This window comes from Streptomyces sp. YS-3 (assembly GCF_045257485.1).
In the GTDB taxonomy this organism is placed as follows: Bacteria; Actinomycetota; Actinomycetes; order Streptomycetales; family Streptomycetaceae; genus Streptomyces.
Window position 1 is genome coordinate 1 of sequence record NZ_JBJHPC010000005.1, and the last position, 47002, is coordinate 47002.

Below are 47002 nucleotides of genomic sequence, written 5' to 3' on the forward strand. Positions count from 1 at the left end.
GGATCACCCACCGCCCAATCCCAGGGGGGTGACAACCAGCTGCACACGCCTGTCCGGTGGCGCGTGGTCCCGGCGCCAGTGCTCGGTCACCAGCGTGAGGTCCGCCGACGAGGTCACCGGATCGTCTGCGCACAGCAACGCATCGACCGGTTCGCACAGTTCGCGCCCACGCGCGGCCAGGCAGTCGAACGAGTCACCCCGGAAGCGTGACGCTCCACCGACAGGGCGAAGGCCGCCCCGACATCAGGCACATGCCCATCCTGGCGAAGCAGTGCGAGGCTCCGTTCGAGGTGTCAGGCGCGCCGCTCAGTCGGGCAGCGCGACGGTGAGGTCCACCTCGACCAGCTGCCCGGTGAAGCCCAACTGCGCAACCCCCAGGAGGGTACTGGCGGACGTGAAGGCCGGGCCGAGGGCGGAATCGGTCAGCCGGCTCCAGGCGATGCCCAGGTCCTCCCTGTCATCGCTCCGCACATAGATCACCGACCGCACCACGTGCTCCGGCTGGGCATTCACCGCCGCGAGGGCAGCGAGTGCACTCACGACGACCTGATCGGCTTGCACGGCGACGGAGCCCGCGCCGACGAGAGAGCCGCCCCGGTCGAGGGGACACTGCCCTGCCAGATAAGCCGTTCGGCCAACCTCCGCCACGGTGATGTGATGGTAGCCGGGCGTCTCATGCAACTGCTCGGGGTTGATACGACTGATCCTCGCTGTCATGCCGCGAGTCTGACTACTCTGCCCCCCACACGCAACGAAATTTCCCCTACCTCGCGACTGTCCGACACGGCGCGAGGTTGCCTGACGCTATCCTTCTCGCCCCAGTTCAACCCGCACCCGCCTGAACGCCTTCAGCTGCCCATGGCGCAGGCGCTGCACGCGCTGCTCCGCACCGGTGTCGGCCGCGGACGGCCACCGATCGACGCGTTCATGAGCGCGGCCTGGTCCAGGAGGGGTGACTTCAACGCGGAGCGACGACGGCGTGAGCATGCCGATGCCGGATTCCTCCGTACGGCCCGCGCACCGCACCGCCCTGCAGGGCAGGCAGGCAGACTGCGAACGCCCCGCCTGGGGCTGCTTCCCGTAGGCGCGGACCAACACCTCCGTTGACCTGGGTGTACATGCCTCAGACCGAGGGCACCACCCCCCAGCGGTGTCGTCGGCGGTTGTTAGCCTTTCCGACATGGTCGACATGGGGGAAGAGGTACGGGTCCAGCCGGAGAATCGGGCCGCCACGATCAGCTTTGGCGCAGCCCTGATGGCGGCCATCGTGGCGAGCGGCAGCATGTGGGCGACAGCGGCGAGTGTCTACATGCCGGCGACGTTCGGCTGGTTCGTGCTCGTAGAGCTGTCCGCGTGGACAGCGATCATCTCGGGCCATGTGGCCCGCCGGCGGGCCAAGCGCCAAGGACTGCCCGGCCGCTGGTGGGCGCTCGCCTCAATCGTGACGGGGTGGGTGTGCTCGCTGTACGCGGGTCTGGTGATGCTGGTGGCCGTCGGGGTGTTCGCGGGATTCGCTCTGCTCTTCGGAGCCCTGCACTGAACCTCCGCGAGGGGGGCAAGAAGGAGATGGCTGTGTTCGGCAGGAAGAAGGAGGACCCGCCCGTCGCCCCCGTGCGGTGGGACACCGAGAGCGCCTTCGTGGTCGGCGAGGTGGTGCGCCCGGCCGCGTTCCGGCAGAAGGCGCTGATCGGACGGCGCGCGGTGCGCATGTCGGTGACTCGCGATGGGGTGCGGTATTTCGCTGCCGCCGCGTTCGTCGAGCAGCAGGACCTGCAGACCCGGGCCTACGAGCTGCACGACGCCACACAGCCGCAAGAACTGCTGTGCACCATCGTGCCCATGAGCGGCGGCAGCGAGCGGTATCAGGTACGGGACCAGACGGGGCAGGAGCTGGGTCTGGTGTTCCGTACCGTGGCGGCCAAACGCACCGTGCAGCACGGCTGGTGGCTGCGCCAGCCGGGGCATCCCGACGTCGTGGCCCGCTACCACTGGGCCAGGGGCAGCGCCAAGGAGATCGCGGCGCGCGGCAAGGACGCCGCCGTGCGGGGCGCGGGCAGCCTGGTCTCCGGCGTCGCCGAATCCGTGCTCTACGGAGAGATGGCGGCCGACAGCCGCAGCTACGTACGCCCGACCAAGCCCGTCACCTGGTGCGCCGACGACGAGGTCGTGCTGACCGCCGGCCACACCCAGGGCATCAAGTCCTACATACCGCAAGCGAGTTGGCTGGACCGGCGCCTGGCCTTCGCCATGGCTGTCCTGCGGCAGAACTGACGGCATCACCACATCGCGGCCCCCATGACTGAACCCAATGACTCAACGCAATGACTGATGAGGACTCCCCCGTGTACGAGGCGCACTTCACCCGCACACCCTTCCAGCTGCTCGCCGGCAAAGGGTGGCAGAAACTGGTTGCCTTCCGTGTCGACGCGGAGGGGGTGCTCCTGGGTGGAGCTCCCGCGCGGTACGACCACCAACTCGCCTTCGTGCCCTGGGCCGACATCACCACCATAGTGCTGTGGCAGCAGCGCACGGCCGGGCCCCACATCAATCACATCGGAGTACAGCGGCGAGACGGGGCGCCCCACCTGCCCGGCATGAACAGCCACCTCAGCCGGGAACAAACCGGGCGACTGGCTCCGCACATCGACCATGAGTTGTTCCTGGCCAGTCGTCCCATCAACTTCTGGCGACTCGACCCCGAACGTCTCCAGACCGCGGTCGACACGTATGCGCCGCATGCTCCGGTCCTGGTGTATTCACAGCCGCACCTTTCGTAGACGCGTCGTCGCCGTCCCTCATCAGCCCGTACGCACGCATATCGCGCCACCTTCCCGTCTCTCACGGGGTCATCAGCACAGTGCTGATGAGTACGAGTACTCATGCACCCTGATGCACGCACTCCCTACGTTGAGTCCATGCGGAAGACGGTGAGGTGCGCAGACGAGCGGCAGACGCGGGCGGGAGCGTTCCTCAGATGGAGGCCGGCCCGACCCGGCCGGTCTTCGGTAGCAGGAGTCGGCAGGCTGGCGTGCACTGTGACAGCGCTGATGATGGTGACCGGCTGCGGCGGGCTGCCCTCGGACGCGGGCTCGGGCGGCGACGGTCGGACCTTGTCCGGCCTGGAACGCCACCTCGCGGTATCGCCGGGCCCCGATCCTCGCCTGGTGGCGGTGGTCAGCCGTGGCAGCATACGCAACCCGCAGTGGCGCAAGGTCGAGGTCGACAAGGACGGCTCCCACCGTCTCTTCACCGATCCCACCCTGAAGCCTTCCCCCGAGCCGAAGATGAGCGCCGCAGCACTGACTCGCTTGCGACGGGCCCTGAACCTGGCGCGCTTCACGGAGCTCCCGGCTCTGGACGCCGCCGCCCCGGACGCCGTCCGACTAGAATTCGAGTACGACGGTCACCTGTACTTCACCTCAACCGACCGCCTGCCAACCAGCCTGGACACTGTTCTGGACGCCCTGCCGGACCCCGCCACCTGAGATGGCCAAAGCCGGCTCGGCTGAGGGGCACCGGCCCTGTTCATCTCAGGGTTGCGTCGAGACGGAGCCAACGGTGGTCGGCGTCGCCCCCAGGACCTCGCGGCGACGATGCGGGCACTGTGGTTGCCGTGCGACAACTCGGGCGCCCTTGTGCTCCATGACCGCCGTGACCAAGGTCTTCGAGGCCGACAACATCGTCCCGGGCAACCCGTGGTGCCCCCGCACGCGGACATCGTGGCCACGCCGGAGCAGTACACGCAGTTCTCCAACAGTCCGCAGGCCCTGGAGGTGCCCAAGTGACCACCGTCGTACGTTCCGTACGTGCCGCTGCGTTGGCGGGATGCGTGCTGGTGCTGGGGGCAGGTTGCGCGGGAGTGTCCGGCGCCGACGTTTCCGACCCGACCACGGCGACGCCCCCGCCATCCTCGCGCACTGCCGCCCCCGCGGCCGACAAGGGCCCCCAGGGCGAAGGTTCCGACACCGTCAAGGGCCTGCACGTCCTGCGCGGCGGCTCAGAGGTACTGCCCGACGGGGCCGGCCCGGTGCTGTACAAGGAGGGCGGCTCGGACGGTACGCACCGTACGGCGACCCTGACCAACGGCACCGGCACGGGCACCGCGCAGGCGGGCACCCGGACCTGGCCGGTGCGGCCCGGCCAGTCCCTCACGGTGAACGGCAAGACCTTCACCGTCTCCCAGATCTGCACCTACCGGGTCGTGCTCACACCGAAGGACCAGACCACGGTGTCCCAGTCGCCGGTGCCCAGTGCTCTGGACCCGAAGTTGCCGGCCCTGACGGACGGCCGACTACGCCTGCGCTGGCACGTCCCGGACACCGAGAGGCACGGCGCGATCAGCGCGGTCCTCCAGAATGTCGTCGCCGACCCCGCCCGCGCCCACATCTCGGTCACGAGCCGCGTCGGCGGGGGCGCCGTCTATGACGACGCGCGCATCGGCGACGCCCTCGAATTCGAGGGTAGGCTCTGGCAGTTGACCGCGATCGACACGGGCGACGGAGCCCCGTCGCTCGCGCACCGCGGGTCATGTCGACCTCCAGCTGATCGGGCCGTCCGGCTGAACCGTGCCGGGGCCGCACGTACACCCCTGGGACCGTCGGCCGAGGAGGGGCCCCCGGTGCGGGTTCCGGGCGGCCCGCCGCCCGACTTAGGCGGACGCGTGTAAAGGCCTACCAGGCGAAAGTCACCGGGGACGGCCCAGGGCCGGGGAAGATCTCGTCGAGGGCGGCCGACTGGATGGCCAAACATTTGGGGCAGGCCCGGCTGGAGGTGAGCAGAGGGCTCACTCGCGGTGGGCGATCCGCGCGTGAACGAGTTCCACCGCCGCATCCAGCCCGGAAGAGTCCAGCACCGTCCGCCGGTACCGGGCCAGTTGCACCGCCTTTAGAGGCCGCAGCGCCCGTCAGGCCTACTGGGTCGACATCTGGCGCGATGCGGCGAGGGGCGGCAGCCGTGCGGGCAGCCAACGACAGCAGCGAGACCGCGCCGACCGTCGTCGTGGCGGGCAGGCCGCACACGAAACCCCGACCCCGCATGGATGCGCACGCACATCGCGCGCCCTGAATGACCGGTGCGTGCTCTCGGCGTGCCGGGTGGAAGTGCGTGCCAGGCGTCGCCAGGCAGACGGGAACGTGAAGACAGGCCGTAGGGTCAGCGGTATGACGCTACCCCTTGCCACCAGTGCTTTCGACTCCCTTCGCCGTGACGCCGTTGCCGACCAGGAGGCGCTGCGCCAGGCCTACGTGCTGCCCGGCGACGTTGCTGTGCGCAAGCAGACGGCCGAACTGACCGGCCAGGCCAAGTCGTTGATCGCCTGCTCGTCGCTGGTCCTGGTAGCCAGTGCAGATGCCGAGGGCAACTGTGACGTATCCCCGCGTGGCGGTCCTGCCGGATTCGTCGCCGTTCTGGACAGCCGGACAGTGGCGATACCGGACGCGACCGGCAACAAGCGTCTGGACACCCTGCAGAATGTCATCGCCACCGGACGGGCCGGTCTACTGTTCGTCGTCCCGGGACGCACCACGACCCTCAGGGTGAACGGCCGGGCCTGCGTCTCCACCCGCCCCGAGCTGCTCTCCCAGCTGACCGCCGTGGGCAAACCGCCGGCCAGTGCACTGGTGGTGGGGATCGAGGAGGTCTACCCGCACTGCCCGAAGTCGCTTATGCGCAGCGGGGCCTGGAAGCCGGAGCAATGGCTGTCGGCGGATGCTCAGCCGACCTCGGCCGAGGTGACGCTGGCCCAGCTGCGGATGCCGGGGCTGACGATCGCCGATGTCGAGCAGGCCGAGGCGGATTCATTGACGTATCGGTACGAGTGACACGCTGACCGCGATTGCTGCCGAGCTTGCATGCAGTGACCCAGGTCCATCGAGTCCAAGTCATCGAAACCCAGTAGCCAAGTGCCCGCGGCTCCTCCGCCGCCGGGTACCTCGGAGCGCTGGGCCGCGCCCGCGCGACGGCGCGTTGCGCGAGCGGGCCGCCGCGACGCTGCGGGCGCGGATCGCAGGGGACGCGGAGGGTTACCGCGCGGCCCCGGGAAGAGCATGACGTGCCGCGCCTGTTCATCATCGAGGCCGAGTACGCCACTGCCACGACACGGGCCGAGCTGGCCTGGGTGGAGCGCACCGCCGAGGAGATCGAACAGGGAGCGCTGACGTGGCCGGAAGGGGTGCGGTCGTGAGCGACCGTATGTCGAGGAACGAGGTAAGTCGGTGTCCTGATGGTCGGAGCCAGGCGCGCCGCGCTGACGCTCGGCGGGGGCTCGGGGGCCCCGGAGTGCGCGCCCTGGTTCTGGAGCGGAAGCCCACACCGCCGGGATTCTGCCGCGGGTTCAACCCCAATGCCCGGAGCATGGAGCTGCTCGACCGCCGTGGTCTCGCTGCCGGATTCCTCGCCGAGGGGCCGACCCTCCCGACAAAGATGTTCGTCGGCCCCTCCCGTCTCGACCTCACCACCATGCGCACCAAACACCGCTATGCCCTCGGCATCCCCCAAACCCACGTGAAGGAGCCCACGGAGTGGGCCCTGAGATCGGGCGCGCGCCTCGTCCTCAGCCGGTGCCTCACCCGGCTGCGGCAGGAAGATGACGGTGTGACAGCCGAAGTCGACGGTAGGGATGGGGCGCCGACCGTGTGCTGCCGATGGCTGGCCGGCTGTGACGGGGGCCGCAGCACGGTGCGCAAGGCGGCCGGGATCAGCTTCCCCCCAGGACACCGGCACGCGCGGCTCTCGATGCTCTCCCGGACTGCCTCTGTCTGCGACGACGTGGACCGGATCGCCGCCCGCCTCGCACATCCGGGCCAGAGCAGTGGACAACTATCACGGCACCGGAGGTGTACGTGCTGCTGAAGGCCCGCACGTGTCAACAATCCCTTGCGCTCAATACAGCTAGGGCGCGGCGGGCGGTGCCGCGGCGGGACGGTTCCACTCCCGGGCGACCCAGGCGTCCACGCGTGACCACTGGTCGGTCAGCCAGGACTCGCGGGCCTGCCGTCCGGCTGGTATCGCGCGGGCGGGCACACTCCACCAGGTGGCGCGGACCGCCGTGGGTAGGGGGATCGACTGCCACAGGCGGGCCGGCGAGTCGATGCGGTCGAGTCCGGTGTGCGCGACGAAGGCGACTGCCGCTTCGGCATCGCCCGCCCCGGACAGTGCCGCCAGCGATCCCTCCATCCTGGGCGGCAGGACGTGCTTCTGGTGGCGAGCGCGAGCCGCTCGCCGGAGCTGGCCGGTGCGGTTGAGCCAGCCGATGGCCCGCCGCCTGCGTCGCTCTGTGAAGTTGCCGCCTTCAGGGAACATCACCAGCGCCTCCCCCGGGCGCAGTGCGGATGCCAACAAGCCGATCGCCGCCGAGGTCCCGGCTTCGGCCCGTTGTGGGACGAAGCAGTGCGGCAGGCGGCTGAGCACGATGTCCAGACACGGGTCCCAGCGGAGGAACTGTTTGAGGACGACCTGGGGGCGCAGGCCCGCGCGGCAGAGGAGGCCGTGTACCAGCAGGATCGAATCTCCGGGGCCGGCATGGCGGGCAAAGACCACTATGCCCTCGCGCGACCGGTCCGTACCCGACGGGATCGGCGGGTCGACCTCGACTCGTAGCGAGAAGATCCATCCCGAGCACGTGACCAGGAAGTCCAGCAGCCGTGCAAGCACTTGGTAGTTGAGCGTCACCAGGCGCTCCTCGCGGTCTCGGCCACCGCCCAGGCAGCGCAGCCGCACGCCACCTGCCGCGAGCACCCCACCCAGATCGGCAACGAGGTATACGAGGGCGTAGAGAGCCAGCCGCTGGGGCTGCCAGGCCCGCCCCGACCGTCCGGCGAACAACGACAGCGGCGCCAGCACCAGCGTCACTAGCAGCAGAGCCGCGGCGACGGGAATCAGGACGACGAGTGCGGGCACGCTGACGCATCGCCTGGCCACATCGCGTACGCCGACCGCGCGGCTCATGAAACTTCGTCCCTGCGGGACTTGCCTGCGGCTGCCAGGTAGGCGGCTGACGCCTCGTACGCCGACTCCATCCGGCGTGCGGAGAGGCCGAAGTCGCGGTGGCGGAGCTTCCGGCCGGCGAGGTCCTCCCCCTTGCCGGATGCCGCCCCCGTGGGCAGTAGGTGCACCTCGACTTCCGGAGGCAGGTCGGTCATGTCCCGGGTGAAGCGATGTCGGCGGGCGATCTCGAAAGCCACGGCAGCCACCTCCCAGGGTGCCCGGGGAACTCGCAGTGGCCGCTCGACGCGTCCGACCTGCAGCACGTAGACGGTGCGGGCTCCGGCGGCGACCGCGCGGCCCACGGGGATGCTGTTGATCAGGCCGCCGTCGAAGAAGTGCTCGCCGTCGATTTCGAGCGGCGGCAGGAGTCCCGGGACCGCGCACGAGGCCATGACCGCCGGAATGAGGGGCCCCTGGGTGAACCAGCGCTCGGCAGCACTTTCAATACTCGCCGCGACGCACTGGAAGGGCACCGCGAGATCCTCGATGTGCCGCGCCGGGAGCCGGGTTTCCAGGAGATCGCGCAGCGGTGCGGAGGAGTAGACGTGGGTGCGGTTTCGGGCAGCGAGTCGGAGGCTTTGGAGCACCGAGCCGGAGAACACGCCCGAGCGGCCCAGGCTCCCCCACAGCTCACCCAGCTGGGCCACTGCCTTCGCCGTCGGCTCGGCCGCGATCGCCGCGCCGTTGATCGCGCCCACGGATGTTCCGATCACCAGGTCCGGGCGGATTCCGGTCTCGATCAGGGCCCTCAGCATCCCGACCTCGTAGGCGCCCAGTGCCCCGCCTCCGCCCAGGACGAACGCACAGCGGTAATCGGTGCTCTTTCCTTCGGGCTGCCGTGTCATGGCATCGTCATCCATATTCAGCGCTTGCCCCGCCCCCGCCGTCCCATCCACGCCCCGGCCGGCCACCACGGTGGGCTGTTTCACCCGGCCCGGCGGGCTCGGCGCCGGTCGGGCTGCCGCGGCGCCTGCAGTGTTCGGGTACGACACCGGATTTGTCCACCGGTCCTCATGAGCGGTTCCTCGGCGATGAGCTCTGGCCGCCCCTCATGGCTGCTTGCCGCCCTGTCCGTGCTCGCCCTGATCCGCCTTCCGGTACTGCGCCGGGTCGGCACGGTCTGTTTGTTCCGCCACATCGGTGTCGCAACGTGAGGGTGGTCCGCCAGTACGAACGGCTGGCTCGGCAAGGCCGACGGGCTCCGAATCAGCTTCGACGCTGCGACGGCCAGCTCAGCAATCTCAAGAGCACCAAAGAGCACCCCCTCCGACGGACGCCCTCAGAGGGTCGATGACGGCACGCCCGTCTTCCCCGACGACGTACCGCCACCCCGACCGGATGCTCGCTGAGGCGTGGGGCCGGCTTGCCCTCGGTCTCCGACCTGTTCTGGCTTGGTGATCCGTGCAACAGCCTTGCGCGGGAGATCGGAAGGGGCTCTGGCGGACCTCGAACTACCGTGCTGTGCCAACCTCTTACGAATTGCTCGGCTTGTATCTACATTTGACCCATGGCCATGCGCAGCACGGATCCGTTGGCGGGAGTTGTGTCGGCGAGGGCAGCGGGTTGGCGGCTGGTGTTCGTGCCAAGTCGAGTCCGGGAGCTCAGTTTCACCCTCGGCGCGAGCGTCGCGGTCCCGCTGTGGATCGCGGCCCCCCTCCTGCTGCCGGCTCTGGTGATCGCCGTGATCACGGAGTCCAGGCTGGTCTGGGGCATCCTCTGGGTTGGTCTCGGGCTGACAATCCTGGTTGTGATCGGGCTCGCCCTGGCGTTGATATTCACGGTGTCGAACACCATGGTGCGGTGGATCGAGTTCCGTCCTCAGGGGAACGCGAAGCAACTCGTGATCGCTCACTTCCTGCGTTCGTCGACCGTTGCTGCGGCTGATCTGCAGCGCGTCGTCGTTGTCGAGCGGCTCAGAGCGGGCCAACGAAAGTCACTCAAAGTGGTGTTGCACACGCGTGCAGGAACGGTGGAGTGCGAGCCGGGGTTTCAGGCCCCGATGTCCGAGGTCGGTCTGAAGGCACTGCTCGATTGGTTGACCAGCCAACTCGGATCGGCACAAGTAGCGGTGGAGTGCCGGACGGAGGTTGATCGGAACTTCGTGTGCCCGGACGAGTGGTGGACGGAATCAGACCTGGCTGCCCTCTGGCACGTGCCCGTCGACGCGGTCGACAAGCTGGTTGCCTGCCACGGCATCCGCAGCTACTCGTACACGCCCCGGGGCGCCGCGATGTATTCGCCGGACAAGACGATGACGGTCTATGACCCGGCTTCGGCCCACGAAGTCGCGGAAAAACTCCGCAAGCAACGCACCAGGAGGAGCCGCGGGGCCGACGGTACGAAAGAGGTTCCGCGCCTGTGAGTGGGCGGGCTGGTGGCATTGGTCGCCGCATCATCCCACCAAACTTCAACGGGACGACTGCCTACGGTCCGTCGGCACCGACCTCCCGAGACGCACGATCCCCAAGCGAACGGCGCCGCCCACCGTCCTGCGGCCGGACGGGGGGACGCTGACGAAACCTCACCCGTCCGTTATCGCGTCGGCAGGGCGCACTTCCACGACGTCATAGCGGGCATAGCGGTCGCTGGACCACTGCCGCATCCGTTCTCCCACCGGGCCAGCGACGACCCAAGTGGCGAGGCTGACGCCTCCACCGATCATCATGCCCTGGGGAGAAGGGTCCGCCAGACTGGAAGCCGCCCCGCTGCCTACGCTGATGACAGCATTCACGTACACGGAGCCGCTCGGGCTTTGAGAAACAGCCGGGCTACCGATTTTCTTTCCGATCTCCTGGAGGCTTTCCACATCCCAACTTGTCCACCAGTTGTGCAGCTCCTCGCTAAAGTCTTCGAGAAACCCGGTCCACTGCGCAGCGGTCATTCTTCCGAGCTGTTCCTGGAAGTCATGCGGAAAAATGACGGTCCGGGCCGGATCCCTAAATCTCATTGATGCCTTTCGTCGAACGCCCCGCAGACTCGTGGAGTCCGCGCTGGAGAACATGGCGAGTTCGGCCTGCGCAATCGTGCGGTAGTAGCAACGGTCGAAGGCCATCTTGAGCCGAGTCGCATCACTTCGCTCCGCCGCGTCGGCCTGATTTAGGAGCTCTATCTCTCGATGCGCCAGGCTTCGGCGCCGTGTCCCTGTGCGGGCGTCCAGTGTTGCGGAGGAGGTGATTCGGGAAGCGACGAATCGCCCGCACGGGGTCAGCAGGGGTAACTCTGCGAAGCCCTCCATGACAAAGGACTGCGTGTCATCCCCGTACGGCTGCGCTGGACGAGTGACCAGGCTGCCACGATGCTCTGCTTCGACCCAATAGTGCCATGCGTCACGGATACGTTCGCATTCGGTTACAGAAATTATACCCGTATCTTTTATGAGGCCGAAGAGTCCTTCAACCACTCCATCTCGGGTGCAACGACGTTCCACTTCATCAGGGGAGGCGCTGAGTTCCAGGGCGCCCTGCAGAGCCAGGAGTTGCGGTCGGGAAGCGGCCAGTGAAGAGAACAGAAACGGCCGCGACATCATGTCCCGTAACGAATCTTCCAAGCTGTTGCCGGAGACCGTGACTTCAAAAGGGAGGGTTTGCACCCTCCCAGTGAGGACGCTACTGAGACGCTCAGCATATCGATCGTTGGCAATCAGGTGAAATAGGCATCCATCCAGGAGCTGGGCATGGGTCTGCAAGCGTCGAGGGCTGCGGATTGCATCCCAGCGCAATTGTCCCATAGCCGATACCCCGACATGAGACCTCGCAAGTCGCGTCACGTCATTGCGCGATCCAATAAGCATCTCGCGTTGGCACACAGAATCGTAATAGTGAGACAGGAGCGGTGGAATCATCGCATGCGGTTTCTCTCTTCAGCGCCCACGACGGCATGTGGGACCGAGCTAACGGACTAGCACATGCGCGGCAATCCTGTCCAGGACAGAGACCCTGATTGACCCATATCGGGGACGCTTCCCTGAGAAACAGTGCATTTAAGAGGCGGTTGTTAATCAGTGGGGCGGGTGAGTCCGCCCGGGCAGTATTTACAGAAAGAATAACTCGCACAACCACCCCTCTCGCCGGTGGTGAGCGTACGATATGAGGCACGTTAACGTACTTGACGAAAGGAAGGCCATGAGTGCCATAGAATCCCGCATGGGAGGGAAATCATGTCTTGTCACAGGTGCAGCGAATGGAATTGGACGCGCGACCGTCGAGACCCTCGTTCGCGAAGGTGGAGCTGTAGTGGCCATGGATTGGAACGAGCCGCGACTAATCAATCTCAAGGAAGAGCTGGACCGTCAAGGCCTGAAAGTCGACGTTGTCTCTGGTGATGTCTCGAACGTCAATGACGTCCAGCACGCCATCCGCACTGCCGTAGAACTCCAGGGGCGCCTTGATGTTCTCGTGGCAAATGCAGGAATCATCCCCCTGACCGGAATAGCAGAATCCACTCCCGAGGACTGGGAAAAAGTAATGCTGATAGACGGAAAGGGGATGTTCCTCTGCTGTAAGTTTGCAATCGAAGAAATGCGGAAGAGCGGCGGAGGGGCAATTGTCTGCACGTCGTCAGTCTCCGGCCTAGCGGGGCAGCGGAACCAGGCGGTATACGGGCCAGCAAAGTTCGTGGCTTCAGGCTTGACGAAGCACCTCGCGGTGGAGTGTGCCGGCGACGGGATCAGAGTAAATGCTGTGGCACCCGGAACCATTATGACCGAACGAGTTCAAGAGCTGAGGGACTCCCCCGGCGGGGATGAGTACATCGCCTCAATGGTCAACGCCCACCCCATAGGGAGAATTGGAGAGCCACGCGAAGTGGCTGCGGCAATTGCTTTCCTTGCCTCAGATGAGGCATCCTTCATTACCGGAGTGGTCTTGCCGGTGGATGGCGGATACTTGGCACAATGAGCCGATTCCATTGGGATACGTGCAGGCAAGTAGTTTTTGGGTGGGCCGGCCTGGAGGCCGCGATGCTCCGGTCTCGGGTTAGGGGCCAGGGCGCCCTCAACGATGCAGAGGGTGTCCTTGCGCGGTCGGCGGGCCGGCGAGATGGCCAGCAGGGGTGCGAGGTGATCGAGGCGACCTCGCTTGCCGCGCACGGCGGAACGGCTTCGAGCGGCGGGATGACCTGGCCGCCATGACTGAACGCACCGCGACGCTTCACATCTCACAGGGCGCCATCCGCCCGACACTCTTCGCCGACAAGGCCCCCAAGCCAGTCAGCAACTTCGGAGAACTCGCCGACGTGTCCACGCGATACGGCCAGAACGCCCGCGGCACAGATTCGGGGCCGTTCTTCGACGCCTCGATCTTCCATCGCGTGATCCCCGGCTTCGCGATCCAAGACGGCGACCCTACGGGCACCGGCCGCGGCGCACCAGGCTACAAGTTCGCGGACGACATCCACCCCCCGACCCCACGTTCGAGCAGCCCAACCGTCTCGCCATGGCCAATGCGGGGAAGAACACCAACAGCTCCCAGTTGTTCATCACCGTCACCCCGACCACTCACCTGACACCGCCCACACGTTCTTCAGCGAGGTGGCTGATCAAGCACCGCGTGACGTCGTGGACACCATTGCGGCGACGAGGACAGGACGCGGCAACTATCCCGCGACTGACGTGGTCATCGATCGCGTCACCGTCGGCAGCAAGTAGAGCCGAGTCCGTCCGCAGCCGGTCTGGGTTCCGAGGCCGAGGCCGAGCCCGGCGTCCTCGGTCAGGGAGGGCGGCACGCGCTTGAGCTCCGACGACACAGGGCACCGCCGGAGCTGCTGCCGCGACGGCTTCGCTCTCCGTATCGGCAGCCTGTCCCGCCCGTCCACCGAATACCGGACCCAGGCCGCTGGTGCTACTGTCCGAGCCGGTAGCTGTGGCCAAGCCTTGCGGTCCTCGCAACCCCGATGCCAAGACCACCAGGGCGCTCCGCACCCACGGGATTTTCACCTGGATGGGTGCAGATCCTCGTTGTCTTTGAGCCGTTGTCCGGCTTCGCCCGACGAGCTCGGGACGGATGGGTGCCTGTGGCAAGCGGCGCAGACGTGGGGCCGGACACGTCCGGCCGCCTCAAACCCGTCGCTGTGAGTTGACCGAACCGTATGGTGCCGGGCTTTCCGGTACGGCCCGGCTGCGGTGTCCTGTAAGCGTCCCCGGGGCTACGCCGTCCTCATGGCCGAGGACGGCGCCCCCGGCCTGCCAGCCGTTACCGGCGTATGCCCCGGAAATCGCCCGCGTCGACGCCGTGCTCCTGGGGGACGGCGAGGAGCCTGGCACGGGCCGGCCACGGTACGGAAGGGATGATCATGAGCACCGCCCAAGAGGCAGTTACGGACGACGGCAGCCCCGCCGCTGCGATCAGCACCGTCGCGGGGACCGGCGTCGCCGCGTACAAGGGGGACAACGAGCCTGCGGTGGAGGCTCAGTTGAACCGCCCGTACGGGATCGCACTGGATGCCAACGGCACTTTGTACCTCTCCGACTTCTACAACAACCGGGTTCGCAGGATCACGACCGACGGGAGGATCAGCACCGTCGCCGGGACCGGGCAGGCCGCATTCAAGGGAGACGGCGGCCCGGCGGTCTCCGCTCAGCTGAACTACCCGCGTGAGGTGGTGGTGGACAGCACCGGCACCCTCTACATCGCGGACACGAACAACCACCGGATCCGTAAGGTCACGGCCGACGGGACCATCAGCACGGTGGCCGGTACCGGCACCGCGGGCTTCGCGGGTGACGGCGGCCCCGCCACCGGCGCACGGCTCAACCTCCCGGTGGGGCTGGCGCTGAACAGCGCAGGTGAGCTGCACATCAGTGAGTACTACAACAACCGAATCCGGAAGGTCGCGACCGACGGGACCATCAACACCGTCGCGGGGACGGGGCAGGCCGGATTCAAGGGGGACGGTGGCCCAGCAGCCGTCGCCCAGCTCAGGAATCCCCACGGGTTGGCAGTGGACGATGCGGACAACATCTACATCGCCGACTACGCCAACCACCGGATCCGGAAGATCGATCCGGACGGCGGGATCAGCACGGTGGCTGGCACCGGGACCGCGGGTTTCAGCGGTGACGACGGCCCGGCGGTGTCGGCGAAGCTGAACGGTCCGGTGGGGGTGGCGGTGGACAGCACCGGCACCCTCTACATTTCCGACTACAGCAACCACCGGGTCCGGAAGGTCACGGCGGACGGGACGATCAGCACGGTGGCCGGTACGGGCAACGCCGGTTTCGGCGGCGACGACGGGCTGCCCGCCTCGGCGCAGCTGAACTACCCGTTCGGGCTCGCGCTGGACTGCGTCGACACCCTGTTCATCGCTGACCACTTGAACCACCGGATCCGGAAGATCACTTCTTCGAAGACGGCCGGTCTGCCCGAATCGGGCACAGTCGTCCGCTGGGCCAACATCCGCAGCAGGCTGCGGATGGGAGTTCTGCGCGAGTCCACAAGGGACGGCGCCGAGGTCCACCAGTCCCTGCCCGTCTCCCGGGACCACCAGCGATGGCGGCTGGTGGCGGCGGGTCAGGCCGAGGGTGAGGTCCTGTACCGGATCGAGAACGTGCGCAGCGGCAAGGTCCTGGAGGTCGTCGACGCGCTGGAGGACGCCGGGGCGGTCGTGGTGCAGCGCGCCTACGAGGGCGCCGGCGCACGCCATCAGCAGTGGCGGCTGATCCCGGTGAGCCCGGTGACCGGCACCCCGCGGGTGTTCGAGATCGCCAACGGCAACAGCGGTCTGCTCCTGCGGGTCGACACCAACGCCCGCACGCCGGTCAGGCAGCACGGGGCCGAGGGCGACCACCGCAGCCGGCAGTGGCAGTTGCTCCCCGGATGAGTGTCGGGGGCAGAGGCTCCTCGCCTCTGCCCCCAACAGTCGGGCACTACGGGGAACCGGGTGGGTCCTCGGCGGCGGGCTTGGGTGCCTTGGGTGCTGCCGGCGCCTTGGGGGCCTTGGAGTAGTCGCTCTTCTTCGGCCTGTTCTCCAGGTCTCCGTCCTTCTGGAGGTCGCCGTGGTCCGTCACCGTCGCGCTCGCCTCCCTCATCCCGTCCGAGGCCGCCCTGGTCACCGAGCCGGGATCCTGGGCGTACTGGGCCTGCGCCCCGGCCGACGCCTGGGTGGTCTGGATGAAAGAGCCGAGGAACCCCAGCACCGCCCGAGCCTCGGGCGACTGCTCCTGCACGATCTTCGCGCGCGAGGATGCCCCGTGGATCGCGCTGTTGAACAGGCTCGTGCTCGTGTCGTCGTACGTGTCGTCCTCGGAGTCCTCGAAGTCGACGCCCGCACCCGGCTGCGGTTTGAGGCTGTCGGTGGTCACCGAGAAGAGACCCGCACCCTGTCCCGCGGAGTTGAAAACGTTGTCGAACACCATGGTTGTCACCCCTGGTTGTCGTCGTGGCGGCGGCGCCGCCCGGTCACGGCTGCTTGTGCAGCGATCGCTGACTGTCGGTCAGGTCCTCGATGTCGAACATCGTGTGATGAACGTCCAGCGCGGAGACGACCTCGGCCGACCCCTGCATCCGGAAGCCGCCGGCCGTCAGCTCGATGTCCCCGATGTCGCGGGCCACCATCCGGTCGAGGCCGGGGTGAGTCCCCTGCTGTGGGGGAGACAGGACCGCCACTGGCACGCTGTAGTACACCGCGATCAACCCGGAGAAGGTCACCGGGAGCTCGTAGGAGTACTGCTTGCGGGTGCGCCGCTGGGTGACGAGGGTCGTCACGCGGGAGTTGGGCGGGACCTCGCCGGAGATCTGTGACTTCGACGCCCAGCTGGTGGTCAGAGACCCACCGACGGTGGCCGCGATACCCAGCGCCAATTGTGCGTTGAGCGACGCGCTGCCGGTGGCGCTGCCCGTGGTCGTGAACCCCACCGAGTTGGTCATCCCGTTCGACGCGGAATTTGAGACGGCGTTCCTGGAGGACATCTCGGAGGCGTGGGCGTTGTCCACCCCGATGCTGTCCTTGCTGTTCTTGTTGGTGACGGTGTCCGTGTTCCGGTTCGCCTGCTCGTTCTGCGACTGCGTCTGCTGCTGCGACTGGAGATCGAGCCGGAGCTGGTTCTGCAACTGGAGTTGCAGGGAGGCGCTGACACTTCCGCCGAAAGTGAGCTTGGCGTCTCCGTGCAATGACCACGTGACACCATTCGACACGGTGAAATCGACCGAGTCGGTGAAGTTCATCGGGGTCGTCTGGCTGCGGTTGACGTACGAACGCGAGGAAAATGTGTCGGCCGGCGGCTGGGCGATGTTCAGCCGCTCCTCGATCAGCGGCTCCCCCAGATTCATGTAGGAGAGCCAGCCCAGCTGGAAGCCGGAGCTGGGGATGGTGCCGAAGGTCGACTTGTTCACGGAGAACCCGATGGGCTTGTGCTGCACCCCGGAGGAGTCGACGTAGACCAGGTTGGGATGGTTCAGGATGGACTGCCAGTTCTGGGTGATGCCAAGTTCCCCCAGATTCTTCTTCGTCAGCGGCTGGCGCTTGGCCTGACTCAGGTTGTACGCGTTAGAAGGCATTACCCGTCCTCGACTGATTCCGATCGAACCGCGCTTGATGGAATGGAGAACCACATGTACGTGCCTTGCGGAAATCGACGCTAACACGGGCTCCAATTCCATGGGAAGCCCCTTTCGCACATCACCCCCAATCGAGTGAATCGCACACTCTGGCTGTTCTCACCCGACGGAACAAGTCGCTAGCTTTAAAGCGCTGCCCATCAATATAGGAATTCAGAACCGGATGCCCGGCACGTTTTCTGCCTATTCAGGATCAAGGTTCCTGTATTCCCGAATAAGAAAGAGGTGAGGTTTCGCGATGTACACCCAAGAACGCACAGCAATGGCGAATCTGGTGGTCGGCGGTCCCGTGGCGGTGAACAGCTACGACAACGCGATCGTGGCGGCGCTGGTGGAGAACCGGCCGGTCATGCTCGTCCACGCCTTCAACGGCGGCTACCTGCGACCCGCCGAGCTGGCGAAGGAGAGCCACGACAAGGGCATCAAGCTGGCCACCGCACTCGACCCGGCCACGAAGGACGCGTCGGGACACCTCTGGTACATCACCCCCGCCGGCTTCTTCGGGCAGCGACCGCTGTACTTCATCGAGAGCGCCGCAGGCCAGGTGGAGCCGGAACCGGCCGGTGCGGGCGCAGGCAAGGACGGGCGCGGTGACGACGGCGCGCCCAGGCCACAGCGCAGGCGGGTCACCGTCCACCAGGAGGCCCCCAAGAGCACGGCCGACACCATGCAGGTGGGCCTGCCCGACAAGGTCGGCGACAAGTGGCGCGGGAAGAACGGCGCAGCCGAGGACACCCAGCTGTGGGTCGTCACGGTGACGCCGTGGGGCGGGATCACCTTCGTGCCGATCACCCACCCCGACGCCATCCTCGGGTTCAAGGACCACGCGGTGACCGCCGACAGCGAAGCACGCCTCACCTACAACTGGGGCGGGGACTTCACCGGAACGGTCATCAACACGTTCTACCCGCGGCTGCCCAGCGAGTGGAACGTCCCGTACCACCACGTCTTCACGTAGCCCCGCGGCCATCCCCGCGCCCCACGTGTCCCGAGCCACCGTCCGCACCACCTGGAAGAGGCATCACGATGCCCGTGCCCATGGAAGAACTGAAACTGGAGATCGTCAACGCCGCCACGGGGAAGACCCTCGGCACCACGGCCGCGTCTGGCGCGGACGGCCCCCTGGTCATCCGTCACCTCACCGATGGCAACCCGAGTCCACAACTCTGGCAGCTCACCCCCTTGCCCACCGCGCAGGACGACGAGGCGTACGTGATCCGCGACGCGGCAGGCAGCAAGGTCCTCGACAACCCGGCCGGCGCGGACCACGGTGTCCGTCGAGCAGATGCCTCCAGCGGCAAGAAGGGCCAGCAGTGGCGCATCGTCCCCGTCGAGGGTGAAGCGGGTCTGTACGTCATCGAGACCGCGACCGACGGCACCGTCCTTGATGTAGCCGACCAAGGCCCCGGCCCGGACGACCTGCGGGTCGTACTGCGCCCGTACGACGACAGCGCACAGAGCCAGCGCTGGCGGTTCGTCCCCACACAACCCGAGCGCACCAGTGACCCCGCACTGGGTTGGGCGCCGCTGAGCCACTGGAACGGCCGCCGGTCCTGGCGGCTGACCCGCTCGGCCGCGCTGCGGCCTGCTCCCGAGGCGACGCCCTCCTTCAGCGACATGCTGCTGGTCCTCGAACGGTTCGGCAGCGACCAGACCGTCGGCAGCTGGAAGGAAACGTCAGGCAATGGCCCTCTGGGTGGACGGCCGGGCTGGTGGGCCGGGGCTGACGCGCGCTTCCTCGCCGACACCACGGGAACGGGACGGCACGACATCGTGGGGATCAGGATCCCGAAGGGGGTGATGACGTCTTCCAGCAGGGGCGACGGCACGTTCGACGACGCCGAACGTGTCCTGCACCAGGCCGCGCCCTCCGCGAACCCGGCGGATCTGTGGACGTTCGCGGACCTGGCGGGGGACAACAGGCCCCACCTGGTCGTACTGTCCGCGGACGGAGTGCGGGTCTCCGCCCAGCAGGACGACGGGACGTTCGCGCCCGCGGGCGGGAAGCCGGTCCTCAAGGCGTTCGGCCGTGACGAGGAGGCGGGCGGCTGGGACACCGACAAGCACCCCCGCTTCCTCGCCGACACCACCGGCGACGGCAGGCTCGACCTCATCGGATGCCACGACGACGGCGTCTGGGTATCCCTCCAGGACGAGGACGGCTCGTTCGCCGAACCCCTGTACGTCCTGGATGACTTCGGGATCGACCAGGGATGGAGCTCCGTCGCCGAGCACCCCCGGTTCCTGGTCCCGACCACCCCGGGCGGTGCGGTGGACATCGTCGGATTCAGCCCGCAGGGCGTCGTCGTCGCGCACGGACGCGGCGACGGAACGTTCGAGCCCGCGAAGCTCGTCCTGAACGACTTCGGCCACGACCAGGGGTGGAGCAGCGACAAACACCTCCGGTTACTCGTCGACGTCACCGGCGACAGCACACCGGATGTCGTCGGCTTCGGCGACGAGGGGGTCTGGGTCTCGCATGCCCGCGGCGACGGCGGGTTCGAACAGGCCCAACTGGTGTGCCGCGGCTTCGGATACGCTGACGCCGCCGGCGCCTGGCGGGTCGGACGCCACCCCCGCTACCTCGCCGACATCACCGGCGACGGACGCATGGACATCGTCGGCTTCGGCGGCCCGGGAGTGTACGTGGCCCGCAACCTCTTCCGTCGCTTCAGGACCCGATGATCTCGCCTACCTGCGTTGGCGCAACCAGACTGCCCGCCACCTCGACGTCCTGGCCGCCCAACGACGCGAACGTGCCCGAATCCGCAGCGAAAGAAGCATCCGCTGGGGCGGCAGACCCCTACCCACCGCGGTCTGACCACTCAGCCCGGTGAACCTTCCCGGTCACAGCACAAGCCGCGGCCGGAACATGACGGAGCCCGGGAGCATGTCCAGCTCCCGGGCTCCAGCTTGCCACCCATTTGCGCACACCGGCGGCGTTTAAGAACCGCGGGTCATGTTGAGATCGACGTGTTCTGCCTTTGAACTACAGCGCCACGAGAGAGGCGCCGGGGGGACTTGAACCCCCATCCGTCGATGTTCGCCCACGCTCGGTCGATCCGGTGTTCGGCGGCGAATACTGAGACTGGAGCGAGAATCTGAGTTTCACGGGGCCGCCTCTGCCAGGCTTGGGCCACCCCCGCCTGCGGTGCGGGGAGAGGGATTCGAACCCCCAACTGACACCCCTTCATCAGCTTCAACATCAGTTTCAGCTTGCGCTCATCGCGCACCCTCCGCTCGCAACGGAGGGCGTATGTGGGGGCTACCGGAAGAGGTAGCCGAATACCGCGTCGCCGACCCGCTGGTCGGTTACCTCGGTGTTGTTCGCCTCCTCGCGGGCGAACTTGACGGCCTGCTGGAGCTTCTCGACGCGGTCGAGGAGCTCGTTGACCCGCCGCGCGGGCAGCGCGCCGGAGAACTTCACCGTGGTCCAGTAACCGACCGGAACGTCCTCGTAGTACACCTCAACCTGCGCCGGGTGCTTCTCCGTGGCCTCGGCCTTCACGTGGTTGCGCGGAACCTTCTTGGTGCGGATGGTCCGCACCGGGTCCGTCTTCCACGAGTCCGTCGAGGGGTCCAGGTTCCACGACTCGGAGGCGTCGAGCACCGGCAGCTTGCGCACGAAGGTGTGCAAGTCGGTGAGCTGCTTCTCCAGGAACAACAGGTACGGGACGGGCACCTGGGGCAACAGCACCGTACCGTCGACCACCACGTCCGCGACCGCGGACCGGTTCGCCCAGTCCTTCGTCGCGGTCACGTCGAAGAGCCGCGTCAGCGTCCCGGCGGTCGCCCGCAGAGCGTCCTCGGCCTTGATCTGCACCCGCGTGGACTCGGGCGGCAGTTGCTCGCCCTCCTCGTCCTTGGGCTGGTAGGTCCGAGAGATGCCGGCCAGCAGGGCGGGCTTCTGCACGTCCTGGTGAGCCTGGGTGAGCTCCTGGAGAGCCTTGGACTTGACGCCCTTTTCGACTGCGATGATCTGATTCAGCTTCGGCACACGGCGAACCTAGCAACTCCGCGCCGCACGCACATCCGAATATTCGCCTGCCCCGTCCCTTCCGGCCGAGAGGGCGGGGCAGCGAGTGTGAGCCCGGACCGGGGCGCGAAGCTCACCAACCGTAAGGCGGTCGCCCGGCCGGCGGCCCGTGCGGTGCATCGCAAGGCGGAGGGCACGGCTCCTACCGGACGTACCTCGGTGGTCCGACAACGCGTCGAGGCGCCGTGTCGGCCGTCGCGACACGGTGAACCTTCCCGGTCACAGCACTAGCGGTCCTGGAGCAGCGCCCGGGGGCGCTCAGACTGGCGCTTAACCATGAGCGTTCGGCAGGGTCGGGCCAACAGTGACCTGGGCGGTGCAGGATCCCGGTTCGCTGGGCGGCTCCCAGGCCACGTCGACGTGTAGTTCGTGGAAGTCGTGTGCCAGCCCCACCACCATGGCCGTCGCGGCGGCCCGTGCCGCGGCTGGGTCGGCGTTGACCGGAAGGCCGACGAGGCGCCCGCAGAGCATCCCGCCTTCCACGGTGAGGACTCTGTGGCACCAGCCTTCTGGCGTCGCGAGCAGGATGATGCCCTTCGGCATGCCGACGGGAGGTCGAGGTCGCCTCTTCTTCTCCCGCTTTCGTCTCACCATGGAGCCATCCAACCTTGTCGGCTCCCTGACGGTTCAGGCGGGCGGAGCCTCAGGTGCCGCGGCGGGGCGTAATGCCGACTTTGTGGTGGGCGGGACGGCCGAAGGCCTCGCCGGTGGCCAGGACCCGCCCGGCATGGTGACGAGTGGCTGGTGGCTGGTAGCTGGTTCTACGAGCAACAGCGGTAGCCAGCCCGCCGCCTTGCGTACCGTACGCGTCTTCGCGCTTTTGCTGCGCGTAGCGTGCAGGCACCGTCCCGGACAGAGGGACGGCACGCCGGGCCCGCAGCCTGCGCAGGTACGCGGGCCCGGGCCGCCCCGGGAACGGATCGGCGTGGAGGGGATTCGATCTCGCCGCGCTCGCTCGCGTTCCACAGGGTCATCGCGGTCTTGTACATCCACCGTCCGGGACCTGATGACGAGCCAGCAGCCGAGCACGCTGTTCTTGCCCGTCGGGTCAGATCAGATGCTCGGCGGTGGCGAAGGCGATGTCGGCAGGCATGCCGTCACGGTATCCGTCGGCAGGCGCCGGACGTTCGACCGGCTGCGTCGCCTTGGTGAAGAGCCACGCCTGTGGTGATCACTGATTTCAGGCCAGCTGCGCGCCCCTGCGCGCATCCGGACCGTCTGCCTGCGCAATGCCGTCGAGCCGCCTGACGTCCAGGAGACCCTGCAGCAGATCGAGCGGCTCGAACAATGGGGGAATCGCTCGTCTCCTGGCCATCTCCCTCACGTGCACTCACGGCCGCCCGGCCTGGTCCCCTTCGCCTGAGCGGCCGATCGACGCGCGGGTCGATAGGACTGGCAACGACAGGCCCCCGTCCCGCAGGTCTCGTCGTGCGACAATGGACGGACACGAGACCGACCGGCACCACGAGTGCCGGTCTTCGGGTTCTGGGCGTTGCCCCCTTCCAGGGCATCCAGCTCCCGCCATCGTCGGCCCGCCCCTCTCACGGGGCGCTTCGCCCTTGGGCTCCTCACCCCCGAGAAGGGGGCCGCCCACCATGCACTTCACCCTGCGGATCGACGGCACTACCGCCCACGTCACCGTGCACGGAGACATCGACTACGCCACTCTGCCCACGCTCCGCGCCGCCGCTGCGGGGCTGCCGCCTCAGGTGACCGAGCTGGTCTGGGACCTGCACGATGCCCGCTTCATGGACGTCGCGGGCCTCCACCTGCTCTTCGAACACCACTCACCCCAGGGCCCGCGCCGCAAGACGACCGTGACCAACCTCGCGCCCCAGCCACTGCGGCTGCTGCTCCTCGCCACCGAAATGAACCCCGCCCTCGAACTCGCCCCCCTGCTCCCCGACACACCCTCATCCACCCAGCTCGATGACTGAGAGGGTGAGCCGAACCAGTACTCCGGGCCGACCCGCACCGCGGCAGGCCGCTCACACGGTCTGAGCGCCGGAGCATCCAGGCCGGGGCAGACTAGGAGGCCTTCTCCGAGCCGGTGACGAAAGAGGCCAGGCGGCGCGTTGTGACCGCGCCGGGGAAGGTCTGGACGACCTCTTGGCTTTTGGTGTGATGGAGGTGGAGGGTCCAGGGGCGGCGCGCACGACGAATCGCTTCTGCGGGCGGCTGCGGGCGGCAGGTGATGGTGTGGTCGAGGCCGTCCACGCAATACACCAGGCCTTCCGCCGCAGCCCGTTGGACCTGCCGTGCGGTCCAGGAGAAGCGGGTCGCAGCCGCGGAAAGATCAGGAAAACGGTGCAGGGCGTACAGATGCACACGCTGCGGTTCATGAAGGTCTTGATGCGTTTGCGTCACCCACACCGTCATGTCCTTGCCCACCTCCTTGCGGCACAATGCCCCGCCACATGCCGGCCCATGACGCCGGTCACCCGGACAGACGACGCGACCAACCGGCGATAGACCGAAAACGGCACCCCGATGGCTGGAACCACACAGCATCAGCGTCTCGTTCTCCCGTCCGCTACGGTCCTTGACGAGTTCGTGCGGCCGATCCCGCTTCACGCGGCGGTGTTGTGGCCGAGGGCGCGATCGGGCGCGGTCCCCTTCGCGGCCCGGCAGAGTCGGCAGTCGCCTTCGTGCAGCGGCCGTGCGCAGTCCCGCGGCCCGGGACAAGGCCAACTCCCCCCATCGCCCCCGCACCTGCGCTCCCGGCGGTCCACTTGGCGGATGTGCGCTGGAACGGGCGAGGCTGTGCGTTCGGGTTGACGGGTGGGCGCGACCGTCAGGCGCCGGTCTGTGTCTGCGGCCGGTCGATGCGGTAGAGGTAGTGGGTGTGGTCATCGACCGGGTTGTCCGGCTCCAGGTTTCCGACCCCGACCCGTCTCAGCCCTGCTCGCTCCAGCGCCCGCCACGAGCGGCGGTTGGCTGCCACCACTGGGATGACAACGCATGGGACGGCCGGGTGTTCGGCCCAGGTCCGCGTAATGACGGAGCGGATCATCGCCGTCCCGATGCCCTGGCCGGTCTGGCGGGAATCGCCGATCAGGTAGTCAATGGTCATCGCCTCATCAGGCACAGGGACGATGGCCGCCACCTCGGCCAGATACTCGGGGTAGTCGTGCAGGCGTGAACGCTGCACGAGACCGACCGGTCGACCTTCGAGGAAGGCAAGGAGGTCCTCCGAGGGTTCCTCGCCTCGAGCAGCGGGACCGAAATCGCGTGCCACCGCCTCCGCTGTGGTCTCGTGATTCCACCAGCGCCTCACATGGGGCTGCTGAAGCCACCTTCGCAGCAGAGGAAAGTCCCGCTCCTCGATCCGACGCCACGTGATCTCCATGGGACCGCTCCAGGCAGCTCTCGATTCCTCCCAGGCTACGTGCCGTACCTCGCATGCGCCGGAGCATCCGAGAAGAGCCCCGCTCCCCTACGCCCTCGACGCCGGCCCGCTGAACAGCACCCGGCAGTGAAGCCTGTCGCAAGTCGGACGGCTCACATGGCCGGAAGCCGGGTAGTGCCGTGGCCCACGACAACCAGGGCCCTGGAGGAAAAACACCCTCACCGTGATCACCCCGTCCGGGCCCCCGCCCTGCGCGACAACGGGGAGCGGGAAGGACGCTGAGTGTGGAGGACGAGCAGCGCCAGGGCGCCGGTCGCTGCGGACCAGGTGAGCGAGAGCAAGCCGTAGGACCACGGGATGTGCGGGGTGAGAGCAGAGCTCAGCGCCAACTGGTTCACGCCGTACAGAGGAAGCGCAGACACGCCTGCCACATCCATCAGCGTGTTGAAGACGGGATTCTGCAGGCCCGTGTCGACCAGGCTGAGCATGATGATGAGGAAGAAGCCCTCCAGCTCGCCGCGGACCAGAGAGCCGAGTAGAAGGCCGATGCCGCCGTAGGCGAGGCCGGCGCCTGCAAGGGCCAGCGCCAGGGGTGTTGCGTGGCGTACGGGCAGGGAGATCCACAGCAGGATCGTGGTGTAGAAGGCCAGCGCGGCGGCGGTGAGGGCGACGGCAGCAAGCTTCGCCAGCAGTATCGGCAGCCGGGGGTAGCCGGCCAGCAGCAGACGGCGGTCCATCTGCCGGGACAGGAAGGTCTCGGTGAAGGTGATGAAGCCGGCGACCAGGGTGACGGCGCCCAGTGCGCTGGCCACCTGCCCCAGTTGGCTGGCCGGGGCCGAGACGGGGGTGCTGACCGCGTCGAGCCAGATGCGCACCGTTTGGTCCGAGGTGCACAAGCGTGCCACGCCGATCCAGACAGGGATGAACGCGACCGCCAGAACCAAGGCCAGCCGATTGCGTAGGTGGCCCCGCAGAGTGCAGCGCAGCAGTTCGGTGAATGCCGCCCAGGAGAGCCTCAAAGGTTGGCCTCCTCGAAGTGCAGACGGCCCTGGCGCAGGTGGGCGATCGCGTCGAAGTGGTGCAGGTCGTGCAGCAAGTGAGAGACCACGATGATCGACCGGCCTTGATCACGCAGTTCGGCGGCCAGGTTCCAGAACCGCTGGTGGGTGTCCCAGTCGAAGCCCTGGTAGGGCTCGTCCAGGACCAGTAACTGCGGATCGTGCATGAGAGCGATCAGCAGGTTCAGCTTCTGCCGCATTCCCCCACTGAGTTGGCCGACCTGCTGTCGCCGGCAGTCGGACAGCGCCAGCAGCTCCATCAGCTCGCCGGCGCGCTCCAGTGTCGGCAGCCCGTAGGCCATCTGGAACAACCGCAGATGCTGTCCGACGGTGAACGCATCATTCAGTACCGCTTGCTGCGGGCAGTACCCCACCGGCCCGGTCCGTGTCACCCTTCCGCGATCAGGTGCGAGGTGTCCTACGGCGATTTGCAGCAGAGTGCTCTTGCCGGCCCCGTTTTCGCCGACGACCCCCACCAGCGTCCCGGCAGACACATCAAGGTCCACATCCCGCAGCACCTGTCGGCCGCCGTACGCCTTGCACACTCCGCTGATCCGCAGCCGCGGCCGGTGGCACGTCGTCACTGCCTGCACAAAAGCCCCTCGAAAGACGGATGGGTGTAGCGGGCCGACCCGGAAGACGAGCCCGACGAGCCCGTCGCAGAGGGCCGGTGCCGCCAGACTCATGTCCGCTGCCCGATCCGGCTCCTGGCTCAACAGCGCCTGGCCCGAACGGTTTCGGCCCCGCGCGGACCGATCCCCTCCCTTTGAGCGCGGCACGCTGCTGCACGGTGTCAACGAGTCCGTACCGCCGCTGTAACGGCAGCCGCCACCGTTCCGGTGAACAGTCGAACATCGCCGCTCCACAAGCCTCGTGCATCCGCGTGACGTGAACCGCCGCCCGCCGTTGAAGGAGGTGATGCCTTTTACACCGCAGCGAGACGTCAACGCTCCCACGATCGTGATCGGGGCCGGCCCCCACGGCCTGGCTGCCGCCGCGCTACTGCGCCGCTCCGGCACGCCGACTGTGATCCTGGAACGGTCGGACCGAGTAGGGGCCAGCTGGGCGGAGCGATACGACCATCTGCGCCTACACACCACCCCAGGCACCTCAAAACTCCCCGGCTTGCCGGTGCCGCGCCAGGCCGGTCCATGGGTGAGCCGGGACGACTACGTGCGCTACCTGGAGAACTACGTCGCCCACCACCAGCTCGACGTTCGGCTGACCACCCCGGTGCTGCGCATCGAGCGGGCCGGGCCCGGCTCTGGCCCCCGGTGGCTGGTCCACACCCCGGACGGCCCCATCCCCACGGACGCGGTCGTGGTGGCCACCGGCCGCTGCCACGCCCCGAACATCCCCCACTGGCCCGGGCGTGCGACCTTCACCGGCACGCTGCTGCACTCGGCCCACTACCGCTCTCCGGACCCGTACCGCGGGCAACACGTCCTGGTGGTCGGCGCGGGTAACAGCGGTACGGAGATCGCCGGCGTCCTGGCCGAAGCCGGAGCCGAACGGGTGTGGATCTCAGTCCGCACCCCACCCAACATCCTGCCCCGCTCCAGCGCCCGATGGCATGCGGTCGGCCGGTTGACGGAAGTCCTTCCCGTAACGTGGCGCGACCGCACCTCCCTGCTCACGCAACGTCTCGCGGTGCCCGACCTGACCTCGCGGGGATTGCCGCGACCGCAGACGGGCTTGTACACCCGCCATGCCCGCGAAGGGGTCAACCCGGTGCTCGACCACGGCTTCGTGGACGCCGTCCGGTCGGGCCGGGTCGAGCCGGTCTCCGCCGTCCAGGCGTTCGACGGCCCCGACGTGGTACTGGCCGACGGCACCCGACTGCGGCCCGACACGGTCATCGCCGCCACCGGGTACCGGACCAACCTGCACGACCTGGTCGGGTCCCTGGGCATTCTCGACGAGGACGGGCAGCCTCTCGCCGTAGGGGCGCAGACCCACCCCGAAGCTCCGCGCCTGCACTTCGCCGGGTACACCAATCCCCTTACAGGTGTTCTCCGCCAGGCGGGCATCGAGGCGCGCGCCATCGCCCATGCGTTCCGCCGCGAGACCGCGCGGACACCAGTTCTCGGCCCCCAGGTGGGCGACCACTCGGCCGACACCCTTCCCACAGGACACGCTCCGGACTGACGGAGCCTCGGGAGCATGTCCCTCCAGCGGTATACCCGGTAGTCCGAGTCGATGCTGCGGTAGCGATCGGAGGCAGCGTCGCGCCGGGCCGGCGGCGACGGTCAGGGCGAAGTCCAGCCCCACCACTTGCGGAGGGGCATCGGTCGGACCCCCTCCACGGTGCCGGCCGATCGCGGCGACCAGCACCAGCTTCGCCCGGCCCCGCCCTGTTCGCCGGGGGTGTTTCATGAGCAGCACACATGAAACACCGATGTCCGGCCCGTCGGCGGAACCGAGGATGCCTTCGGGGGTTGAACTGATCATGGCGGCCACTCATCTGCGGGCTTGCGACGTTCCCGAGCGCCGCCAAGTGGGTCGACACCCCCTCGTCATTTCCGAAGGTTGCGTGGAGGCCCCCGATCTTGACCGATCTTGGGCAGAGAGCGCGTCGTCGGCGTCCTGCGGGTAAGCGCTGGTCAGCGGGTGGCCGAGCTGGGACTGACCAGATCCTCCGTCACGGGCAGGCACTCGGAGAGCAGGTCGACGACGTCGCGCCAGGCTCGCTCCGCGTGCCGTGGGTGGTAGCCGACGCCGGGGACCGTGGGGTGGTCGACCGGCGGGTGGTGGAAGGCGTGCAAGGCGCCGCCGTAGACCACGAGGCGCCAGTCGACGCCCGCGGCCTGCATCTCGGCGGTGAACGCGCTCCGTTGCGCGGGCGGCATGATCGGGTCTTCCGACCCGACCCCGGCCCACACCGGGCAGCGAATGCGCGCCGCCTCGCCCGGTCGACCCGTGGTCAGCGCGTTGACTGTCCCGATGGCGCGCAGGTTGACGCCGTCGCGTCCGAGCTCCAGTCCGACGGCGCCCCCGGTGCCATAGCCGATGGCGGCGATCCGGTCGGGGTCGGTCCGCGGTTCGGCGCGCAACAGGTCGAGCGCGGCATGACCGATGCCCCGCATCCGGTCGGGGTCGGCGAGCAGCGGCATGCAACGGGCCAGCATCGCCTCCGGGTCACCCAAATAGCGCCCGCCGTGAAGGTCGAAGGCGAGCACTACGTAGCCCAGCTCGGCGAGAGCATCGGCCCGGCCGCGCTCGACATCGCTGAGCCCCATGCCCTCTGGCCCGAGCAGCACTGCGGGCCGGCGGTCGACACCGGCCGGGAGTGCGAGGTGCCCGATCATCGTCAGACCGTCGGCCGGGTACTCGACCGTGCGCGTTGTGATCGTCGTCATGAGACTGGACTGTAGTGATCGTCGCGCCCGGTCGGGCCGGGGTTCACCGCTGGCAGAACAGTGCGGATGTCCCCTCTGAAATCGGCGATGTTTCACACCAACCATCAAAAACCGCGTTCCCACGGCAGCGCTATCGGATCGCCTACCCAGGCCACGGAGTTGGAGGTTGACCCTATCGGCAGGATTCTGGCGTTTACCGGCCGGGCCACCTGAAGGGGCGTCACCAGCTAGGCACCTCAGGGTTCAGGCGGCCTGGTCGAGGCCGACGGCGGTCAGGTCCTGCTCGCGAAGCGGGATGAAGTCGACGTCGAGCTTCGGTCGTATGCCTTGGCGAACAGGATCCCGCAGAGTGCCTGCCGGTCCGGCACCCGAGGGCGCCCTTCCACCTGCTTTGGGCAGCGGCTCAGGCAACAACGGCTCGATGAGCGACCGCAGGCCATCCGACACGATCCGCGGCCACCGCTGAAGGTTTCCTTCACGACGGGACCAACGACCATCCGAGCCATTAGTCAGCTGAGTCCTCCCGCCACGATCGCCGGAAGCACTCAGTCGTTACCGAGCGCGTGCCGCCCGCTGCTAAACGCTTGCTTCCGGCCGCGTGGCGGAAGCGACTGCAACGGCCGGGGCCAGGGGATCGCGGGCTGGGCGGCCAAGTACGTCGACCAGGTCGGGGGAGGCACCGTCCAGGAAGCCGTGCCGGATGCTCGTGGCGATCGAGGCGAGCATCGGCGGCTGGAACGGCAGCAGCCCCGGTGTCTCGTCGAGGAGCCGGCCCCGGTACTCGCCCAGGCTGATGGTGCGGTGCGGGACCCCGAGCCGGTCGGCCACCTGCCTTCCCGTGATCGGCGTGCCGACGAGGTCGTAGATGCGCCCGCCGTGCCGTGCCGGATCCGCCGCAACGATTGCCGCGGCATCGGCGAGATCCTCTCGCACGACCGCAGCAAGGGCGCCACCGCCGAACGCGGACTCCACCCCGTCCTCGGACCACATGAGGAGAGCGCCGAAGAGTTCGGCGTAGAGGCCATTACGCAGGATCGTCCACGCCAATCCGCTCGCCCGCACCAGGCGTTCCGTTGCACGGTGCGCGAGCGCGAAACCGAGATGATCACCGGCACCGGTCAGGCTCGTGTAGACGACGTGGCGGACGCCATCCCTCACGGCGGCGTCCAGGACCGCCGCGTGCCGCCCGACGACCTGGTCGTCCTCGGCATAACCCGCGGAGATCAGCACCAGCGTAGACACGCCACGGAGGTCGAGGCTCTCGCGGTCATCGAAGTCGAGGCGCCGCATCCCCTCGTCCGGCGTACGGCTGCCGCCCGCCACAGCAATGCCGCGAGCCCGCAGCGCCGCGAGAGTAGCCGCCCCGAGGTTCCCGTTCGCTCCGGTCACCAAGATCATGATCAGTCACAGTCTTCCGTCGTGGGTCTCATCAGCAACTACGCTTGATCCTTGACCCCGCGCTCACCGGCCACAAGAAGGCAGTTTGATGTCACTCACGCACACCGGGGTAACCACCACCCCCGCTGACCTCGACCCCTGCGGAAGCGAGGATCACCCCGACTGCGGCATCCGCGACGTCCTGGACCGTATCGGGGACAAGTGGTCGGTGCTGGTGATCGTCGAACTCGCGGGCGGGCCACGCCGGTTCCGCGAACTGCAACGCGCCATCGACGGCATCTCCCAGCGCATGCTCACCCTCACCGTGCGAAGGCTCGAACGCGACGGCCTCGTGCTGCGTACCGTGTACCCGACCGTCCCCGCCCAGGTCGACTACCGTCTGACCGAGACCGGGGCGGGCCTGACCCACCTAGTCAAGGCACTTGCCGACTGGTCCCTCACTCACCGTGCTGCCATCACCGAGGCACGGCATGCGTACGACCAGGCCCACCCCGACCACGTCATCCGCTGACGCCCACCGTCATCGCCTCATACTGAAGTTTGACCGTTGTTGCCCTACGTTTACGGCTGTTGGGGCGTTCGACATATCGGGAGCCTAACGACCACCTTCGCCGAAAGCCTCCCTGGTCTCCTCCCTCCTACCGCCATCGCCCAGGGCTCGCTCCTCCGGCCGTCTGGTGAATCTACGGTGTGACGAACAGGCCAGTCCTCACGCTGCGGGGAGACCGGTCCACGCCCTCTGCCATCCAACCGAGTCGCCTGACAGCGAACCCAACCAGTTGGGCTTCCATGCCATCGAACCCAGTCGTGTGAGGCAGCGGCGCCGGGGTTACCCAACAGCGGTTCATCACCCTGTCCGGGTGGGTGGGACAGGGCCACCCTGTCGGCGTTGCCGGCCTCTACGGTGGCAGGCATGGACAAGAATCACCGGCTGAGCGAGTTCCTGCGGGCCCGGCGCGCGCTGGTGCGCCCCGAGGACCACGGGATGCCCGCAGGGACACGCCGCACCCCTGGTCTGCGCCGTGAGGAGGTCGCCGTCCTCGCCGGAGTGAGCACCGACTACTACGTGCGGTTGGAACAGGGACGCGAACGCAATCCCTCACCCCAGGTCCAAAGGGCACTGGCAGCCGCACTCCTGCTGGAGGACGAGGAAGCCGCCCACCTGCGCGCCCTCATCGATCCACCACAGCACGGGCGGCCCTGGGCCGCCGCCCGGGAATACGCCGGCCCGCACCTGGTGTCCTTGCTGGACACCTGGGCGGACACACCGGCTCTGGTCTACGGCCGCTACCTCGACCTGCTGGCCGTCAACGCCCTCGGCGAGGCGCTGTTCTCCTGGCTCGGCAACGCGACGAGCCTGATCACAGCGATGTTCCTCAACCCCGCCGCACAGGATTTCTACCGCGATTGGCCCGTTGTGGCGCAGGGCTGCGTGGCCGCACTGCGGGCCGCCAATCCCGACCCGGACGACGAGCGGCTGCAGGACCTGGTGGGTGAACTCTCCGTGCGTAACCCCGATTTCGCACGCATGTGGGCGCGCCACGAGGTGCGGGTCAAAACGGCCTCGGCCAAGCGCTTTCGCCACCCAATGGCCGGCGAACTCACGCTGGACTTCGAGACCTTCTCCGTCAACAGCGCCCCCGGCCAGCATCTGGTGGTCTACCGAGCCGAACCCGGCAGCGCTGCCGCACAGTCGCTGGTCCTGCTGGGCAGCCTCGCCCTCACCGAACTCCCCCATACTCAAGACGAAGGGCACATCCCGCATGACCTCCGCTGATTCCCCCGTCTGGTTCATCACCGGCTGCTCCTCCGGCCTGGGCCGGGAGCTGGCCCGCGCCGTACTGGAACACGGATGGCGGGCGGTGGTCACCGCCCGGGATCCCGGCACGGCCGCCGACGTGATCGCCGGGCACGAGGAACGCGCCATCGTCCTGACGCTGGACGTCACCGACCCCGAGCAGATCACCGACGCGGTCGCCCAGGCGCAGGCGGCTTTCGGGCAGATCGACGTATTGGTCAACAACGCGGGCTACGGCTATCTCGCCGCCGTCGAGGAGGGCGAGGACGACGAGGTTCGCGCCTTGTTCGACACCAACGTCTTCGGCCTGGTCAACACCACCAGGGCCGTCCTGCCGGGCATGCGAGCCCGTCGCACCGGCCACATCGTGAACATGTCCTCCCTCGGCGGCCTGGTCGGCTTCGGCGCCACCGGTTACTACCACGCCACCAAATTCGCCGTGGAAGGTCTCTCTGAGTCCCTGGCCGCCGAGGTCGCCCCTCTCGGCATCAAGGTCACGATCGTCGAACCCGCCGCGTTCCGCACCCACTGGTCCGGGCCCTCCATGCGCCAGTCCGCCACCACCATCGCCGACTATGCCGCGACCGCGGGCACACGACGCGCGAGCACCCTGGCCACCTACGGCCACCAGCCCGGGGACCCGGCACGCGCCGCCCAAGCGGTCATCGACGCGGTCACCGCCGAAGAACCCCCGCTGCGCCTGCTGCTGGGCAAGGCCGCGTACGACATCGCCACCGCCAAGCTCGACTCCCTCAGGTCCACCTTCGACGGCTGGCGGGAGGTGACTCTCAGCGCGGACTTCCCCTCGGAGCGAACCGCGAGCTGACCGCGTGTCAGCTTGCACGGAGGCGTTCGAGCGTCTGCTCCAGCTCCTCGCGCAAGGTGCGCCCGGCGGATTCGGCGTCCGCACGCGCAATGGCCTCCACCAGCAGGGTGTGACCGTCGTCGCCGTGGTTGGGGTCCCCGGAGCGCAGGTCGAGCAGCTCCACCAGGTCGATCAGCCCCTGGCGCAGTACGGGCACGAACTCGGCGAACAGGCCGGTGAGTACGGGGTTGTGTGCAGCGGCGACCACGGCCGAGTGCAGGGCGATGTCGGCGTCGACGAACTCGGCGTTGCCCGCCTTCGCGGCAGCGCGGCGGTGGGCCAGCGCCTCGTCGAGGGCGACGAGGTCGACGTCGGTGCGGCGCTGCGCGGCCATCTGCGCGGCTTCGACCTCGATGAGCATGCGCACTTCGTACACATCGGTGACGGCCGCGCGCCGCAGGCTCGTGAGCCAGTCCTCCTGGAGCTTGGTGGCGATGACGAAGACCCCGGCGCCCTGCCGCGCCTGCACGAGACCCGCGCCGGCCAACGCGCGCAGAGCCTCGCGCACGGTCGAACGCCCTACGCCGAGGATCTGGGCAAGCGAGTTCTCGCCGGGGAGCTTGGTTCCGACACTCCACTCGCCCTGAATGATCTGCTCGCGCAGCCGCTCAGTGGCCTGCTCGACCAGGGGAGTTGGCCGCAGTGCGCCCAGTGGCATCCGACGTTCACCTTCACTTTCACATCTCAGGTTGTCTGAGGAGTTCGTTGTGGCTACTGTACCCGGCATGTCGCTGTGCGAGCTCCTTCTTCTCGGTTGCCGCTGCGGGGCCTGAATCGACCGGCACCCCGCAGCGGGTGTCGAGACGTGCCGGTCACCAGTTGGCCGACTGAAAGTGATTCCGTCTCATGGCTACACCCCACACCCAGGCTTTCGCCACGCTGCGCACCCCCTCGGGACCCGTTCCCGAGGACGCTCCCGCGTGGAACCCCCAGCGGCCGAGCGCGATGCCGCACGAGCGGTACCGGCCCGCGCACGACCGGGTCGCGCTGCCGCTGAGGGACCGGACCTGGCCGTCGCGCCGACTGGAGCGAGCCCCCCTGTGGGTGCCGGTCGACCTGCGCGACGGCAACCAGGCGCTGGCCGAGCCCATGGACACCGAGCGCAAGCGCCGGATGTTCGACCTGATGGTCACCATGGGCTACAAGGAGATCGAGGTCGGCTACCCCTCCGCCAGCCAGACCGACTTCGACTTCGTACGCCACCTGGCTACCAGCGGCGCCGTGCCCGAGGACGTGACCATCTCCGTCTTCACTGCCGCCCGCAACGACCTGATCGACCGCACCATCGCCTCCATCGAGGGACTCCCCCGCACCGTCGTGCACCTCTACACCGCCACCGCGCCGGCATGGCGCGACGTGGTCCTCGGCCGCTCCCGCAACGAGCTCCACGGGATGATCCTGGACGCCGCCGGCTATCTGATGCGGCGCGCCGAGGAGCGGTCGGGAGCCGACATCCGGTTCGAGTTCTCCCCCGAGGTCTTCAACCTCACCGAACCGGACTACGTCCTGGAGGTCTGCAACAGCGTCACCGAGCTGTGGGACGCCTCCGCGGACCGGCCGGTGATCCACAACCTCCCGGCCACCGTGGAGATCGCCACCCCCAACGTGTACGCGGACCAGATCGAGTACATGGACCGCCACCTGGCACGGCGCGACGCGGTGATCCTCTCCGTGCACCCCCACAACGACCGGGGCACCGGCGTCGCTTGTGCCGAACTCGCCGTGCTGGCAGGGGCGCAGCGGGTGGAGGGCTGCCTGTTCGGCAACGGCGAGCGCACCGGAAACGTCGATCTCGTCACGCTGGCGCTGAACCTGTACGCACAGGGCGTGAACCCCATGGTCGACTTCTCCGACATCGACGCCGTGCGCGAGGTGGTGGAGCACTGCAACCGGCTACCCGTCCACCCACGCCACCCCTACGTCGGCGAGCTCGTCCACACGGCCTTCTCCGGGACCCACCAGGACGCCATCTCCAAGGGCATGGCCCACCACACGAAGCGGGCGGCAGAGCTGGGCGTCCCGGCCGAGCAGGCGCCCTGGGAGGTTCCGTACCTGCCGATCGATCCGGGTGACATCGGGCGTACGTATGAGGAGGTCATCCGCATCAACTCCCAGTCCGGCAAGGGCGGCATCGCCCACCTGCTCCACACCCACCACGGCCTGGACCTGCCCAAGGGGATGCGCCCGGACTTCTCCGGCGCGGTGCAGGGGGCCACCGACGCGAGTGGGCAGGAACTCTCGCACAAGGACCTGTGGGACCTCTTCCGCACGCACTACATCGCCCCGGCCCAGGACGGTCCGTTCCTCCTGAACTCGTGGAGCACCACCGAGACCGGGCCCGGTGAGCACCGGTTCAGCTGCGTCCTGACCGCGAACGGCCGGGAACGCTCCTATGAGGGCACCGGGAACGGCCCGCTGTCCGCCTTCACCCAGGTCCTCGGGAGCGCCGGAGTCACCGTAGACATCCTCAACTACGCCGAGCACGCCACCAGCGTGGGGCCCGGCAGTCCCGCCGTCGCGTACGCCGAGTGCCGAGTGGACGGGGTCACGATGTGGGGCGCCGGCTGGGACACCTCCATTCTCGCCGCGTCGGTGCAGGCCGTGCTCGCCGCCGTCAACCGGGCCGGACGGGCCCAACGGTGACCGACTCCCGCATGTCCACCACTCCCCCCGTCCTGTGCGTGGAGAGCGTCGACCTCGTCCGCGACGGCAATCACCTCCTCCACGACGTCTCCGTGACCGTACGGCCCGGCGAGCACTGGGCGTTACTCGGGGCCAACGGCGCCGGCAAGAGCACCCTCCTCGGCCTCCTCGGCGCGCTCACCCACCCTACGCGAGGGACCGTCGAAGTCCTGGGTCACCGTCTTGGCCGGATCGACATGCGTCAACTCCGGTCATACGTGGGACATGTGGACCCGCGCCACGCACTGCGCACACCGTTGCGGGTCCACGACGTCGTACTGACCGGGCTGACCAACACCGTCGAACGCGTGCCGCGCTGGCAACCGACGCCCGAGCAGGCCGCCTCGGCCGATCGCCTCATCGACCTGCTCGGTCTCGGCGAACGGCGCGCCGCGCGCTGGCCCACCCTGTCCCAGGGCGAGCGGGGAAGGGCCCTGATCGCCCGCGCACTCATGCCACGTCCCCGGCTGCTGTTGCTGGATGAACCCGCGACCGGCCTGGACGTCGCTGGGCGGGAACAGCTCATCGAACGGACCGGCACACTCCAGCACACCCATCCCGAGCTGTCGTCGGTGCTGGTCACCCACCACCTGGAGGAGCTACCTCCCGGCACGACGCACGCCATGCTGCTGCGGGACGGCCGCTGCCTGGCCTCCGGGCCGGCGGCCGAGGTGTTGACCGGTGATCAGGTCAGCAAGTGCTTCGACCACCCGATCCACCTCGACCGCACCGACGGCCGGTGGAGTGTGCGAGCCCGCCGCCCGTCCATGCCGTAACCCGGCCGACGGCGGGGTTGCCGGTGGGCGCGCCGACCCAGCGCGTCCCACCGGCGACACCTGTTTGGCGAGTTGGTGCGTGACAGCATGTGGGCATGCTCTCCTGGTCAGGGGCATGACTGACCGCTCGGTACTGGCTGGCGCATCCGCAGTTCACTGGCATCTCGGCAGCTCATCTACCAGCATCGTCGGCGGCCGAGTTGGCACGGACGTGACTCGTCGCAGTCGAAGGCCGACGGTGGCAGCTCACCGTCACGTCGCAGACCTCCGGGCTTGGCTGGTGACCGGTCGCGCCCGGCCGGTCCCCCACTCCGGAAACAACCGAACGGCGCCTGCGCAACACCGTGCGCGAGGCCGTACGCAACGACAGGCGTGGCACGGGGCCTCGGCCGCCCGTTCTCCGCTAGGGGCAGGCCAGTAACAAAAGGAGCCGCGTCGCGCAGCTGCTTCGCGCCGGCGCTCCTGGTGCGGGGTTGAACGCCCCATGGGTCTTGCGCGGCCGGTGGTTGAGCTCGTGGGCGAGGGGGGTCAGTCTGCCTTCCTGCTCGCGTGCGCGGGCAGGAAGAACATCAGGGCCCACATCGTGGCGAGGATGGCGCCGATCCACCAGAGAACGCCGGTGAACGCGGCGCGGTTGACCGCGCTGTCGGGCGAACCGTCTGTGGCGGAGAAGAAGACGAGGGCGGACAGCGCGGTACCCAGGGCCATGCCCAGATGCATTGCGGTGTTGAACAGGCCTGAGGCGGACCCGGCGTTCTCGTGTGGGACCTTGGCGAGCGACATGTCGGCGAGCGGGCCGCCGACCATGCCGAGACCGAAGCCGAGCAGCGCGGCCGGGACGGTCATCGCGAGGAGGGACAGGTGGGCCTGGTAGTTGCTGGCCTGGATCCCGTGGGCCGCGATTGAGGCGAGGGCGAGCAGGATTCCGGTCTGAGGCAGACGGCGTGCGAAGCGACCGGCTGTCTTCATCGCCACTGTCGCACCGGCCAGCTCACCGAGAGCGAGCAGCGCGAAGGCCGTGGCGGCCATCAGCGGACTCATACCCAGGCCGCGCTGGAGGTAGAGCGTCCAGGTCATGAAGAACAGACCGCACAGCAGGCCGAGCACCAGTTGCACGGACAGGCCGCCGGAGAACTGCCCGCATCGAAAGAGGGGCAGGGCCAGGAGCGGGGAGTGGTCCTGCCTGCGCTGCTGGTGGCGCACGAAGACCCCGAGGACGAGGAGACCTGCGGGGAGCATGGCCAAGCACCAGAGCGGCCAGTGGTGGGCGTGCCCCTCGGTGAGCGGGAAGATGATCAAGACAATGGCCAGTGCGGACAGCAGCATGCCGTTCAGGTCGAGCCGGTCGGCCTTCGGCGCGGTCGACTCGGGGATGAACCTGCGGCCGAGGACGATCACGGCGAGGCCGATGGGTACGTTGATCAGGAAGATCGGCCGCCAGGACAGTCCGAACAGGTCGGCTTCGGTGAGCGCGCCGCCCAGGACCGGTCCCAGGACGTTGGCGAGCGGAAGGACGGCTCCGTATAGGCCGAACGCCTTGCTGCGATTGTGCCCGTCGAACGTGACGTGGAGGGTGGCCAGGACCTGCGGGAGCATCAGGGCGACACCGGCGCCCTGAAGCCCGCGGGCGGCGATCAGTATGCCAGGGCTGGTGGCGGTGCCGCACAGCAGCGAGGACAGGGTGAACACGAGGGTGCCGATGAGGAGGACCCTGCGTCGGCCGTGGATGTCGCCGAGCCGTCCGCCGGTGATCAGACCGACGGCGACGGCCAGTGAATAGCCGACGGTCAGCCACCGCACCGCAGCCGGTCCGGCGCCGGTCGACTCCTGAATCACGGGCAGGGCGGTGAGGACGACGGACTGGTCGAGGATGTCCATGAGCTCGGCGACCAGGAGCACCATGAGAGCGATCCAGGCGCCCCGGGCCGCCATCGGCGACCGGCCGGATATGGTCCGGACCGGGGATGAGGTGGTGTGCTGCGGCTCGTCGCCGAGCGCGGGGAAAGACACGACGGGAAACTCCTGATTCAGGGAATCGGGGAACCCTGCCGCCGGCCGCGCCGGGGCCGCTCAGGACGCAACCCGGGGCAGACGGCAGAGCTGCACCCGGGTAGGACAGGAAACGCGGGGGTGGGTGACGCAACTCAGGCCGACGCGACGTCCGCCCCCGGACACGTTCGACTCAGAACGTAGGGGAACGCGGACCGCTACACAGCCTGGGGAATACGAAGTCACCTCAAGATCGACACAGAAGGAACTGGAGTCCGGTCACTGCCGCTGAAGCTCGGGCAGGACCCAGACCAGGGTACGGGAACACCGACCGTGGCGAACCTTGACCCGCCACCCTCCGATCCCCGAAGCCACCGATTCCGGACCCGCACCCAAGAAGCCTGTCCGCGGACAAGCCCTGTTGCCATGGGAGACGCCGGCCTCGGCAGCGACGGTGGCGATCGGAGGAGTGCGGCAGCATTCGACGAGCCATCGGCGACCATCGACGGCTGAAGGGGCTTCGCGTGCGTCACCGGAGTACCTCCGTTCTCCGGCCAGCCGCGATCACTGTGCGAAGGGGGAACGCGACGAGTAGCGCCCCAGCGACCAGGAGTCCGCTCGACCACAGCGGCCCGCTGTCTCCGACCGGGGTGCTGAGGGTCACCGCGGCGATGACTGGTCCGACGGCGGCGCCGACGTGCCGGCCAGCCGATCATGAGCAGCGGAGCGGTGACTGCGATGACCGGTGTGCGATTCTTGCAGGAGGTGGCGTACGCCAGGTCAACGCACGCTCGGTCCCAGCAAACATGTGGCCCGCCCGGTCCGGTGGGAGTCATGGCGATTGAGTGGTAGCGGCGGTTCTGCTGTCGGCGGATTCGCTGGACGGCACATCGCGGCCTGTCAGGATGACCGTATGGGGAAGAACTCGGCAGTGCGTCGACTCGACTTGGGGTACTTCATCCGGCCTGCTTCAGAGACAGGTGGCCCGCACCCGCGCGTTGAATCCGTACTTGGCTACCTGGTGCAGCACAACCGGGGACTGATCCTCTTCGACACCGGCATCGGCCTCGGCGACGTTGAGACCGAGGCCCACTACCGGCCCCGACGCCGTGGACTGCAGGAGGCCTTATCGGCAGCCGGAGTGTCCCTCACCGACATCTCTCTGGTCGTGAACTGCCACCTTCACTTCGACCACTGCGGCGGGAATCCCCTGCTGGGCGGCAAGCCGATCCTGGTCCAGGAAGTCGAGCTGGCCACCGCCCGACGGGGCAACTACACCATCGATGAACTCGTCGACTTCCCCGGTGTCACCTACGAGGAACTCGCTGGTGAGATGGAGGTCTGGCCGGGCGTCTGGATCATCCCGACACCCGGGCATACCCCAGGACACCAGTCGCTGGTCCTCCGGCAAAGCGACGGCACCGTGATCCTCGCCGGCCAGGCACACGACTTCGCCTCTCACTTCGCATCGGACCACCTGGCCCGCCAGGCCGCACTTAATGGCGCGGAACCACCCCTTCCCGACCGTGCGCCGTGGTTGGGGCGGCTTGCCGACTTCGACCCACGACGGGTGCTCTTCGCCCACGACTGCTCGATCTGGGAACCCGCACACAGCAACGACTATTAACCGCCCCAGCGGCCCCGCACCGCATCGTCCGCCCGCTGTAGAGGCTCCGCCCTGGCACTCATGGCGAAATCGATCCGGGACCCCGGGTTCGGGTGGGCCACGACCAGCGCGACGGCCGACTCGGGGAGCCCGGCCCGCTGAAGAGCGTCACGAGGCGGACGGTCACCGTCCCCCTCGAAGGCGAGCAGGCGCAGCAGCAGCGGCGTCGGCAGCGCCGAATTTCGCGCCACTCCGTCCAGTGCGGATGCGTGGAACGCCACCATGATGCCCCTACCCCCCTGTGTCTTCCCCGATCGGTGCGCGCCCATGATCTCGTATGCCATGCACGACATCTGTCGACCACCGTTGCACCTGTCCAAGAAGAGCGCGGCTTGGTGCAACCGAACCGCGTCCGGCGAACCGCCTCTCAACATTGCTTGGCTCTGGGTGGAGTTCACGCCCTTCCTGGAGCCCGGGGGACATGCCTCGGTACGGCGCCTCCGCCCTCCACACGCGTCCCTGCACCCCGCCGCCGTTCCCACGGCGGCGGGGTGCACGGTTCACGGTCCTGCCGACGAGCTCCCTGTCCACGGACGAGCGGTTTCAGCCTCGGATCCCCCGCGTAACGGGGCGCGTGCCCGCTCCCCGTCCGAAGGCCCCCGGACGCCGGTCACTTGGCCAGGAAGGCCAGGAGGGCCTCGGTGACTTCCCGGGCGTGGGTCCACAGCAGGCCGTGGGGCGCGCCGTCGATGACGACGTAGTCGGCCTGCGGGAGCGCCTCGTGGAAGAGGGCGCCGGTGGCCTCGATGGGCAGGATGCGGTCGGCCGTGCCGTGCAGGATCAGCGCCGGGACGTCGATTTTGGGCAGGTCGGCACGGAAATCAGTCGACCAGGTCGCCACGCACGCCAGGGAGGCGTACGCGGAGGCTCCTGCGGCGACGTTCCAGCTGTTGCGAACGGCTTCCTCGCTGATGCGGGTGCCGAGGTTCTCGTCGAGGTTGTAGAAGTCCTCGTAGAACGCGGTGAAGTAGGCGTAGCGATCGGCGGTGACGGCACCTTCGATCTCCCTGAAGACAGCACCGTCGACACCGCCGGGATTGTCGTCGGTCTTGAGGAGGAAGGGTTCGAGGGAGGCGAGGAAGGCGGCCTTGGCTACCCGGGCGGAGCCGTAGGTGCCCAGGTAGCGACCGACCTCGCCGGTTCCCATGGAGAAGCCGACCAGGACGACGTCGTCGAGGTCGAGGGTTTCGAGGACCGTGTTCAGGTCGGCGGCGAAGGTGTCGTAGTCGTAGCCGGTGGTGGGTTGGCTGGAGCGGCCGAAACCGCGCCGGTCGTACGTGATCACGCGATAGCCGGCCGACAGCAGAGCGGCGGACTGCTTCTCCCAGGAGTGGCCGTCGAGCGGGTAGCCGTGGATCAGCACTACCGGCTGCCCGGTGCCGTGGTCCTCGTAGTACAGCTCGATGCTGGTCGAGTTCTCCTGGCCAACGGTGATGAACGCCATGGTGTTACTGCCTTTCCATGAGAAGTGCGGTGGGTGGTGAAGTGCCCGGGTCCCGGGTCGGGTGATGCGGTGGATGGTGCGTGCCCGGGTGGGCTCGGTGGTGAGGTGCCCGGCTGGGCCTGGCTCGGGGGTCCCCGGAGCGGCGACGGGGGCCGTCCTGTCGTTCAGCGGACCGTGCGGGCGGCACGCTCCACGATGCGGGCAACGGCGTCGGGGCGGGACACCGGCACCGCGTGCGACGCGTCGATGACCGTCGTGCGAGCCCCGGCGCGGGCGGACATATAACGCTGGGCGGCCACAGGGATGTTGAGGTCCTCCGTGGTCACCAGGGACCAGGAGGGGATCGTCTTCCAGGCGGCCTTCGTCGACTTCTCCTCCAGCGCGGCGGCGGCGATCGGCCGCTGTCCTGCCGCCATGAGCCTGGCCTTGTCCGTCGGCACGTCGGCGGCGAACTGGCCGCGGAACTTCTCCGCCTTGATGTACACGTCTGCGCCCTGACCGCCATCGGGCAGTGTGTAGTTGACGGACTCGATCGCCTGGCCGAGGGTGCTGCCGGGGAACTTGTTCGTCAGCCCGAGCGAGCTCTCGCCGGTGTCGGGCAGGAACGCGGCGATGTAGACCAGTGCCTTCACCTTGCCCTCCAGGCCCGCGGCGGCCTGGCTGATGACGGTACCCCCGTAGGAATGGCCGACCAGGACCACGGGCCCGTCGATGTGGTCGATGACGCTGCGCAGGTAGGCGGCATCGGTCGCCGGACCGCGCAGCGGGTTGGCGGCGGACACCACGGGGTAGCCCGCACGCTGCAGCCGCGTGACGACACCGTCCCAGCTCGCGGAGTCGGCGAACGCCCCGTGCTCCAGCACGATCGTCGGTCGTTCCGGGCGGAGGGACGCCGCACCGGCCGCACCGGGCAGGGTGACGGCGGCCACGGACAGCCCTACGGCCGCTGTGACACCGAGCAGGGCGGATCTGCGGTTGACAAGGGTGGTGCGCATGCGTGAATGTCCTTTTTTCTTGGCCGTCGGCCCTGACCGGGCCCGGCGAAAGGCGGTGCGTTCGAGAGACGAACCACCGAGTGTTCTTGTAGGCAGCTGAGTTGCAGTGTCCGGACCGCGCCGACTGGTTGGCGCTGATCGGAGGGAGGTGAGCGACGCATCGCAGCGGCAAGAAGAGCAGCTGTGCGGCTACGGCCCCCGACTGTGCCTGGAGCACCACCGACCTCGGCCGACGGGGTGGAGTGGCCTACGTCCTGTCCTACGACGGCAGGACCGGTTCGGTTCACCCCGAGAACGTTGCTGTTCGTTCGCGGGCGTCGCATGAGGGTGTGGAGCGGCGATGTCCGGCCGCCTCCCGATGCGATCGAGCCTCTGGTCGCGGGCAGGACGCGGTTCTCGGAGCGGCCTCCAGCGCGGACCGGGCGGACCGGGGCCCTCAGTCCGTGCTCAGCCCGTGGAGTCCAGGACTTCGTAGACCTGCCTCATGTAGCTGTGGGTGCGCTCAGAGCCGAGCAGGCCGTCGCCCAGCCGGTTCATCGTGTACGAGAACGTGACGCGCCGGTCGAGGTCCATCATGACGATCGATCCGCCCCGGCCGACCCAGAAGCACACCCTCCCGGTGGGCATGTGCGGCATCGTCCTCGTGTCGGCGAGCGCGAAGCCGATGCCCCAGCGCACGGGAACACCCAGGAACAGGTCGACTCCGTCGGCCTGCACGTCGAGGACCTTGTCCACCGTTTCCTCCGAGAGGAGCCGGCGGCCGTTCACCTGGCCGCGTCGTGAGATCACGGAGAGGGCACGGGCCATACCGCGTGCGTTGCCGTGTCCGTTGACGGCTCCGAGTTCGGCACGGCGCCACCGTGGGGTGTCGACGTGCTCGTCCCGGGCGGGGCTGCCGAGCAGCGTCTTGGTGAAGATCCCTTCGGGATCCAGGCCGGCGGGTATCCCGGAGAGCTGCGGCGGGGCGACCAGTTCGGCGATACGCGGCCAGTCGGCCTGCCGTGCACCTATCTGGACGTCGGCCTGTGTCGGCTTGGCGATCTCGGTGTCGACGAACTCGGTCAGGGTCCGGCCGCTGACCCGCCGGACCAGCTCTCCTATGAGCTGCCCGTGCGTCTGCACGTGGTAGCCCGAGGCACTGCCCGGCTCCCACCAGGGCGCCTGCGCGGCCAGTCGGGCGCTCGCGGTCGGCCAGTCGTACAGGTCGTCCATGGTGAAGGGCTGCTGCCAGCCTGAGAGCCCCGAGGTGTGCGCCAGGACATGCCGCACCTCGATGTCCTGCTTGCCCTGGGCAGCGAATTCGGGCCAGTAGTGCGCGACCGGACGGTGAAGATCGAGTGCGCCACGGTCGACGAGGACGAGGGCCGCCAGACTGCTGAGGGTCTTGGTGGTCGACCACAGGTTGACCACCGTGTCCTGGCGCCACGGAACCGTCCGCGCGGCGTCGGTATGCCCGCCCCACAGATCGACTTCCATGACCCCGTCGACGTCGACGGCGATCGACGCCCCCAGCTCCTCGCCGGACTCCAGGTGCGCTGCCAGCGCCGCTCGGACCGGTTCGAACCGTGCGGTGCTCGTTCCTTCGACAGTACCCATAATTTTCCCCACTCGTGACGACGACCGTTCGGTCACACAACGGCGGGGACCTCACGTCGGTTCACATCGCGTTCCGGATGGACATGCCGGTTTCCGGGCCAGGGGGTCGCAGCTCAACAGCGGGGGGGCGTCGCCCGCCGCGTCGCTCCATGGCACGGCGAAGCCGTGGCGACGGGTGAGCGGCCCCTACCGGCCAAGCCAACAACCCCCTCGGTGCGCGGCAGGGAGCCGCACGACGCCGCATGAAGCCACACAGAGCCACACCGAGCCATGCACAGCCATACAGAGCCGCACTGCGGCGCACTGCGCCGCCTGCGCCGTCATCGCGCGAATGGGCTCCTGCTAATCTCCTGTCCGGTATGCGGGCAACGGACGACGGGGTCCTCGCCGCTCCGGACACCCGCACCGGCCACCCCCGTCTCGGCGGACAGCTCGCCGCGGCGAAGGTCGCGGGGTGTCCGGGTGGGCCGGTGCCCGTTTTCCGTTACCGCCGGAGCGGTCGCGCACATGTCCGCGGGCCATGGTCATGGGTGTGCCCCCGATGGTGGCGCCGTCGAGCGGGATTCCGGGTGGAGGCGATGACAGCTGTGGGGCAGGGGCTCGACTTCGGGCTGCTGGGTCCGCTGGTGGTACGGCGGGCGGGCGCGGTACTCGATCCGGGGCGGCGCAGGCAGCGGCTGCTGCTGATCCGCCTGCTGCTCGCCGACGGCCGGGCGGTCGCGCCCCAGACGCTGTGCGAGGAACTGTGGCCGCAGCAGCCGGGACGGGCTCCGGGCGGAGCGATGAACTCCCTGCACGCCCACGTCAGCAAGCTGCGCGCGGTCCTGGAACCCCAGCACCTGCGTCGGCACGGCACCTTCGAACTGCTGGTCACCGAGCCTCTGGGCTACGCCCTGCGGGTGCCGCCCGAAAGCCGTGACACCGTACGCTTCGAGCGGTCCCTTGCCCAGGCGCGCCTGTTCATGGAACAGGGCCGACCCGAACGCGTCGTCGAAGAGGCCCAAAACGCGCTGGAGTTGTGGCGTGGCACCGCGTTCGCCGACGCCGCGCACCATCTGTTTGCCATCCATGAGACAGCCCGCCTGGAAGAACTGCGGCAGACCGCACGCGAGATCCGCACCACCGCCCTGCTCATGCTAGGACGGACCACCGAAGCCCTGGACGCGGCACAGGAGCTGACCACGGCACATCCGCTGCGGGAAACGGGCTGGGCCCTGCTGCTGCGCGCCCTGTACCTCGCCGGCCGGCACCCCGAAGCGCTGCAGCGCTACACCGAACTGCGCCGGCACCTCGCCGACGAACTCGGCCTCGAACCCGGTCCGCCCCTGCGCGCCCTGCACCAGGGCATCCTCCACCACGACCTGCCGCCCCTTCACTCAGCCGGTGAGCTGAACGGATTCGGCGCGGCAGCCGCCCCCGGCAGGGGCACCGAGCCGGGCCGCGATCCGATCGGGTCGGCCAGGCCCGAGGCGCCGGACGAGGGCGAGGCAGCGGCGCCCGCCGACCCGGCCACCGCCGCCGCAGCCGACACGGCCGGCCGGTCCGAAGCTCGTCGCGCCCCGGCCGCGGAGGAGGAAACCACGCCGTCGTCCCCGGCACGTCCGGCTCAACTGCCCGGCAGCCTCCCGGTGTTCGCGGGACGGACCGCCGAGGGTGCGTGGCTGTCGGCCGTGAGCGGTGCACCGGACCGGCCCGGACCGACGGCTGCCTCCGTCGTCGTCATCAGCGGTACTCCCGGTGTCGGCAAGACCACCTTCGCCGTCCACCACGCCCACCGCATCGCCTCGTCATTCCCCGACGGACAGCTTTTCGTCAACCTGTGCGGATTCCACCCCCACGCACCCGCCGTGGACCCCGGCACCGCTCTGCACGGCTTCCTCACCGCCCTCGGTGTTCCCGCGCAGCGCATCCCGGAAGACACCCCCGCCCGCAGCACGCTCTTCCGCAGTCTCCTCGCCGACCGGCGGATCCTTCTGGTCCTGGACAACGCCCGTGACGAGCAGCAAGTACGCCCCCTGCTGCCGGCAGGAGCGGGCTGCCTCACCCTGATCACGAGCCGCAACCAGCTTCCTGGCCTGATCGCCACCGACGGCGCCAAACCCCTCACGCTTGCTGTGCCCTCACAGACCGAGGCCCACCAAGCCCTCGAACAACGTCTGGGAAGCGAGAGACTGGCCGCCGAGCCCACCGCCACAACCGAGATCATCCGCCTGTGCGGACGGCTCCCCCTGGCCATGGCCGTGGTCGCAGCCCGCGCCGAACTCGACCCGTCCTTCCCCCTTGAAGCCATAGTCGACGACCTGCGGCACACCCACGGCGACCTCGACGCGTTCACCGGCTTCGACAGCAGCACCGACGTACGTACCGTCTTCTCCTGGTCCTACCAGTTGCTGGACGAGCACGCCGCCCGGCTCTTCCGCTTCCTGGCCCTGCACCCCGGCCCCCACATCACAGCCC

General features: G+C 68.3%; 44 protein-coding genes and 2 pseudogenes. 25 read left to right on the forward strand and 21 right to left on the reverse strand.

Going from position 1 to position 47002, the window contains the following annotated elements; translation table 11 throughout:
* Positions 1-306: 306 nt before the first annotated feature.
* Positions 307-717 carry a Rid family hydrolase gene (locus tag ACJA3G_RS00985; protein WP_406550906.1) on the reverse strand — a complete coding sequence of 137 codons (411 nt, stop codon included), beginning with the start codon at positions 715-717 and terminating at the stop codon, positions 307-309.
* Between the two features lie 463 nt (positions 718-1180).
* On the opposite strand from ACJA3G_RS00985, the gene ACJA3G_RS00990 reads away from it, so the two are divergent.
* The 8 genes from ACJA3G_RS00990 (at position 1181) to ACJA3G_RS01025 (ending at position 6849) form a co-directional block, all read left to right on the forward strand.
* Positions 1181-1540 (forward strand): DUF4190 domain-containing protein, encoded by a 360-nt coding sequence (locus tag ACJA3G_RS00990; RefSeq protein ID WP_406550907.1) that lies wholly within the window; start codon positions 1181-1183, stop codon positions 1538-1540.
* A 32-nt stretch (positions 1541-1572) separates the two neighbouring features.
* On the forward strand, positions 1573-2271 hold the full coding sequence (locus ACJA3G_RS00995) for a hypothetical protein (protein WP_406550908.1): 699 nt from the start codon (positions 1573-1575) through the stop codon (positions 2269-2271).
* Between the two features lie 50 nt (positions 2272-2321).
* A complete protein-coding gene (locus ACJA3G_RS01000; protein WP_406550909.1) occupies positions 2322-2777 on the forward strand; it encodes a hypothetical protein in 456 nt (151 codons plus the stop codon).
* Positions 2778-3035: 258 nt separating this feature from the next.
* Positions 3036-3485, forward strand: a complete 450-nt coding sequence (locus tag ACJA3G_RS01005) for a hypothetical protein (protein WP_406550910.1) — start codon at positions 3036-3038, stop codon at positions 3483-3485.
* A gap of 296 nt (positions 3486-3781) precedes the next feature.
* Positions 3782-4666, forward strand: a complete 885-nt coding sequence (locus tag ACJA3G_RS01010; RefSeq protein WP_406550911.1) for a hypothetical protein — start codon at positions 3782-3784, stop codon at positions 4664-4666.
* Positions 4667-5159: 493 nt separating this feature from the next.
* A complete protein-coding gene (locus tag ACJA3G_RS01015) occupies positions 5160-5819 on the forward strand; it encodes an MSMEG_1061 family FMN-dependent PPOX-type flavoprotein (protein WP_406550912.1) in 660 nt (219 codons plus the stop codon).
* 230 nt (positions 5820-6049) lie between these two features.
* On the forward strand, positions 6050-6181 hold the full coding sequence (locus ACJA3G_RS01020) for a hypothetical protein (RefSeq protein WP_406550913.1): 132 nt from the start codon (positions 6050-6052) through the stop codon (positions 6179-6181).
* A gap of 8 nt (positions 6182-6189) precedes the next feature.
* Complete coding sequence (locus ACJA3G_RS01025) at positions 6190-6849, forward strand: FAD-dependent monooxygenase (RefSeq protein ID WP_406550948.1); 660 nt, start codon at positions 6190-6192, stop codon at positions 6847-6849.
* Between the two features lie 39 nt (positions 6850-6888).
* On the opposite strand, the gene ACJA3G_RS01030 is transcribed toward ACJA3G_RS01025, so the two are convergent.
* A complete protein-coding gene (locus ACJA3G_RS01030) occupies positions 6889-7944 on the reverse strand; it encodes a 1-acyl-sn-glycerol-3-phosphate acyltransferase (protein ID WP_406550914.1) in 1056 nt (351 codons plus the stop codon).
* On the reverse strand, positions 7941-8912 hold the full coding sequence (locus ACJA3G_RS01035) for a patatin-like phospholipase family protein (RefSeq protein WP_406550915.1): 972 nt from the start codon (positions 8910-8912) through the stop codon (positions 7941-7943). Before ACJA3G_RS01035 ends, ACJA3G_RS01030 begins: the two co-directional genes overlap by 4 nt.
* Positions 8913-9490: 578 nt before the next feature.
* On the opposite strand from ACJA3G_RS01035, the gene ACJA3G_RS01040 reads away from it, so the two are divergent.
* Positions 9491-10345, forward strand: a complete 855-nt coding sequence (locus tag ACJA3G_RS01040) for a hypothetical protein (protein WP_406550916.1) — start codon at positions 9491-9493, stop codon at positions 10343-10345.
* A 159-nt stretch (positions 10346-10504) separates the two neighbouring features.
* On the opposite strand, the gene ACJA3G_RS01045 is transcribed toward ACJA3G_RS01040, so the two are convergent.
* Positions 10505-11572 (reverse strand): hypothetical protein, encoded by a 1068-nt coding sequence (locus ACJA3G_RS01045; RefSeq protein WP_406550917.1) that lies wholly within the window; start codon positions 11570-11572, stop codon positions 10505-10507.
* A gap of 532 nt (positions 11573-12104) precedes the next feature.
* On the opposite strand from ACJA3G_RS01045, the gene ACJA3G_RS01050 reads away from it, so the two are divergent.
* Positions 12105-12878 (forward strand): SDR family NAD(P)-dependent oxidoreductase, encoded by a 774-nt coding sequence (locus tag ACJA3G_RS01050; RefSeq protein WP_406550918.1) that lies wholly within the window; start codon positions 12105-12107, stop codon positions 12876-12878.
* A gap of 16 nt (positions 12879-12894) precedes the next feature.
* Here the strand turns inward: ACJA3G_RS01050 and ACJA3G_RS01055 are convergent.
* Positions 12895-13048, reverse strand: a pseudogene (locus ACJA3G_RS01055) (IS5/IS1182 family transposase); the annotation flags it as partial.
* A gap of 59 nt (positions 13049-13107) precedes the next feature.
* Between ACJA3G_RS01055 and ACJA3G_RS01060 the strand changes: the two are divergent.
* Both ACJA3G_RS01060 and ACJA3G_RS01065 read left to right on the forward strand, forming a co-directional pair.
* On the forward strand, positions 13108-13485 hold the full coding sequence (locus ACJA3G_RS01060) for a peptidylprolyl isomerase (protein WP_406550919.1): 378 nt from the start codon (positions 13108-13110) through the stop codon (positions 13483-13485).
* A gap of 786 nt (positions 13486-14271) precedes the next feature.
* Entirely contained in the window at positions 14272-15798 is a 1527-nt protein-coding gene (locus ACJA3G_RS01065; protein ID WP_406550920.1) for an RICIN domain-containing protein, read from the forward strand.
* A gap of 46 nt (positions 15799-15844) precedes the next feature.
* Here ACJA3G_RS01065 and ACJA3G_RS01070 read toward each other — a convergent pair whose 3' ends face one another.
* Both ACJA3G_RS01070 and ACJA3G_RS01075 read right to left on the reverse strand, forming a co-directional pair.
* On the reverse strand, positions 15845-16333 hold the full coding sequence (locus ACJA3G_RS01070; protein WP_406550921.1) for a hypothetical protein: 489 nt from the start codon (positions 16331-16333) through the stop codon (positions 15845-15847).
* A 43-nt stretch (positions 16334-16376) separates the two neighbouring features.
* Positions 16377-17474 carry a hypothetical protein gene (locus ACJA3G_RS01075; protein WP_406550922.1) on the reverse strand — a complete coding sequence of 366 codons (1098 nt, stop codon included), beginning with the start codon at positions 17472-17474 and terminating at the stop codon, positions 16377-16379.
* Positions 17475-17772: 298 nt separating this feature from the next.
* Between ACJA3G_RS01075 and ACJA3G_RS01080 the strand changes: the two genes are divergently transcribed.
* From ACJA3G_RS01080 to ACJA3G_RS01090, 3 genes and pseudogenes are all read left to right on the forward strand, one after another.
* Positions 17773-18492 (forward strand): hypothetical protein, encoded by a 720-nt coding sequence (locus ACJA3G_RS01080; RefSeq protein ID WP_406550923.1) that lies wholly within the window; start codon positions 17773-17775, stop codon positions 18490-18492.
* A gap of 68 nt (positions 18493-18560) precedes the next feature.
* Positions 18561-20219, forward strand: coding sequence for an FG-GAP-like repeat-containing protein (locus ACJA3G_RS01085; RefSeq protein WP_406550924.1), 1659 nt, complete (start codon positions 18561-18563; stop codon positions 20217-20219).
* Positions 20220-20223: 4 nt separating this feature from the next.
* Positions 20224-20355 (forward strand): annotated as a pseudogene (locus ACJA3G_RS01090) (IS630 family transposase); the annotation flags it as partial.
* A 444-nt stretch (positions 20356-20799) separates the two neighbouring features.
* Here ACJA3G_RS01090 and ACJA3G_RS01095 read toward each other — a convergent pair.
* Together ACJA3G_RS01095 and ACJA3G_RS01100 are read right to left on the reverse strand one after the other, a co-directional pair.
* Positions 20800-21531: a hypothetical protein gene (locus ACJA3G_RS01095; RefSeq protein WP_405816989.1), complete on the reverse strand. Its 732-nt coding sequence runs from the start codon at positions 21529-21531 to the stop codon at positions 20800-20802.
* A 309-nt stretch (positions 21532-21840) separates the two neighbouring features.
* Positions 21841-22113, reverse strand: a complete 273-nt coding sequence (locus tag ACJA3G_RS01100) for a hypothetical protein (RefSeq protein ID WP_406550925.1) — start codon at positions 22111-22113, stop codon at positions 21841-21843.
* A 463-nt stretch (positions 22114-22576) separates the two neighbouring features.
* Here ACJA3G_RS01100 and ACJA3G_RS01105 point away from each other — a divergent pair, with 463 nt between their 5' ends.
* Together ACJA3G_RS01105 and ACJA3G_RS01110 are read left to right on the forward strand one after the other, a co-directional pair.
* Complete coding sequence (locus tag ACJA3G_RS01105) at positions 22577-22741, forward strand: hypothetical protein (protein WP_406550926.1); 165 nt, start codon at positions 22577-22579, stop codon at positions 22739-22741.
* A gap of 424 nt (positions 22742-23165) precedes the next feature.
* The gene (locus tag ACJA3G_RS01110; RefSeq protein ID WP_406550927.1) at positions 23166-23507 is read left to right on the forward strand and encodes an STAS domain-containing protein; all 342 of its coding nucleotides are present in this window, start codon (positions 23166-23168) and stop codon (positions 23505-23507) included.
* Between the two features lie 91 nt (positions 23508-23598).
* Here ACJA3G_RS01110 and ACJA3G_RS01115 read toward each other — a convergent pair whose 3' ends face one another.
* From ACJA3G_RS01115 to ACJA3G_RS01130, 4 genes are all read right to left on the reverse strand, one after another.
* On the reverse strand, positions 23599-23961 hold the full coding sequence (locus tag ACJA3G_RS01115) for a hypothetical protein (RefSeq protein ID WP_406550928.1): 363 nt from the start codon (positions 23959-23961) through the stop codon (positions 23599-23601).
* Between the two features lie 403 nt (positions 23962-24364).
* Positions 24365-24919: a GNAT family N-acetyltransferase gene (locus tag ACJA3G_RS01120; protein ID WP_406550929.1), complete on the reverse strand. Its 555-nt coding sequence runs from the start codon at positions 24917-24919 to the stop codon at positions 24365-24367.
* Between the two features lie 227 nt (positions 24920-25146).
* Complete coding sequence (locus ACJA3G_RS01125) at positions 25147-25938, reverse strand: hypothetical protein (RefSeq protein WP_406550930.1); 792 nt, start codon at positions 25936-25938, stop codon at positions 25147-25149.
* Entirely contained in the window at positions 25935-26570 is a 636-nt protein-coding gene (locus ACJA3G_RS01130; RefSeq protein ID WP_406550931.1) for an ABC transporter ATP-binding protein, read from the reverse strand. The genes ACJA3G_RS01125 and ACJA3G_RS01130 overlap by 4 nt, the downstream gene beginning before the upstream one ends.
* Positions 26571-26895: 325 nt before the next feature.
* Here ACJA3G_RS01130 and ACJA3G_RS01135 point away from each other — a divergent pair, with 325 nt between their 5' ends.
* Entirely contained in the window at positions 26896-28125 is a 1230-nt protein-coding gene (locus ACJA3G_RS01135) for a flavin-containing monooxygenase (protein WP_406550932.1), read from the forward strand.
* 455 nt (positions 28126-28580) lie between these two features.
* Here ACJA3G_RS01135 and ACJA3G_RS01140 read toward each other — a convergent pair whose 3' ends face one another.
* Entirely contained in the window at positions 28581-29336 is a 756-nt protein-coding gene (locus ACJA3G_RS01140) for a dienelactone hydrolase family protein (RefSeq protein WP_406550933.1), read from the reverse strand.
* 576 nt (positions 29337-29912) lie between these two features.
* The gene (locus tag ACJA3G_RS01145; protein ID WP_406550934.1) at positions 29913-30734 is read right to left on the reverse strand and encodes an NAD(P)H-binding protein; all 822 of its coding nucleotides are present in this window, start codon (positions 30732-30734) and stop codon (positions 29913-29915) included.
* Positions 30735-30822: 88 nt separating this feature from the next.
* On the opposite strand from ACJA3G_RS01145, the gene ACJA3G_RS01150 reads away from it, so the two are divergent.
* The 3 genes from ACJA3G_RS01150 to ACJA3G_RS01160 all read left to right on the forward strand — a co-directional run bounded on the left by ACJA3G_RS01150 (position 30823) and on the right by ACJA3G_RS01160 (position 33358).
* The gene (locus tag ACJA3G_RS01150; protein ID WP_406550935.1) at positions 30823-31245 is read left to right on the forward strand and encodes a winged helix-turn-helix transcriptional regulator; all 423 of its coding nucleotides are present in this window, start codon (positions 30823-30825) and stop codon (positions 31243-31245) included.
* Positions 31246-31647: 402 nt separating this feature from the next.
* Positions 31648-32511, forward strand: coding sequence for a helix-turn-helix domain-containing protein (locus tag ACJA3G_RS01155; RefSeq protein ID WP_406550936.1), 864 nt, complete (start codon positions 31648-31650; stop codon positions 32509-32511).
* Positions 32498-33358 carry an oxidoreductase gene (locus tag ACJA3G_RS01160; RefSeq protein ID WP_406550937.1) on the forward strand — a complete coding sequence of 287 codons (861 nt, stop codon included), beginning with the start codon at positions 32498-32500 and terminating at the stop codon, positions 33356-33358. The genes ACJA3G_RS01155 and ACJA3G_RS01160 overlap by 14 nt, the downstream gene beginning before the upstream one ends.
* Positions 33359-33365: 7 nt before the next feature.
* On the opposite strand, the gene ACJA3G_RS01165 is transcribed toward ACJA3G_RS01160, so the two are convergent.
* Positions 33366-34055: a FadR/GntR family transcriptional regulator gene (locus tag ACJA3G_RS01165; protein WP_406550938.1), complete on the reverse strand. Its 690-nt coding sequence runs from the start codon at positions 34053-34055 to the stop codon at positions 33366-33368.
* Between the two features lie 188 nt (positions 34056-34243).
* On the opposite strand from ACJA3G_RS01165, the gene leuA reads away from it, so the two are divergent.
* Positions 34244-36040 carry a 2-isopropylmalate synthase gene (gene leuA / locus ACJA3G_RS01170; RefSeq protein WP_406550939.1) on the forward strand — a complete coding sequence of 599 codons (1797 nt, stop codon included), beginning with the start codon at positions 34244-34246 and terminating at the stop codon, positions 36038-36040.
* 11 nt (positions 36041-36051) lie between these two features.
* Positions 36052-36855: an ABC transporter ATP-binding protein gene (locus tag ACJA3G_RS01175; protein WP_406550940.1), complete on the forward strand. Its 804-nt coding sequence runs from the start codon at positions 36052-36054 to the stop codon at positions 36853-36855.
* Between the two features lie 528 nt (positions 36856-37383).
* On the opposite strand, the gene ACJA3G_RS01180 is transcribed toward ACJA3G_RS01175, so the two are convergent.
* A complete protein-coding gene (locus ACJA3G_RS01180; protein WP_406550941.1) occupies positions 37384-38865 on the reverse strand; it encodes an MFS transporter in 1482 nt (493 codons plus the stop codon).
* Between the two features lie 892 nt (positions 38866-39757).
* Between ACJA3G_RS01180 and ACJA3G_RS01185 the strand changes: the two genes are divergently transcribed.
* Positions 39758-40471 (forward strand): N-acyl homoserine lactonase family protein, encoded by a 714-nt coding sequence (locus ACJA3G_RS01185; RefSeq protein WP_406550942.1) that lies wholly within the window; start codon positions 39758-39760, stop codon positions 40469-40471.
* Here the strand turns inward: ACJA3G_RS01185 and ACJA3G_RS01190 are convergent.
* From ACJA3G_RS01190 to ACJA3G_RS01205, 4 genes are all read right to left on the reverse strand, one after another.
* Entirely contained in the window at positions 40468-40701 is a 234-nt protein-coding gene (locus ACJA3G_RS01190) for a hypothetical protein (protein ID WP_406550943.1), read from the reverse strand. The genes ACJA3G_RS01185 and ACJA3G_RS01190 overlap by 4 nt on opposite strands.
* 419 nt (positions 40702-41120) lie before the next feature.
* Positions 41121-41954 carry an alpha/beta fold hydrolase gene (locus tag ACJA3G_RS01195; protein ID WP_406550944.1) on the reverse strand — a complete coding sequence of 278 codons (834 nt, stop codon included), beginning with the start codon at positions 41952-41954 and terminating at the stop codon, positions 41121-41123.
* Positions 41955-42118: 164 nt separating this feature from the next.
* Entirely contained in the window at positions 42119-42949 is an 831-nt protein-coding gene (locus ACJA3G_RS01200) for an alpha/beta fold hydrolase (protein WP_406550945.1), read from the reverse strand.
* A 447-nt stretch (positions 42950-43396) separates the two neighbouring features.
* Positions 43397-44545 carry a serine hydrolase domain-containing protein gene (locus ACJA3G_RS01205; protein WP_406550946.1) on the reverse strand — a complete coding sequence of 383 codons (1149 nt, stop codon included), beginning with the start codon at positions 44543-44545 and terminating at the stop codon, positions 43397-43399.
* A gap of 578 nt (positions 44546-45123) precedes the next feature.
* On the opposite strand from ACJA3G_RS01205, the gene ACJA3G_RS01210 reads away from it, so the two are divergent.
* Positions 45124-47002, forward strand: a 1879-nt coding sequence (locus ACJA3G_RS01210; RefSeq protein ID WP_406550947.1) for a BTAD domain-containing putative transcriptional regulator, incomplete at its 3' end; no start/stop codon positions are given.

What these genes read in the sequence shown, in the direction of transcription:
- ACJA3G_RS00985 (WP_406550906.1), bottom strand. Translation starts at nt 717, where the DNA reads ATGACAGCGAGGATCAGTCGTATCAACCCCGAGCAGTTGCATGAGACG.
- ACJA3G_RS00990 (WP_406550907.1), top strand. Translation starts at nt 1,181, where the DNA reads ATGGTCGACATGGGGGAAGAGGTACGGGTCCAGCCGGAGAATCGGGCC.
- ACJA3G_RS01000 (WP_406550909.1), top strand. Translation starts at nt 2,322, where the DNA reads ATGACTGATGAGGACTCCCCCGTGTACGAGGCGCACTTCACCCGCACA.
- ACJA3G_RS01015 (WP_406550912.1), top strand. Translation starts at nt 5,160, where the DNA reads ATGACGCTACCCCTTGCCACCAGTGCTTTCGACTCCCTTCGCCGTGAC.
- ACJA3G_RS01025 (WP_406550948.1), top strand. Translation starts at nt 6,190, where the DNA reads ATGTCGAGGAACGAGGTAAGTCGGTGTCCTGATGGTCGGAGCCAGGCG.
- ACJA3G_RS01030 (WP_406550914.1), bottom strand. Translation starts at nt 7,944, where the DNA reads ATGAGCCGCGCGGTCGGCGTACGCGATGTGGCCAGGCGATGCGTCAGC.
- ACJA3G_RS01040 (WP_406550916.1), top strand. Translation starts at nt 9,491, where the DNA reads ATGGCCATGCGCAGCACGGATCCGTTGGCGGGAGTTGTGTCGGCGAGG.
- ACJA3G_RS01050 (WP_406550918.1), top strand. Translation starts at nt 12,105, where the DNA reads ATGAGTGCCATAGAATCCCGCATGGGAGGGAAATCATGTCTTGTCACA.
- ACJA3G_RS01060 (WP_406550919.1), top strand. Translation starts at nt 13,108, where the DNA reads ATGACTGAACGCACCGCGACGCTTCACATCTCACAGGGCGCCATCCGC.
- ACJA3G_RS01065 (WP_406550920.1), top strand. Translation starts at nt 14,272, where the DNA reads ATGAGCACCGCCCAAGAGGCAGTTACGGACGACGGCAGCCCCGCCGCT.
- ACJA3G_RS01070 (WP_406550921.1), bottom strand. Translation starts at nt 16,333, where the DNA reads ATGGTGTTCGACAACGTTTTCAACTCCGCGGGACAGGGTGCGGGTCTC.
- ACJA3G_RS01075 (WP_406550922.1), bottom strand. Translation starts at nt 17,474, where the DNA reads ATGCCTTCTAACGCGTACAACCTGAGTCAGGCCAAGCGCCAGCCGCTG.
- ACJA3G_RS01080 (WP_406550923.1), top strand. Translation starts at nt 17,773, where the DNA reads ATGTACACCCAAGAACGCACAGCAATGGCGAATCTGGTGGTCGGCGGT.
- ACJA3G_RS01085 (WP_406550924.1), top strand. Translation starts at nt 18,561, where the DNA reads ATGCCCGTGCCCATGGAAGAACTGAAACTGGAGATCGTCAACGCCGCC.
- ACJA3G_RS01100 (WP_406550925.1), bottom strand. Translation starts at nt 22,113, where the DNA reads ATGCCGAAGGGCATCATCCTGCTCGCGACGCCAGAAGGCTGGTGCCAC.
- ACJA3G_RS01105 (WP_406550926.1), top strand. Translation starts at nt 22,577, where the DNA reads ATGACGAGCCAGCAGCCGAGCACGCTGTTCTTGCCCGTCGGGTCAGAT.
- ACJA3G_RS01110 (WP_406550927.1), top strand. Translation starts at nt 23,166, where the DNA reads ATGCACTTCACCCTGCGGATCGACGGCACTACCGCCCACGTCACCGTG.
- ACJA3G_RS01120 (WP_406550929.1), bottom strand. Translation starts at nt 24,919, where the DNA reads ATGGAGATCACGTGGCGTCGGATCGAGGAGCGGGACTTTCCTCTGCTG.
- ACJA3G_RS01135 (WP_406550932.1), top strand. Translation starts at nt 26,896, where the DNA reads ATGCCTTTTACACCGCAGCGAGACGTCAACGCTCCCACGATCGTGATC.
- ACJA3G_RS01140 (WP_406550933.1), bottom strand. Translation starts at nt 29,336, where the DNA reads ATGACGACGATCACAACGCGCACGGTCGAGTACCCGGCCGACGGTCTG.
- ACJA3G_RS01145 (WP_406550934.1), bottom strand. Translation starts at nt 30,734, where the DNA reads ATGATCTTGGTGACCGGAGCGAACGGGAACCTCGGGGCGGCTACTCTC.
- ACJA3G_RS01150 (WP_406550935.1), top strand. Translation starts at nt 30,823, where the DNA reads ATGTCACTCACGCACACCGGGGTAACCACCACCCCCGCTGACCTCGAC.
- ACJA3G_RS01155 (WP_406550936.1), top strand. Translation starts at nt 31,648, where the DNA reads ATGGACAAGAATCACCGGCTGAGCGAGTTCCTGCGGGCCCGGCGCGCG.
- ACJA3G_RS01160 (WP_406550937.1), top strand. Translation starts at nt 32,498, where the DNA reads ATGACCTCCGCTGATTCCCCCGTCTGGTTCATCACCGGCTGCTCCTCC.
- ACJA3G_RS01165 (WP_406550938.1), bottom strand. Translation starts at nt 34,055, where the DNA reads ATGCCACTGGGCGCACTGCGGCCAACTCCCCTGGTCGAGCAGGCCACT.
- leuA (WP_406550939.1), top strand. Translation starts at nt 34,244, where the DNA reads ATGGCTACACCCCACACCCAGGCTTTCGCCACGCTGCGCACCCCCTCG.
- ACJA3G_RS01175 (WP_406550940.1), top strand. Translation starts at nt 36,052, where the DNA reads ATGTCCACCACTCCCCCCGTCCTGTGCGTGGAGAGCGTCGACCTCGTC.
- ACJA3G_RS01185 (WP_406550942.1), top strand. Translation starts at nt 39,758, where the DNA reads ATGGGGAAGAACTCGGCAGTGCGTCGACTCGACTTGGGGTACTTCATC.
- ACJA3G_RS01195 (WP_406550944.1), bottom strand. Translation starts at nt 41,954, where the DNA reads ATGGCGTTCATCACCGTTGGCCAGGAGAACTCGACCAGCATCGAGCTG.
- ACJA3G_RS01200 (WP_406550945.1), bottom strand. Translation starts at nt 42,949, where the DNA reads ATGCGCACCACCCTTGTCAACCGCAGATCCGCCCTGCTCGGTGTCACA.
- ACJA3G_RS01205 (WP_406550946.1), bottom strand. Translation starts at nt 44,545, where the DNA reads ATGGGTACTGTCGAAGGAACGAGCACCGCACGGTTCGAACCGGTCCGA.